This window comes from Actinomycetota bacterium (assembly GCA_035697485.1).
GTDB lineage: Bacteria > Actinomycetota > UBA4738 > UBA4738 > HRBIN12 > JAOUEA01.
In genome coordinates, this window is the sequence record DASSCU010000025.1 from 57,054 (window position 1) to 114,443 (window position 57,390).

The 57,390-nt window shown below is 69.0% G+C and carries 52 protein-coding genes and 1 pseudogene (2 of these 53 running past the window's edge); 26 read left to right on the forward strand and 27 right to left on the reverse strand.

The features are described 5' to 3' along the window. The 4 genes from VFI59_08065 to VFI59_08080 form a co-directional block, all read right to left on the reverse strand. Positions 1 to 898: the 5' portion of a YndJ family transporter gene (locus VFI59_08065; GenBank protein ID HET6713649.1), read on the reverse strand. Its footprint begins 68 nt before the window's first position; 898 of the gene's 966 nt are visible here — the first part of the coding sequence; the start codon lies at positions 896 to 898; its stop codon lies beyond the left edge, outside the window. Next, a complete protein-coding gene (locus VFI59_08070; protein ID HET6713650.1) occupies positions 898 to 1,887 on the reverse strand; it encodes an epimerase in 990 nt (329 codons plus the stop codon). Before VFI59_08070 ends, VFI59_08065 begins: the two co-directional genes overlap by 1 nt. Positions 1,888 to 1,982: 95 nt before the next feature. Next, positions 1,983 to 3,023, reverse strand: a complete 1,041-nt coding sequence (locus VFI59_08075) for a LacI family DNA-binding transcriptional regulator (protein ID HET6713651.1) — start codon at positions 3,021 to 3,023, stop codon at positions 1,983 to 1,985. A 53-nt stretch (positions 3,024 to 3,076) separates the two neighbouring features. Next, entirely contained in the window at positions 3,077 to 4,099 is a 1,023-nt protein-coding gene (locus VFI59_08080) for a class I fructose-bisphosphate aldolase (GenBank protein HET6713652.1), read from the reverse strand. Positions 4,100 to 4,222: 123 nt separating this feature from the next. On the opposite strand from VFI59_08080, the gene VFI59_08085 reads away from it, so the two are divergent. After that, positions 4,223 to 5,086 carry a L,D-transpeptidase gene (locus VFI59_08085; protein HET6713653.1) on the forward strand — a complete coding sequence of 288 codons (864 nt, stop codon included), beginning with the start codon at positions 4,223 to 4,225 and terminating at the stop codon, positions 5,084 to 5,086. 28 nt (positions 5,087 to 5,114) lie between these two features. Here VFI59_08085 and VFI59_08090 read toward each other — a convergent pair whose 3' ends face one another. Genes VFI59_08090 through VFI59_08100 form a run of 3 tightly spaced genes read right to left on the reverse strand, consistent with a single transcriptional unit; the run spans position 5,115 to position 7,950 of the window. Next, complete coding sequence (locus VFI59_08090; protein HET6713654.1) at positions 5,115 to 5,645, reverse strand: maleylpyruvate isomerase N-terminal domain-containing protein; 531 nt, start codon at positions 5,643 to 5,645, stop codon at positions 5,115 to 5,117. A gap of 11 nt (positions 5,646 to 5,656) precedes the next feature. Beyond that, positions 5,657 to 6,616, reverse strand: coding sequence for an SIS domain-containing protein (locus tag VFI59_08095; GenBank protein ID HET6713655.1), 960 nt, complete (start codon positions 6,614 to 6,616; stop codon positions 5,657 to 5,659). Then, complete coding sequence (locus tag VFI59_08100; protein ID HET6713656.1) at positions 6,613 to 7,950, reverse strand: hypothetical protein; 1,338 nt, start codon at positions 7,948 to 7,950, stop codon at positions 6,613 to 6,615. Before VFI59_08100 ends, VFI59_08095 begins: the two co-directional genes overlap by 4 nt. A 145-nt stretch (positions 7,951 to 8,095) precedes the next feature. Here VFI59_08100 and VFI59_08105 point away from each other — a divergent pair, with 145 nt between their 5' ends. The 3 genes from VFI59_08105 (at position 8,096) to VFI59_08115 (ending at position 11,977) form a co-directional block, all read left to right on the forward strand. Then, positions 8,096 to 9,571, forward strand: coding sequence for a trimethylamine methyltransferase family protein (locus tag VFI59_08105; protein ID HET6713657.1), 1,476 nt, complete (start codon positions 8,096 to 8,098; stop codon positions 9,569 to 9,571). Positions 9,572 to 9,645: 74 nt separating this feature from the next. Further along, positions 9,646 to 10,326 (forward strand): B12-binding domain-containing protein, encoded by a 681-nt coding sequence (locus VFI59_08110; protein HET6713658.1) that lies wholly within the window; start codon positions 9,646 to 9,648, stop codon positions 10,324 to 10,326. A gap of 88 nt (positions 10,327 to 10,414) precedes the next feature. Next, positions 10,415 to 11,977 (forward strand): hypothetical protein, encoded by a 1,563-nt coding sequence (locus VFI59_08115; protein ID HET6713659.1) that lies wholly within the window; start codon positions 10,415 to 10,417, stop codon positions 11,975 to 11,977. Between the two features lie 9 nt (positions 11,978 to 11,986). Here VFI59_08115 and VFI59_08120 read toward each other — a convergent pair whose 3' ends face one another. Continuing rightward, on the reverse strand, positions 11,987 to 12,952 hold the full coding sequence (locus VFI59_08120) for an acyl-ACP desaturase (protein HET6713660.1): 966 nt from the start codon (positions 12,950 to 12,952) through the stop codon (positions 11,987 to 11,989). Between the two features lie 261 nt (positions 12,953 to 13,213). Between VFI59_08120 and VFI59_08125 the strand changes: the two genes are divergently transcribed. The 3 genes from VFI59_08125 to VFI59_08135 are packed head-to-tail and all read left to right on the forward strand — an operon-like array spanning position 13,214 to position 16,556. Beyond that, positions 13,214 to 14,524 carry an FAD-dependent oxidoreductase gene (locus tag VFI59_08125; protein ID HET6713661.1) on the forward strand — a complete coding sequence of 437 codons (1,311 nt, stop codon included), beginning with the start codon at positions 13,214 to 13,216 and terminating at the stop codon, positions 14,522 to 14,524. After that, positions 14,521 to 15,372, forward strand: coding sequence for a DUF1365 domain-containing protein (locus tag VFI59_08130; protein ID HET6713662.1), 852 nt, complete (start codon positions 14,521 to 14,523; stop codon positions 15,370 to 15,372). Before VFI59_08125 ends, VFI59_08130 begins: the two co-directional genes overlap by 4 nt. Further along, positions 15,369 to 16,556: a cyclopropane-fatty-acyl-phospholipid synthase family protein gene (locus tag VFI59_08135; GenBank protein ID HET6713663.1), complete on the forward strand. Its 1,188-nt coding sequence runs from the start codon at positions 15,369 to 15,371 to the stop codon at positions 16,554 to 16,556. Before VFI59_08130 ends, VFI59_08135 begins: the two co-directional genes overlap by 4 nt. A gap of 125 nt (positions 16,557 to 16,681) precedes the next feature. On the opposite strand, the gene VFI59_08140 is transcribed toward VFI59_08135, so the two are convergent. The 4 genes from VFI59_08140 to VFI59_08155 are packed head-to-tail and all read right to left on the reverse strand — an operon-like array spanning position 16,682 to position 20,537. After that, positions 16,682 to 17,719 (reverse strand): LacI family DNA-binding transcriptional regulator, encoded by a 1,038-nt coding sequence (locus VFI59_08140; GenBank protein HET6713664.1) that lies wholly within the window; start codon positions 17,717 to 17,719, stop codon positions 16,682 to 16,684. Further along, positions 17,716 to 18,516: an ABC transporter permease gene (locus tag VFI59_08145; protein ID HET6713665.1), complete on the reverse strand. Its 801-nt coding sequence runs from the start codon at positions 18,514 to 18,516 to the stop codon at positions 17,716 to 17,718. The genes VFI59_08140 and VFI59_08145 overlap by 4 nt, the downstream gene beginning before the upstream one ends. Beyond that, a complete protein-coding gene (locus VFI59_08150) occupies positions 18,500 to 19,396 on the reverse strand; it encodes an ABC transporter permease (protein ID HET6713666.1) in 897 nt (298 codons plus the stop codon). Before VFI59_08150 ends, VFI59_08145 begins: the two co-directional genes overlap by 17 nt. A gap of 19 nt (positions 19,397 to 19,415) precedes the next feature. Continuing rightward, a complete protein-coding gene (locus tag VFI59_08155; protein ID HET6713667.1) occupies positions 19,416 to 20,537 on the reverse strand; it encodes a spermidine/putrescine ABC transporter substrate-binding protein in 1,122 nt (373 codons plus the stop codon). A 185-nt stretch (positions 20,538 to 20,722) separates the two neighbouring features. On the opposite strand from VFI59_08155, the gene VFI59_08160 reads away from it, so the two are divergent. Continuing rightward, the gene (locus VFI59_08160) at positions 20,723 to 22,024 is read left to right on the forward strand and encodes a nucleotide disphospho-sugar-binding domain-containing protein (GenBank protein ID HET6713668.1); all 1,302 of its coding nucleotides are present in this window, start codon (positions 20,723 to 20,725) and stop codon (positions 22,022 to 22,024) included. Between the two features lie 12 nt (positions 22,025 to 22,036). On the opposite strand, the gene VFI59_08165 is transcribed toward VFI59_08160, so the two are convergent. Beyond that, positions 22,037 to 23,467, reverse strand: a complete 1,431-nt coding sequence (locus VFI59_08165; GenBank protein ID HET6713669.1) for an aldehyde dehydrogenase family protein — start codon at positions 23,465 to 23,467, stop codon at positions 22,037 to 22,039. 72 nt (positions 23,468 to 23,539) lie between these two features. Continuing rightward, on the reverse strand, positions 23,540 to 23,926 hold the full coding sequence (locus VFI59_08170) for a hypothetical protein (GenBank protein HET6713670.1): 387 nt from the start codon (positions 23,924 to 23,926) through the stop codon (positions 23,540 to 23,542). A gap of 172 nt (positions 23,927 to 24,098) precedes the next feature. Between VFI59_08170 and VFI59_08175 the strand changes: the two genes are divergently transcribed. Further along, positions 24,099 to 24,494, forward strand: coding sequence for a hypothetical protein (locus VFI59_08175; protein ID HET6713671.1), 396 nt, complete (start codon positions 24,099 to 24,101; stop codon positions 24,492 to 24,494). Positions 24,495 to 24,562: 68 nt separating this feature from the next. Here VFI59_08175 and VFI59_08180 read toward each other — a convergent pair whose 3' ends face one another. The 4 genes from VFI59_08180 to VFI59_08195 all read right to left on the reverse strand — a co-directional run bounded on the left by VFI59_08180 (position 24,563) and on the right by VFI59_08195 (position 28,066). Then, positions 24,563 to 24,910, reverse strand: coding sequence for a carboxymuconolactone decarboxylase family protein (locus VFI59_08180; GenBank protein HET6713672.1), 348 nt, complete (start codon positions 24,908 to 24,910; stop codon positions 24,563 to 24,565). Between the two features lie 83 nt (positions 24,911 to 24,993). After that, entirely contained in the window at positions 24,994 to 27,132 is a 2,139-nt protein-coding gene (locus VFI59_08185) for a LuxR C-terminal-related transcriptional regulator (GenBank protein HET6713673.1), read from the reverse strand. Between the two features lie 200 nt (positions 27,133 to 27,332). Next, positions 27,333 to 27,623 (reverse strand): SHOCT domain-containing protein, encoded by a 291-nt coding sequence (locus tag VFI59_08190; GenBank protein ID HET6713674.1) that lies wholly within the window; start codon positions 27,621 to 27,623, stop codon positions 27,333 to 27,335. Between the two features lie 2 nt (positions 27,624 to 27,625). After that, positions 27,626 to 28,066 carry a DUF6325 family protein gene (locus tag VFI59_08195; GenBank protein HET6713675.1) on the reverse strand — a complete coding sequence of 147 codons (441 nt, stop codon included), beginning with the start codon at positions 28,064 to 28,066 and terminating at the stop codon, positions 27,626 to 27,628. Between the two features lie 223 nt (positions 28,067 to 28,289). Here VFI59_08195 and VFI59_08200 point away from each other — a divergent pair, with 223 nt between their 5' ends. Continuing rightward, complete coding sequence (locus VFI59_08200) at positions 28,290 to 30,071, forward strand: glycoside hydrolase family 15 protein (GenBank protein ID HET6713676.1); 1,782 nt, start codon at positions 28,290 to 28,292, stop codon at positions 30,069 to 30,071. 324 nt (positions 30,072 to 30,395) lie between these two features. On the opposite strand, the gene VFI59_08205 is transcribed toward VFI59_08200, so the two are convergent. The 4 genes and pseudogenes from VFI59_08205 to VFI59_08220 all read right to left on the reverse strand — a co-directional run bounded on the left by VFI59_08205 (position 30,396) and on the right by VFI59_08220 (position 37,032). After that, on the reverse strand, positions 30,396 to 30,653 hold the full coding sequence (locus VFI59_08205; GenBank protein HET6713677.1) for a hypothetical protein: 258 nt from the start codon (positions 30,651 to 30,653) through the stop codon (positions 30,396 to 30,398). A gap of 563 nt (positions 30,654 to 31,216) precedes the next feature. Beyond that, positions 31,217 to 32,604, reverse strand: a pseudogene (locus VFI59_08210) (glutamate decarboxylase). Between the two features lie 60 nt (positions 32,605 to 32,664). Beyond that, complete coding sequence (locus tag VFI59_08215) at positions 32,665 to 35,571, reverse strand: sulfatase-like hydrolase/transferase (protein ID HET6713678.1); 2,907 nt, start codon at positions 35,569 to 35,571, stop codon at positions 32,665 to 32,667. 96 nt (positions 35,572 to 35,667) lie between these two features. Beyond that, positions 35,668 to 37,032, reverse strand: a complete 1,365-nt coding sequence (locus tag VFI59_08220) for an anaerobic sulfatase maturase (GenBank protein HET6713679.1) — start codon at positions 37,030 to 37,032, stop codon at positions 35,668 to 35,670. Between the two features lie 654 nt (positions 37,033 to 37,686). On the opposite strand from VFI59_08220, the gene VFI59_08225 reads away from it, so the two are divergent. Next, complete coding sequence (locus tag VFI59_08225; GenBank protein ID HET6713680.1) at positions 37,687 to 38,031, forward strand: hypothetical protein; 345 nt, start codon at positions 37,687 to 37,689, stop codon at positions 38,029 to 38,031. A 32-nt stretch (positions 38,032 to 38,063) separates the two neighbouring features. Here the strand turns inward: VFI59_08225 and VFI59_08230 are convergent, their stop codons facing one another. Together VFI59_08230 and VFI59_08235 are read right to left on the reverse strand one after the other, a co-directional pair. Continuing rightward, complete coding sequence (locus VFI59_08230; protein HET6713681.1) at positions 38,064 to 38,474, reverse strand: hypothetical protein; 411 nt, start codon at positions 38,472 to 38,474, stop codon at positions 38,064 to 38,066. A 265-nt stretch (positions 38,475 to 38,739) separates the two neighbouring features. Next, positions 38,740 to 39,264 (reverse strand): DUF6325 family protein, encoded by a 525-nt coding sequence (locus tag VFI59_08235; protein ID HET6713682.1) that lies wholly within the window; start codon positions 39,262 to 39,264, stop codon positions 38,740 to 38,742. 119 nt (positions 39,265 to 39,383) lie between these two features. Between VFI59_08235 and VFI59_08240 the strand changes: the two genes are divergently transcribed. Then, positions 39,384 to 40,190, forward strand: coding sequence for a hypothetical protein (locus tag VFI59_08240; GenBank protein HET6713683.1), 807 nt, complete (start codon positions 39,384 to 39,386; stop codon positions 40,188 to 40,190). Continuing rightward, on the forward strand, positions 40,187 to 40,840 hold the full coding sequence (locus VFI59_08245; protein HET6713684.1) for a hypothetical protein: 654 nt from the start codon (positions 40,187 to 40,189) through the stop codon (positions 40,838 to 40,840). Before VFI59_08240 ends, VFI59_08245 begins: the two co-directional genes overlap by 4 nt. An 18-nt stretch (positions 40,841 to 40,858) precedes the next feature. Here VFI59_08245 and VFI59_08250 read toward each other — a convergent pair whose 3' ends face one another. Further along, positions 40,859 to 43,345, reverse strand: a complete 2,487-nt coding sequence (locus VFI59_08250) for a lysylphosphatidylglycerol synthase transmembrane domain-containing protein (protein ID HET6713685.1) — start codon at positions 43,343 to 43,345, stop codon at positions 40,859 to 40,861. A 195-nt stretch (positions 43,346 to 43,540) separates the two neighbouring features. On the opposite strand from VFI59_08250, the gene VFI59_08255 reads away from it, so the two are divergent. Together VFI59_08255 and VFI59_08260 are read left to right on the forward strand one after the other, a co-directional pair. After that, complete coding sequence (locus VFI59_08255; GenBank protein ID HET6713686.1) at positions 43,541 to 45,064, forward strand: MFS transporter; 1,524 nt, start codon at positions 43,541 to 43,543, stop codon at positions 45,062 to 45,064. After that, positions 45,061 to 45,855 (forward strand): ion channel, encoded by a 795-nt coding sequence (locus VFI59_08260; protein ID HET6713687.1) that lies wholly within the window; start codon positions 45,061 to 45,063, stop codon positions 45,853 to 45,855. Before VFI59_08255 ends, VFI59_08260 begins: the two co-directional genes overlap by 4 nt. Here the strand turns inward: VFI59_08260 and VFI59_08265 are convergent. Then, positions 45,804 to 47,129, reverse strand: a complete 1,326-nt coding sequence (locus VFI59_08265) for a cation:proton antiporter (GenBank protein HET6713688.1) — start codon at positions 47,127 to 47,129, stop codon at positions 45,804 to 45,806. The genes VFI59_08260 and VFI59_08265 overlap by 52 nt on opposite strands. Before the next feature lie 187 nt (positions 47,130 to 47,316). Here VFI59_08265 and VFI59_08270 point away from each other — a divergent pair, with 187 nt between their 5' ends. The 7 genes from VFI59_08270 (at position 47,317) to VFI59_08300 (ending at position 51,747) form a co-directional block, all read left to right on the forward strand. Further along, on the forward strand, positions 47,317 to 48,729 hold the full coding sequence (locus VFI59_08270) for a DUF2252 domain-containing protein (GenBank protein ID HET6713689.1): 1,413 nt from the start codon (positions 47,317 to 47,319) through the stop codon (positions 48,727 to 48,729). Next, a complete protein-coding gene (locus tag VFI59_08275) occupies positions 48,729 to 48,959 on the forward strand; it encodes a hypothetical protein (GenBank protein ID HET6713690.1) in 231 nt (76 codons plus the stop codon). The genes VFI59_08270 and VFI59_08275 overlap by 1 nt, the downstream gene beginning before the upstream one ends. Continuing rightward, entirely contained in the window at positions 48,956 to 49,420 is a 465-nt protein-coding gene (locus VFI59_08280) for a hypothetical protein (GenBank protein HET6713691.1), read from the forward strand. The genes VFI59_08275 and VFI59_08280 overlap by 4 nt, the downstream gene beginning before the upstream one ends. A gap of 30 nt (positions 49,421 to 49,450) precedes the next feature. Further along, positions 49,451 to 50,437 carry a 50S ribosomal protein L11 methyltransferase gene (locus VFI59_08285; protein ID HET6713692.1) on the forward strand — a complete coding sequence of 329 codons (987 nt, stop codon included), beginning with the start codon at positions 49,451 to 49,453 and terminating at the stop codon, positions 50,435 to 50,437. Positions 50,438 to 50,570: 133 nt separating this feature from the next. Continuing rightward, the gene (locus VFI59_08290; protein ID HET6713693.1) at positions 50,571 to 50,831 is read left to right on the forward strand and encodes an SHOCT domain-containing protein; all 261 of its coding nucleotides are present in this window, start codon (positions 50,571 to 50,573) and stop codon (positions 50,829 to 50,831) included. Between the two features lie 61 nt (positions 50,832 to 50,892). Continuing rightward, positions 50,893 to 51,285, forward strand: coding sequence for a nuclear transport factor 2 family protein (locus VFI59_08295; protein ID HET6713694.1), 393 nt, complete (start codon positions 50,893 to 50,895; stop codon positions 51,283 to 51,285). Positions 51,286 to 51,321: 36 nt separating this feature from the next. Further along, complete coding sequence (locus VFI59_08300; protein ID HET6713695.1) at positions 51,322 to 51,747, forward strand: GNAT family N-acetyltransferase; 426 nt, start codon at positions 51,322 to 51,324, stop codon at positions 51,745 to 51,747. Positions 51,748 to 51,780: 33 nt separating this feature from the next. Here VFI59_08300 and VFI59_08305 read toward each other — a convergent pair whose 3' ends face one another. Further along, positions 51,781 to 53,499, reverse strand: a complete 1,719-nt coding sequence (locus tag VFI59_08305; GenBank protein HET6713696.1) for a SulP family inorganic anion transporter — start codon at positions 53,497 to 53,499, stop codon at positions 51,781 to 51,783. 131 nt (positions 53,500 to 53,630) lie between these two features. Here VFI59_08305 and VFI59_08310 point away from each other — a divergent pair, with 131 nt between their 5' ends. The 4 genes from VFI59_08310 to VFI59_08325 form a co-directional block, all read left to right on the forward strand. Beyond that, positions 53,631 to 53,924 carry a hypothetical protein gene (locus VFI59_08310; protein ID HET6713697.1) on the forward strand — a complete coding sequence of 98 codons (294 nt, stop codon included), beginning with the start codon at positions 53,631 to 53,633 and terminating at the stop codon, positions 53,922 to 53,924. A 23-nt stretch (positions 53,925 to 53,947) separates the two neighbouring features. After that, complete coding sequence (locus VFI59_08315; protein ID HET6713698.1) at positions 53,948 to 56,356, forward strand: arylsulfatase; 2,409 nt, start codon at positions 53,948 to 53,950, stop codon at positions 56,354 to 56,356. 16 nt (positions 56,357 to 56,372) lie between these two features. After that, positions 56,373 to 56,882, forward strand: a complete 510-nt coding sequence (locus VFI59_08320) for a DUF1269 domain-containing protein (protein ID HET6713699.1) — start codon at positions 56,373 to 56,375, stop codon at positions 56,880 to 56,882. Between the two features lie 351 nt (positions 56,883 to 57,233). Beyond that, positions 57,234 to 57,390, forward strand: partial view of an alpha/beta hydrolase gene (locus tag VFI59_08325; GenBank protein ID HET6713700.1) — the beginning only. It continues 500 nt past the right edge of the window; only the first 157 of its 657 coding nucleotides appear in the window; its start codon is at positions 57,234 to 57,236; its stop codon lies beyond the right edge, outside the window.

Here is a 57,390-nt window from a genome sequence, read left to right on the forward strand (position 1 = left end):
GCCCACTCACGGTGCCGTGCAGCTCGAGCATGCGCGTGACGGACAACGTGTAGTCACCGCTCCATCGTCCGAAGGCGAACTGGACCGCGAGCACCAGCGCGAAGAGCAGGGACCCTGCCGACACGACGAGGAGGGCGGTCGACCCGGCGGTGCGGCCACGGTGCATCGCGCCCATGAGCATCACCACGGCGAGCACGAGCAGCGCTCCCGACAGGAGCAGCGACCCGACGACGTCGAGAACGCCTCGTTCGCTCACGAGCCCGGCGGCGAGCACCGGGATCGCCACGACGGTCACGACGCCCGCCGCGCCGGCCACCGATCGCGGGCGGCGCCTGGTCGCTGCGGCTCGGGTCCGGTCCGCGACGATCGCCGCGCCGAACCCCGCGAACGTCAGGTGCACAGCGGCGAGCGCGACGCGGGTGTCGGAGAGCCCCATCGGGCGCAGCTGCCCTCGCCAGGCAACGAGGCTCGCCGCCCCGAGGGCGAGGAGTACGAGCCCTGCGACGGGAACGATCAGCTTGGCGCGCGGCGACGGGCCGAGCACCACCCATCGCACACCGGCCCACAAGGCGATCCCCGTCACCACGACCCACGGCGCCGTGATCCACGCCGACATCGCCCCCGGTTCGGCCAGGATGCTCACGACCACGAGCACCCCAGCGGGCAAGGCGAGGAGTCGGGCGAGGGCCAGCGCCTGCTCCGGCCCCCCGGCCGGTGGGCGCACCAGCGCCAACCCGAGCGGCACGACGACGAGCGGCCCGACCAGCCAGAGCCCCTCGAGCAGCCCGATCCGCTCCGAGAGCGGGCCGGTCGCGAGCGCGAAGATCGCGACCCACACGACGGTCCCGACGATCGCGTCGAGCGGCGGGCCAGATAACGATCGACGGGCGGCACTCATCAGCGTCCGCTCGCGTGCCAAGCGGCGAGCAGTGAGCGCTCGCGGTCGGGGTCGAGTCCCGCCTTCATGACGCCCTGGGGTCGCGTGCGATCCCAGGCGAGCGTATCCCGCACCGTCTCGATCGGCGCACGGCACGTCAGGCCGGCCTCGAACGCCCGGCTCGGATCGTACGCGTGGAAGCCCGGTGCCTCGGGCCACCAGAGCGGGAACGCCTCGTGCGGATCGTCGGCCTCACCCTCGAAGGCTTCAGCGATGAAGGCGTCGTCGACCCACGCTACTCGCGTGTCGGTCCCGGCCGCAGCAGCCGCCTCACCGATCAGGCCCCCCAGGGTCATCGTCGGAGCTCGATCGACGACGCCGTACACGCCGGGCGTGGCGCCCTCGGCGAGGGCGAGCACGAACGCCGCCAGATCCCGGGCATCGACCCACTGCAGGCCGTAGTCCGCCGGCGCGGGTGCAAGCATCTCCCCCCCGGCCGCACCTCGACGCACCCAGGAGGTGAAGCGGTCGGTCTGGTCGTGAGGACCGACGATGAACCCCGGGCGGATCACGCAGGCTCGGTCGCCGAAGACGTCGATGACCTCCCGCTCACACGCAACCTTCAGCGGCCCGTACGTCTCGTCGGTCACATCCTCCGTGTCGGGGAACGGTTGCTCGAACGTCGGCGAGTCCTCGGTGCCGCCCGGCGGCAGGTCCTCGGGGTGCGCCGAGAGCGACGAGATGAAGCCGTACCAGCCGCTCCCGGCGAGCAGCTCCGACGACGAGCGCACGGCCCGAGGCACGTAGCCGCACGTGTCGACCACTGCATCGAACGAGCGACCCGCGAGCGCGTCGACCCCCTGTTCCCGGTCGCCGATCACGTGCTCGGCCTCGGGGAACAGCTCGGTCGGGGTGCGATGGAACAGCGTGACCTCGTGACCGCGTTCGATCGCGAGCTCGCTGAGCGCGCGGCCCGAGAACCGCGCGCCGCCGATCACCAAGAGCTTCATACGACTCCTTCTCCTCGCGGAAGCGCTCCACGGGTACTACCACGTCCGTCACCCGCTCGACGCGGCGACTCATCCCCGCGCGGTGGACGCGCGACTCATCCCCGCGCGGTGGACGCGCGAGGCACCACCTTCGTCGAGATCGTCACGGGGGAGGGATCGGTCACGGTGCCTTCGACCAGATCGGCCAGCATCTCGGCGGCGGCCGTGCCGAGGTCACGCGGGTGTAGCTCGAGAGAGGTGAGCGGCGGTTTCGTGCCGTCGGCCAGCCCGCGATCGGAGAGCGTGGCCACCATCAGGTCGCCTGGCACGTCGATCCCTCGCCGGGCGCATTCTGCCAGCACGGCCATCGCGTACGACTCGGAGAGGCAGTACAGGGCATCGGGCGCGTCGGGTGCGTCGAGGCAGCCCGCCGCGGCCGTCCGCGCGATCTCTTCGAACCCGACCCACGTTCGCGGCGATGCCCAGTCGACGTGCTCGGTGGCGTAGACCCACGGCTCCGAGCCGCGGCGTTCGCACCACGCGCGGTACGCCGCCAGGCTGTCGGATTCGAAGGACTCCCCGATCGACAACGTCATGACTCCCACGCGGCGGGCGCCGGACCCCACGAGGTGATCCAGCATCGCGGCGGTGCCGACCGGGTAGTCGTTGTCGACGACCCTCGTGTCGACGTCGCCCTCGGGCAGCTTGCCGACGGTCACGATCGGCACCGCCCGGTTCCGCAGCTCGCGAACCGCGGGGTCGTCGGGCACCGGATCGACGACGATCAGGCCGTCGAGCGGCAGCCGGTCCCAGATCGTCGCCTCGCCCGACGGCACGATGACGAGCGCTAGCCCACGCGCGATCGCGGTGGCGGTCGCCGCGTCGATCAGGTGGGCGTTGTGCACGAACTCCTCGATCAGCTCGTGCACCCCGTCGGGGAGCGACACGGTCAAGGCCACCAGCCCCGTGCGTCCCGACGCCAGCTGCCGACCCCGGGGGTCGGGCCGGTACCCGAGGCTCTCGGCGACCTCCCGGACGCGCTGTCGCGTTCCCTCGGAGACCCCGCCCTTCTCGTTGAGGGCGTGGGAGACGGTGGTGATCGACACGCCGGCCGCCCGCGCGACGTCTCGGATGCCCACGTGGCGGCGTTCAGTCATTTCGTGATGATAGAACCCCGGAGGCATGACCTCGGGCGACCGGCAAGGAGTGTTTACGCTGCAGAGGTTTCCAGGTTACTCCGGTACGCGCCGGTCCGCGCCAGGCCGTTCATGCGGGCCCGGTGGGCCAGCGCCGCCTGGGCGGCCGCGACGTTCGCGTCGTCGCCTCGCCAGGCCGCGAGCGAAGGCGCCTGCAGCGCCCGTCCGTAGGAGAAGCTCAGCTCCCAGGGTAGGGAGCCTGCACCGATGCGGTTCATCTCGTTCAGCCGGCTCGTCGCGTGCTCGTCGCTCATGCCCCCCGACAGGAACACGACGCCGGGCACCTCGGTGGGAACGTGCGCGGTGAGGCACCCGACCGTCGCCTCGGCGATCACGACGTCGGCGTCCTGCGTGGGGCATCCCTTCCCCGGCACGACCATGTTCACCTTGAGCAGCGAGCCCGGGAGGTCGATCCGCGCCGTCGCGAGAGCCGAGTAGAGCGCGTCGAGCGTACGCCCGGTCGCCGCCTCGCACGCGGCGAGGCCGTGGTCGCCATCCATCAGCACCTCGGGCTCCACGATCGGCACGATGCCTGCCTCCTGGCAGAGCGCCGCGTAGCGGGCCATCGCATGCGCGTTCGCCGCGATCGCGCCGTCGGTGGGCAGCCCCTCGCCGATCGAGATCGTGGCCCGCCACTTCGCGAACCGTGCGCCGAGCTCCACGTACTCGGCGAGCCGCTCACGCAGGCCATCGAGCCCCTCGGTCACGGTCTCGCCGGGGAACAGCGCCAGCGGCTTCGCGCCGGTATCCACCTTGATCCCTGGGATCACGCCCGCGTCGACGAGCACGTCGACGAACCGGCGTCCGTCGTCGGTCGACTGGCGGATCGTCTCGTCGTAGAGGATCGCCCCGCTGATGTGTTCGCCGATCCCGGGAGTCGTGAAGAGCAGCTGGCGATAGCGCCGGCGCGCGTCCTCGGTCGACTCGACGTCGATCGAGGCGAAGCGTTTCGCGATCGTGCCGGTCGATTCGTCGGCCGCCAGGATGCCCCTGGACGGCGCCACCAGCGCCCGTGCGGTCTCCTGCATCGAGGTCATCGTCGTCCGGTTCCGATCGATGGAACCGCTCCCGCATCCAGCCTATCGCCGTGATGGTGGCCCCCCGCCGCGGGCAACACGGCGTCGCCTTCAGATGCAGTGGAGCACGGCCGATAGGGGTGCATGCGCAACCTCAACCTGCGCGCGTCGTGGGTGGCGATCGGGATCGCGCTCGCCCTCGCGGTCGCCTCACCCGTCGCGTCCGGGCTCACGGGCATCGCCGGTGCGGTGCAGGTCGACCTCGTCGCCGGGGCCGTCTCGAACGCGCACGACCTGGAGGCGTTCGGCGACGCCGGCACCGTCGCGGCCACGGGGGGAACGAAGGAGCCGGGTCGGTCACGAGCCGCGAGCGCGGCGCCGAGCGCGCCACGACCCGCCGAGCGCACGAAGCACCTGCTCGTGCGCGTCCCTCGCGACCTCGCGGTCCGCGCCCGCCCCGACGCCCACGCTCGGGTGGTCGGCAGGATGCCGAGCGGATCGAAGTACTACGACGTGGCGGTCACGGCCTGGGTCGAGGAGGTTTCCCCCGACGGCCGCTGGGGCCGGGTCGAGATCCCGTACGTCTGGCCGCGGCGCCAGGGATGGATGCCCCTGCGAGGGCTCGCCAGGCGCACGACGGGCATCGAGGTCCACGTCGATCTCTCCGAGCACCGCGTCACGGTCACGAAGCTCGACCGGCTGCTGTTCGGCATGCCGGCAGCGACAGGGGCGGCGGCGTCGCCGACGCCTCCCGGCGAGTACTTCGTGACCGACCGCATCCCGTTCTCGGGCGGATACCTCGGCACCTTCGCGTTCGGCATCTCGGGCATCCAGCCGAAGCTTCCGCCCGGGTGGAGCGGCGGGAACCAACTCGCGATCCACGGCACGAACGACCCGTCGTCGATCGGACGATCGGCGAGCGCCGGGTGTCTCCGCGTGAGCGAGCGCTCGCTCGATCGCCTGAAGCCGCTGTTGCAGCTCGGCACGCCGGTGATCGTCGTCCCCTGACGGAGAAGCTCCTCGCTGGGCCGACCCCCTACGTGGCCCGCTCCTCCACGATCGCACGCAGCTGACGGAGGTGCGCGTCGGCGTGACGGAACGGGCCCGGTGGGCCGCCGAGCATGTTCCCGAGCCGGGCTCCTGCGGGCGTGCGCCCTCGCGAGGTCCCCGGACGCTTCCAGCGAGCGTCGCCGAAGGCCTCCAGCCGGGCGAGCAGCCGCTCGTGGGTCGCCTCGGAACGCCGACGCTGGTCCGCCGGGCGCCGGGCAGCCTTCCTCGCGACGGCGTCGCGGTTGAGCGTCGAGGTGCTCGTCGACCAGATCACCGCGTCGATCGCCGGCCCGTGATCCTCCTCCCAGGCATCGAGGGCCTCCAGCGCGTACTCCTGCCAGCTCTCGAGGTGACCGAGCAGGTCCTTCGGCGACCAGTCGCCCCCTCCGAGTCCCGTGGTCGTTCGGTCCCTCGACGACAGCCGATCGTACAGAGCGAACGTCTCCCGCATGCCCTCGTCGACGATGCGGATCGCCCGCCGCCTCGACGGCACCTGATCGGTCTCGTCCCGTCCCATCGTCGGCGAGCCTACGCCTGCGCGTCCTGCGCGAGCCACCACCGCGCCGCGACGAGCTCGGCCACGAGGACCTCGGTGAGCAGCGCCGCGTCGGGGTTGCCGTCGTGGCGGTACCGCACGGTGCGGTCCACCCCGTCGACGTCGCCGCCGACGGCGACGACCCGGGAGCCTCGATCGCGCATCCAGGCGATGATCGCCGGGTCGGAACGCGAGCCGGCGAAGAGCAACGCCCGGTAGTCCAGCGGCTTCGTGAGGTACACGTCGACGTGCAGCCAGTCCCCCGCCTCGCACGCGCCGGCGGTGCGGCGGGGTCCCTCACGGAGCATGAGCGCGCCTTGTTCCGCCGAGGAGAGCCGCTCAGCCGGCGCGATCGTGAACGTCGCGGGCCCCTCTGCGAGCAGGTCGCCCACCCCGGGCAGCCACGTATCCCGGCGCTCGAGCAGGTCCTCGCTCGCCTCGGCGGCCCGGCGCACCGCGCCGGCGACGTCGCCGCCCCCGGCCGTCGAGGCCTCGAGAGCCAGCAGCAGGGCGAGCGTGTGTTGGAACGACCGGCACGCCACCCCGCCGTCCTCGTCGCCCGCGAGCATCGGCACGACGGCGTCGGCGGCCCGCTCGATCGCCGAGCCGGACCGGTTCGTGAGCGCAACGGTCGTGCTCGAACCCCCGTGCCTCGCGAGCGCCTCGATCGTCTCCTCGGTGGCCCCGCTGGCGGAGATTCCGATGGCGAGCACGCCGTCGCCGGGCGGCGTCCCGACCTCGAGCGACGCGTACTCGCCGACCGCATCGACGCCGGCGGCACGCATCCTCGTCGCGGCGACGCCCGCCGCGAACCTCGACGATCCCATGCCGATCATCACGATCCGCTCCGGACGCCGCCTCGGCCAGAGCTCGGCGGCATCGAGGGAGTCGGCGAGGGCGCGCAGCATCTCGGGCTTGCGCTCGAGGTCGCGCAGGAACGCCTGCGGGTTCACGGGGTCTCCTGCGGGAACATCGCCCTGATCGCCAGGTCCGGCACGTATCGCCACCGTGGCAGGAACCTGGCCGCGTACACGTACTCGTGGCATTCCTGCGCGACCTCGAGCGGTCTCAACAGGCGCTCGTCGAACAGCTGCGGCATCCCGCGATCGTCGAGCTCGCCGTGGTACGCGTCGAGGAACCCTCGCCGGCTCGCCTCGATCCACGACGCGACAGCGCCATCGTAACCGGGTCGCCGCGTCGACGCGACCCGCCCGAGGTGATCGATCGACCGCACGAACGCGGCGACGTCGCGCACCGGCGTATCGGGTGCGCCCCGCTCGGCCGGCGGGGCCATCGGGTTCCCGTCGAAGTCGGTGACGGCGTAGCCGTCCCGCCACTCGAGCACCTGTCCGACGTGGAAGTCGCCGTGGATCCTGGTCGTGACGGCGCCCGTCGCCTCGCCGAGCCGGTCCACCTCGGCACGGATCGCATCGGCACGCGCCGCGAGCCGGGCGCCCTCATCGCCGTGGGTGAGCGCGATGGCCTCGTCGGCGACGGCCAGGGCTGCTCGCCGCCAGGCATCGGCGGTCGACGCGTCGGCCGCGGCGACGGGGTGCGGCACGACGTCGGACGCCGTCGCGAATGCGATGTGCATTCCCGCACCGATGCGCCCGAGCGTCGCCGCGGGCCCGAATGCTGCCTCCTCGTCGACAACGCCGTCGAGCCACCCGAGCAGCCGCGCAAGGTACCAGTCCCAGCCGTCACGGGCCGCGGGAAGGAACGAGGCCGCCGTCGCGAGCACGACCTCCTCGCCCGCCGGCGACCGCCACCGCAGCGCCCCGAGCGGTGTGGGCAGGTGGGGGAACCCGACGGCGGCGAGGTGCACGGGCAGTTCGAGGCCCGGCTGCGGGCCCGGGGACGTGAGGGGGAACAGCTTCACCACCGCCGACCCGCCGACGACCACCGAGTCGTTGGACTGGTCCACGTCGATCGCGACCTCGTCGTCCCCCTCGCCGTCGAGCCCCGTGCCGAACGCCTCGCCCCGGAAGGCGCCGTCGGAGCGTTCCCGTCGCATCGTCTGGAGGATCGCTGCGAACGCGCCGTCGCCGGCCGCGGCGCGCCTGGGCGACCGATCGGCGCCGGCGACGGGGACGACGGCGAACCCTCGTTCGACCCCCGCGATCACGAGGGCTCGGCCGGGGCCGAGATCCAGCTGATCGAGCGGCTCAGCCCCGGGCTCGGACGTGGTCGTCTCGCGCCGGCGCGGCGGGAGCAGCTCGTGCCTCGGCGCCGCGCGCAGCCACGACGCCACCGCGGTGCGACCGCCGTTCACCTCCGCCGCCGACATGCCGGCGAGCTTACCTGCCGCGACCGTCCTCACCTGCAGGAACGCCTGTGCCGGAAGTGAAGCCAGTCTTGACCCGCGGTCGGGGCGACGCTGGACCACCTCCCAGAACGCGGGTACGGTCCCGGGCGATCTCTGGACGAAAGGCATGCCCACCATGGCCGGCCGCACGATCCGCCATATCGAGCACACGCGACGCATCGACATCCTGAGCGAGCAGGAGCTCGAGGACATCCGTGAGGCGAGCCTCGAGGTACTCGGTCGGACCGGCATCGAGGTGCGATCCGAGCGGATGCTGAAGGAACTCGGCAAGGCCGGCGCCGTGATCGACGAGTCGATCGGGCGGGCACGCTTCCCCAGAGACGTGTCGCTCGGCGCGCTCGCCCAGGTGCCGCTCAACCTGCCGCTGTCCTCACGCGAGCCCGGGCTCGATCTCACGCTCGATGGCACGCGGGGTTACCTGGGGGTCGACGGTAACGCCGCCGAGGTGCTCGACCTCGAGACCGACGAGCGCCGAGCCTCGAACAAGAGCGACTGCGAGACGGCCACGCGGATCGGCGACGCCCTGCCGCAGGTCGGCTACATCTGGCAGCCGGCATCGGCGCGCGAGTTCCCGGTGCCGATCGAGCCGCTGAACAACTTCCAGGCCAACCTGCACAACACCGGCAAGCACGTCTGCATGATGACGGCGGTCACGCCCGAGCAGGCCCGCGCGGTCGTCGAGATGGCCACGATCGCGGCCGGCGGCGAGATCGACCTGCGTGAACGTCCGATCGTGAGCGCGTTCCAGTGTTCGGTGTCCCCGCTCGTCTACGACGGCGGGCCGCTCGAGGCGGCGGTCGAGTTCGCGAACGCCGGCGTGCCGTGCGGGTTCATGGTGATGCCGATCCTCGCCGCGACGGCGCCGATCAGCCGGGCCGGCACGCTCGTGATCTCCAACGCCGAGGTGCTCGCCGGCGTGATCTCGTTGCAGCTGCTCGCCCCGGGCGCCCGCACGTTCTTCGGGTCGTGCGCGACCACGATGGACATGCGATCGGGCGCCGCGCTCTGCGGTGGTCCCGAGGACCTCGTCTTCCAGATGGGCAACGCGCAGCTCGCGCGCAGCTACGGGCTGAAGTCGATGATCGGCACGTTCGCGAGTGGCTCGAAGTCCGCGGACTGGCAGGCCGGGGCCGAGAACGCGCTGAGCGGTTTCGCGAGCTGGATCTCCGGTGTCGACCTGTTCTCCGGCGCTGGCCTGCTCTACGCTGCCCGCGTGTTCAGCCACGCCCAGCTCGTGCTCGACGCCGAGCTGTTCGATCTCGTCGCCTCGACGGCCGAAGGGGTGCGGTCGACCGCCCCCGAGGAGCTCGCCGTCGAGGTGATCGACGCGGTCGGGCCGGGGCAGCACTTCCTCGATCAGGAGCACACGCTCGAGCGCATGCACGACGTCTGGCCCTCGAAGTACTTCAGCCGCAACTCCTGGGAGGAGTGGGAGGCAGAGGGTCGCCCGGTCCCGAAGCAGAAGGCGACCGACGAGGCGAAGCGCCTGATCGCCGAGCACGAGGCCCACCCACTGCCCGACGGCGCTGCCGATGCGATCCAGAAGGTGATCGACGACTTCGAGGAGGAGCACGTCCGGTAGGGCCCCGTTATCGGCGCTGCGCGGGCCTGGGATAGCCTCGCGGCGCGCTTCCCCGCAACCCGAAAGGAACGACGATGTCCGAGGAACTGCTCGAGATCCTGCGGGTGAACCTGATGGGCGCGAAGAAGGAACCCGCGCTCGAGGCCACCCAGATGCTGGTCGACCAGGGAGTCGACCCCGTGATCATCCTGGAACAGGGCATGGCCGCGGCCATGTTCGAGCTGGGAGAGCGCTGGAAGCGCGGCGAGGTGTTCCTGCCCGAGGTCGTCGCCTCGGCCACGCTGTTCAAGAGGTGCAACGAGATCGTGGAGCCTGCGCTGCTCGCGAAGGGTGGCGCGAGGAAGGGCGAGCTCGTGGTGACCGCCACGGTGAAGGGCGACCTGCACGACCTCGGCAAGAACATGGTCGGGGCGATGCTGAAGACCGTGGGCTTCGAGGTGCACGACCTCGGCAAGGACGTGCCCACCGAGAAGATCATCGATGCGGTGAAGGAGCTGAGCCCCGCGATCGTCGGCCTGTCGGCCCTGCTCACCACGACGGTCCCGCAGCAGAAGGTCGTGATCGAGGCGCTCGAGGCCGAGGGTCTGCGTGACACGGTCAAGGTCATGGTCGGGGGCGCCCCGGTCACCGAGGAGTGGGCCACTTCGATCGGCGCCGACGGGTTCGCCCCCGACGCCCCCGAGGCCGTGCAGAAGGCGCTCGAGCTGGTGGGCCGCGGCGCCAACGAGGCGGAGGCTGTGCTCGGCGGCGTCTGACGATCGACGCCGCTCCGCTCCGATCCGCAGGCGATGCCCGTAGGATGGGTCGGTCCGTCGACCATCGGTGATCCCAAGGAGGCCCCCCGTGTTCGAGCGTGGCTCGGTCCGCGCCCGACGAAGGTTCACATCGCTCGTCGTCGTCGCCGTCGCAGCGTGCCTGGTCCCGCAGACGGCGATGCAGTCGTCCGCGGCGCCGGCACGCCCCGGGCTCCGGCCCGCGACTCCGGAGCTGATCGAGCGAGCGGTTCGTCGCGGTGAGCTCTCCGAGGCCCGGGGGGCCTTGTATCTGACATGGGCGTTCACCGCCCCGTCGAGGCTGCCCGAGGCCTACGTGAGCGAGACCCCCTGGTCTGGCACCCTGCCGTTGCTCCGGCTTCGAGAGCGCCTCCTGGCGCTGGGCGATGCGCCGGCCGCCGTCGCGGCTCGCATCGAGCTCCGCGGTCGCACGTTCGCCTGCCCGGGCACGAGCGGATCGCTCCCACAGACGAAGTCGACCTCGCACTTCTACGTCCAGTACCGGGCTTCGGCCTTGCAGGCGCTGTCGATCGGGCAGTACGCGACCGCCCTCGAGACCACGTGGAAGACCGAGATCGGCAGGTTCGGGTGGGCGAAGCCGCCGCCGGACCCGGTCAGCTACCCGCCGGGCCGGCGCTACCCGGTGCGGATCGAGAACCTCGGCACCGGGCTGTACGGCTACGTCGCCGGCACACGCCTAGCGCACGACAACCCCTCGACCCCATGGAACGACCGGGACGCGGTCGCCACATGCATGGTGCTGAACCGGAACTTCGGACCGTTCCCCGGCACGCCGCTCGACGCCCTGCGTGCGACCGCCGCCCACGAGTTCAACCACTCGATCCAGTTCGGCTACGGTGCCCTCGCGGGCGCTGTTAGAGCGAGCGACGTCATGGTGGAGGGCCTGGCCACCCAGATGGAAGACGAGGTCTTCGACTCCTCGAACGACAGCTACTACTACCTCTGGCCGGATCTCGCCACCCCGATGGGTCGCTACACCAAGTCGCCCTACCCGTACTGGGTAGTGTTCCGGGCCATGGCCGAACGCTTCGGCTCTGGCGAGCGCAACGGCTCGGAGGCCGTCTACCAGGCCTTCTGGGAACAGATCGGCAAGGGCAACGCGACCAACCTCGCCGCGCTCGCCAAGGCGTTCAAGAGCGAGCACACGACCCTCGCCGAGTCGTACCACGGCGCCGCGATCGCACTGCGGTTCCTGGCCGACTGTTCACCCACGCCGCGGAAGTACTGCCTCGACGAGGGGCCGGCCTACGAGGTGACTGCGGGTCCCAACGACGACCACGCGACCCTCGGTGCCGCCCCGGACTCGCTCTCGCGGACGATCCCGAACGACTTCGCGCTGAACTGGATCGGCTTGCCCACGGCCGCGGGGACCGACCTCACGGTCACCCACGACCGCGGCAAGGGCGTGTTGCGGGTGGGCGTCGCCTGCCTGGCCGGCGATGCGGTCTCGGTCAGACCGATCGGCACGGCCACGAGGAGCGATGCCGCCGCCAGATCCGGCCTCGATCTGTCAGGGTGCGACGCCGCGAGCGCGGTGATCTCGAACGTGAAGATGACCGCCGCGACGCCGACGTCGATCACGCGGACCGACTACACGATCGCGACCGGGTAGACGTCTCGGTCAGGCCGTGCCGATCGGGTCGCTGGAGAGGTCACCGCGCACCGGTCCGAGGGGTTCGCCGAGCTTCGACGCGACCCGGTCGAGCCTCGCGACGTACACATAGATCTCGTCTCGCAGACGCTTCGCGCGGTCGCTGAGGCCGTGCAGGTCGGCGAGCTTCCAGTGCTTGTCGAGGATCGGCCGCAGCACTTGGTCGTGATGGATGCGCAGGTTGTAGATGCCGGCCTGCGCCATCGCCTTGGCCTTCTCGCGGAAGCCCGGGATGCCCGCGCCGGGCATCGCGAAGTTCGTGATCTGGCGGTGCATCGCCTCGACCATCGCGTCCGGGTCGAGCTCGATCGCGCTCACCGCCATGTCGCGGTAGAAGACGTAGTGCAGGTTCTCGTCGGTGGCGACGCGCGAGCACAGCTTCTCGGCCGACCCGTCGTCGGTGCTCGCACCGGTGTTGCGGTGGGAGATGCGGGTCGCGAGCTCCTGGATCGTGGTGAATACGACCCCGTCGAGCGGCCCCTGTTCGGCGAACTCCGGATACCAGCCGCGGAGCGCCTGATCCATGCGTCCCTGTTCGAGCAGCGTGGGGTCGACGCCACGCGTAACCGTGAGGTAGTCGCGCAGCACGATCGCGTGACGGCCCTCCTCGGCCGTCCAGCGTCGGACCCACTCTCCCCAGGCCTCCTCGTCGCCGAACGTGCGCCAGAGGCTGAGGTGGTAGTAGGGAAGGTTGTCCTCCGTGAGCAGGTTGACCTCGAGAGCCGTCTGCGCCACGTCGGGGAGCCGTGAGTCGGCGGCCTGCCAGGGCTCCTTGATGAAGTTGCGGCCCTCTTCATAGGGCACGTAGTCGTGCGGCATCCACTCCGAGGTGGTGGCCACGTGGCGGTCGAGAGCGGAGCCCACCTGGGGCATCAGCTCGTGCAGGATCGCCTCGTTGGACATGCGGGGTGCGCCCGCTCCGTTCGCTGACGTCATGTGCTCACTCCTCGGATCGGTTCCGGTACGTCGGCCCGTCGGTGCTGCATAGCTCTTTGCATAGGTTCAGCACCAGAACCTCTGCACCGCTCTGACACGCTGGGGTGTATCGCTCAAAGAGCGGTGTGGCGGATCACCTCCAAGGGTACCGCGTGCACCGGCCGGTCCGCCGGAAAGCATCCGACGCTCGGTCAGGCGCGAAGACGTGATCGGCGGTCGGATCACCCCGGCGGCCGGGACGACATGGATGAGGAGTCGTACGTGAAGATCGCCGTGATCGGCAGTGGTATCTCGGGACTGGGCGCCGCCTGGGCCCTCTCCCGTCACCACGCGGTGACGGTGTTCGAAGCCGAGGATCGTCTCGGGGGCCACGCAAACACCGTGGAGATCGAGGACCGTGGACGCCTCGTGCCCGTCGACACCGGTTTCATCGTCTACAACGAGCGCAATTACCCGAACCTCGTGCGCCTGTTCGAGGCGACCGGCGTGGCGACCGAGCCCAGTGACATGTCGTTCTCGGTCTCGGCCGACCGCGGCGCGTTCGAGTACCGCGCTCGTGCGCTCGGGCTGCTGGCGCAGCCGTCGAACCTGTTGCGCCCGTCCTACCGGCGGATGGCCCGTGAGATCGTGCGGTTCAGCCGCGAGGCGAAGGCCCTGATCGGGCGGGCACCCGCCGAGTCCACGGCCGACTGGCTCCGACGCGCCGGCTACTCGTCGGCGTTCCGCGATGACTTCCTGCTGCCGATGGTCGCGTGCATCTGGTCCTCGAACCTGCGGCAGATGCTCTCCTATCCGGCGGCGACGATGGCCGGCTTCCTCGACAACCACGGTCTGCTCGATCTCGGGAACCGTCCACAGTGGCGCACGGTGACGGGCGGCAGCCGGGAGTACGTGCGCCGGGTCGCCGCGAGCCTCGACGACGTCCGACTCGCCACGCCGATCGCCTCGGTGCAGCGCGAGGCCGACTCGGTGCTCGTCCGCGATCCGAACGGACATGCGGAGCGCTTCGACCACGTGGTCGTCGCGACGCACGCCGATACCGCGCTGGCGATGCTCGGCCGCGACGCCACACCCGAGGAGCGGGGCCTGCTCAGTGCCTTCCGCTACCAGGAGAACCTCGCCGTGCTCCACTACGACCCGGCAACCATGCCGCAGCGACGCCGGGCGTGGTCGAGCTGGAACTACCAGGCGCGCGAGCGTAGCCTCGAGGGCGAGCGAGCCGTCTCACTTACGTACTGGATGAACCTGCTGCAGAACCTCGACACCGAGCGTCCGGTGTTCGTCACGCTGAACCCGATCGAGGAACCGCGCGATCGGATCACATCGTTCGTCTACCACCACCCCCAGTACGATCGGGCGTCCGTCGACGCCCAGTCGGCGCTGCCGTCGGTGCAGGGGGTGCGCCGCACATGGTTCTGCGGCAGCTACTGCGGATACGGGTTCCACGAGGACGGGCTGCGCGCCGGCCTGGGGGTCGCCGCGAGCCTCGGAGCTCCCGCGCCGTGGACGACCGAGCCGCGCGTGCCGGCCGACGTCTCGACGATCGAACCCGAACCGGTTCCCGTCGGATGACCGTGCACAGCGCCCTCTACCTCGGCACCGTGATGCACGAGCGATCGTTCCCCCGTCGGCATCGTCTGTCGTACGGGGTCTGGTACCTGCTCGCCGACCTCGACGAGCTGCCCGAGCTCGACCGGCGGGTGCCCGGCTTCGGGTTGAACCGGCCGGCGCCGGTGAGCTTCCACGAGGTCGACCATGGGGCGCGCGACGGATCGCCGCTGCGCCCGTGGATCGAGGGACGGCTCGCCGAGGGGGGCGTCGATATCGAGGGCGGGCCCGTGCGCGTCCTCACGTTCCCTCGCGTCTTCGGCTACGCGTTCAACCCGATCTCGGTGTGGTTCTGCCATGGACCCGACGGCGACCTGCGCGCGATCCTCTACGAGGTCTCGAACACCTTCGGGGAATGGCACGACTACCTCGTGCCCGTCTCCCCCGGCGACGTGACCGGCAACGGCCGGGGGCGCAGCGTGCGGACGGTCTTCGACAAGGAGCTGTTCGTCTCGCCCTTCATCGACATGGCCGCGACGTACGACTTCTCCACGCGCGTGCCGGACGAGCGGGTCTCCGTCGTGGTGCGGGAGACCGCGGCCGGCGGCCGGGTGCTGGTGGCTACGCTGGGTGCACGCCGCCGGCCGCTCACCGGGCGCTCGCTGGTGTCGGTGCTGCTCCGCTACCCGCTGGTCACCGTGAAGGTGATCGGAGGGATCCACTGGGAGGCGCTGAAGCTGTGGCGCAAGGGCGCACCATACCGCCGGCGAGGGGCGCCACCCGCCTCGCCGATGACGGTGGTGCACGGCGCCAACCGCCCGGCCCGGGTGCCTTCCGGCATGGGTTCGGACCGGGGTACGCTCGTGCGATGAACGCGCTCGTCGGTGCCGCCGAGCGACGCATCCTCGACATCGTCGGGGCGCGTGTCCGCGCGGGACGGGCTTCGATCACGCTCCCCGACGGCACGCACCGCCTGTACGATGGTCGCGATCCAGGGCCGGCCGCGCACGTCACGCTGCATCGGTGGCGGCCGCTCCGGCTCGTCACCACGACCGGCGCGATCGGCCTCGCCGACGCCTACGTGCGCGGCGATTACGACGTCGACGACCTCGAGGCGTTCCTCGAGCTGTGCGCCCTCCATCTCGAGCCGCGATACCGCGACCCGGTGCCGGCGTGGCTCCACCGCTTCGGACGGTGGGCGTGGCGAGTGCTCGGAGATCCGTCGCGGCCGCGCGGACCGCTCACCGACATCGTGCAGCACTACGATCTCGGCAACGACTTCTACGCCGAGTGGCTCGACGAGACGATGACGTACTCCTCGGGCATCTTCGACGCGGGCGATTCGCTTGCCGACGCGCAGCGGCGGAAGTACCGGCGGCTCGCCGCCCGCACGGGGGTTCAGGAAGGCGATCACGTGCTGGAGATCGGCTCGGGCTGGGGCGGGTTCGCGGTGTACCTGGCCGGCGAGCTCGGCTGCCGGGTCACGATCGTGACGGTCTCGAAGGAGCAACACGAGTACGTCGAGAAGCTCGTCGTCGAACACGGGCTCGTCGATCGCGTCGACGCCCGACTGCAGGACTTCCAGACGCTCGAGGGTTCCTACGACCGGATCGTGTCGGTGGAGATGATGGAGTCGATCCCCAAACAGCTGTGGAACCCATTCTTCCGGCAGCTCCGTGCGCGCGTGCGTTCCGGAGGATCGATCGGCCTGCAGCTGATCGTGGTCGCCGACCGTCATTGGCGTGAGTCCGACGAGCACCCCGACTTCGTCCGACGCTACATCTTCCCGGGCGGGCAGGTGCCCGCGCCGCGGGTGCTCCACGAGCTCGCCGCGCGACATCGGCTCGCCTGGCGCGAGGACGAGGGCTTCGGCGGCTCGTATGCCCGCACGCTCGGGTGCTGGCTCGAGCGCTTCGACGCGGCGTGGCCCGGCATCTCGACGATGGGCTTCGACGAGCGCTTCCGCCGCATGTGGCGCTACTACCTCGCGTACTGTGGCGCGGGCTTCGCGAGCGGCCGCACCGACGTGCGGCAGATCGTGCTCGACCCGGCCTGACCCGTTCCGCGTCGGCGGTGGCGGCCTCGGCCCGATGGCGGGGGAAATCGGCCGAACGTCGCTTCCCCTGCCGCGCAGGTCAAGACGAGAGCCGGCCGACGCCGATACGTGCAGCAGCGGGTGTCCTAGCGCACCCGCGTCGTCGAACCGCGGACCGAGATCGAGGTCGGGACGTCGCGGACGGAGACGACCGGGCGTCCCTCGAGCACGTCGACCAGCAGCGTCGCGGCCACCTCACCCAGCCGGTCCTGGTTGAGCTCGAGCGTCGTGAGTCCGGGATGCGCCGACGCCGCGAGCCCCACCTCCGCGATCGTCGCGACGAGTAGCTCGCCGGGCAGGGCCACGCCCGCCTCGCGAGCGGCGGCGGTCAGCTCCACGGCCTGGCGCTCGTAGAGGCAGAACACGCCGTCTGGACGGTCGTCGCGCTCGAGGAACGCCGCCGCGCCGGCGCGGAGCTCCTCAGACGACGCCGTGGAATCGGCATCGACCGTGTGCACGAACGGTCGCTCCCCGCGGTCGGCGCACCATGCGCGGTAGGCGGCGACCGCGTCCTCGGAGAAGGTCTCGAACGTGCGCAGGCCGATCACGCCGACCCTGCCGGCGCCCGCCTCCACCAGGTGGTCGAGCATTGACCGAGTTGCCGCCGCCCGATCGTTCTCGACGACGAGGTCGCCCGGTTCGCCGTGCGGGTCGCGGCCGACGAACACGATCGGCGCCCCCCGGCCCCGGAGCATCGACAGGGTCGCGTCTCCGTCGGCCGGGTCGATCACGATCACGCCGTCGAGCGGGAGGCGGCCCCACGTCTCGGGACCGGCGGTGGAGGGAGCGACGACGAGCGCGTAGCCGCGTCCGACCGCCGCCCGTGTGGCGCCGTTCATCAACGCGACGTAGTAGTCGATCTGCGTGAACGCGATCGGAGCGTTCCCGGGCAGCGAGACCACCGTGGCGATCATGCCGGTGCGCCCGCTCGCCAGGCTCTGGGCGACCGGGTGCGGGGTGTAGCCGAGGTCGGTCGCGATGCGGCGGACCCGCAGCCGCGTCTCCTCGGTGAGCCGGCCCTTGCCGCTCAGCGCGTGCGAGACCGTCGTGATGGACACACCGGCGGCCTCCGCCACGTCCTTGATACCGACCCTGCGCTTGGCTCCGTTCGACGGACGGCTCATGCGCCGACCCCGAGACCGGTCGATACCTCGCCTTTCGGCCGCGTGAGCCGCAGTGCGACCACGATCGTCAGCAGCGAGACCACCATGACGATCGCCGCCACCGCGTTGATCACGGGCGTCACGCCGAAGCGGATCATCGAGTACACCTTGATCGGGAACGTGATCGACGTCGGGCCCGAGTTGAAGAAGGCGATCACGAACTCGTCGATCGACAATGTGAAGGCGACGAGCGCCCCGGCGATCACGCCCGGCAGGATCGCCGGCAGCGTCACGAGCAGGAACGTCGTGACCGGGTTCGCCCCGAGGTCCGCGGCGGCCTCTTCGATCCGCCGGTCGAAGTAGCCGAGCCTCGTCCGCACGATCGCGGCCACGAAGATCATGTCGAACACCACGTGGGCGATCACGATCGTCTGCAGGCCGAGCGTGAACCGCAGCAGGTTGAAGAACGAGAGCAGCCCGATAGCGAGCACGATATCGGGGATCACCGCCGGCAGGAACAGCGCGCTGTCGAGGACGCGGCTTCGCACCGTGCGCTGCAGCCCGAGCGCGAGCAGCGTGCCGAGCACGACCGAGATCGCGGTGACGAAGCCCGCCACGATCAACGAGTTCTTGATCGCCGCGAGCAGCTCCTCGTCACCGACGAGGTCCCGGTACCACTGCAGGGAGAAGCCTTCCCAGACGGTGGGCAGCCCCGAGCTGTTGAACGACAGGAACACGAGCACCGCGATCGGAAGGTAGAGGAACGCGAACAACAGCCCCATATGCACTCGCAGGGAGCGGCTACGCCGGACGGCCATGTTCCACCTCCTGCGTCCGCCGGAGCACCTGCGCCTGCACGGCCAGCACCACGAACATCAGCACGATCACCGACATCGCGAGCACGGCGCCGAACGGCCAGTCACGCGCGGTCAGGAACTGCTGTTGGATCACGTTACCGATCATCACTGTCTGCCCGCCCCCGAGCAGGTCCGGCACGATGAAGTTCCCGAGGCTCGGCACGAAGACGAAGATGCACCCCGCCACGATGCCGGGCAGCGTGAGGGGGACCGTGACCCTCCACAGCGTCTGGGCAGGGGTCGCGTACAGATCGGCCGCCGCTTCCGACGCCTGCGGCCCGAGGCGCTCGAGCGAGGCGTAGATCGGCAACACCATCAGCGGCAGATACGCGTAGACGAGGCCGAGCGTCACCGCGAACTCGTTGTAGAGCAGTGGCAGCGGCTCGTCGATCACGCCGATGCCCATCAGCACCCTGTTGATCAGGCCGGCAGGGTTCAGCAGCACCATCCAGGCGTAGGTCCTGATCAGGAAGCTCGTCCAGAACGGCAGGATCACGAGCACGAGCAGCGGCACCCGCCAGCGTGACGACGCCCGCGCGATGAACAACGCCGCCGGAAAGGCGAGCACCAGCGCCACCGCCGTCGCGATCGACGCGATGCGCACGGAGGTCCACAGCACGCCGATGTAGAGCGGATCGAGGGCGCGGACGTAGTTCTTCAGGGTCGGCTCGTAGATCACGCCGCCGTAGGGGCCCCTGCTGAAGAACGAGTACGCGATCAGCACCCCGACCGGGACCAGGAAGAAGACGAGCCACCACGCCGTACCCGGCCCGAGCAGCACGACGCGCGGGCCCCAGACCCGGCCGCGGGCTCGCCGGGCCGGGGCCGCCGCGGTGCTCATGACCGGTGGAGCGGTCGCCTCACGCCTTGATCTCGGTCGCGGCCTCCGACCACAGGACCGTGCCCTCCTCACCCAGGTCGGTCTGTACCTCCTGCTCGAAGAGCTCGGCGGGCGAGATCGCGAGCGTCGGGTAGTCCTCGATCACCGCGGGGTCGACCGCGGCCATCACCTCGGCGTTCGGCATCTTGTAGAACGTGAACTCGACGATCGACTTCCCGACGTCCGGGCGCAGGATGTAGTCGATGAACGCATGGGCGGCGGCCTTGTTCTCGGAGGCCTCGAGCACGACCATCGTGTCGACCCAGAGATCGCTGCCCTCGTCGGGGATCACGAACTGGATGGTCTCCGGGTCCTTCACCTCGAGCCGCCCGTACTCGCACCACCCGTCCCACGCATGCACCAGGCTGGCCTCGCCGGACGCGAGCTTCGAGTAGAAGGTCGTGTCGTCGAACGCGAGCAGGTTCTCCTTGGCCTCCATCGTCCACGCCTTCGCCTCGTCGATCTCGGCGGGGTCGGTCGTGTTGACCGAGTACCCGAGGCTCAGCAGCGCCGGCTGCAGTAACCAGCGGTCGGTGCCGAGCATCGTCATCTTCTGATCGGTGTCGGCCGCCGCCGTGTGGAAGGCCTCCCAGGAGCTCGGCGTCTCCGAGAGGAGGTCGCTTCGGTAGCAGATGCCCGTCGTGCCCCACGTGTAGGGCACCGAGTGGGTGTTCCCCGGGTCGAACGCGAGCTGTGTCGCCTCGGGGTCGAGGTTCGCGAGGTTCGGGATCTGGGAATGGTCGAGCTCGGCAGCGTACCCCAGCCCTTGCAGGGCCTGAACGAACGGGCCGGACACGAAGACGAGGTCGAAGCCCGTGCCGTTCGCGGCAGTGAGCTTGCCCATGATGTCTTCGTTCGTCGTATGGAGCGCGTACTCGACGTTGACCCCGGTCTCCTCCTCGAACCCCTTGATCACCGACTTCGGCATGTAGAGGTCCCAGTTCGAGACCGTGAGCGTGGTGCCGCTGATGTCGACCGGCCCGGCCGAGGTCGCCGCATCGTCGACGGGCGGCGTCTCACCCCCCTCGTCAGATCCACAGGCCGCGAGCACGAGCACCGCGACCGACATGAGCGCTGCGAGACGAAGGAACCGCTGACGCATCCTGACGCACCCCCCAGGGATATCCCGGACCGACCTGTCGACAAGGTGTACGGAGAAAGGTCGGCGTGAAGCGCATGGTATAACCCACCTGAAAGGGATGCGCAAGCGCTTTTGCACCGGAGGGGACGTCTTGCGCGCGAGACATGATGCGGCGGAGGGTGGAACGAGCGAAGGGGGATCTCGAGATGGACGAACGGCTCACGATCGTGTTCATGCCCGAGAGCGCGTACGGGCCCACGAACAACTGCATCGGCATCGGCAAGATCCTCGAGCAGCGCGGTCACCGGGTCGTCTTCGCCGCCGAGGCATCGTGGAAGGGCAAGCTCGAGCCACTGGGGTTCGAGGAGGATCTCGTCGACCTCGCCCCCCCGCCCGAGGGCGACGACGAGCAGGATGCCGGCCAGTTCTGGATCGACTTCATCAGCGAGACCGCGCCCGAATTCCGCAAGCCGACGATCGAACAGCTCTCCACGTTCATCGAGCCCGTCTTCGCCTCGTTGATCGACGGCGCCACCTACTGCGAGCCGCAGCTGAAGGGGATCCTCGACCGCGCCCGACCCGACGTGATCGTCGAGGACAACGTGAACACGTTCCCCGCGTTGATGACCCACGGCGCGCCGTGGGTCCGCATCATGAGCTGCAACCCGCTCGAGATGAAGGACCCGGCGCTCCCGCCGACGTTCAGCGGGTACCCGATCGACGACGAAGGCGAGTGGGCGGCGTTCCGTGAGGAATACGATCGGTCGCATCGCGAGACGTGGGACCGGTACAACGCGTTCGTGATCGACGCCGGCGCCCCGCCGCTCCCCGACCTCGAGTTCATCCACGAGTCCGACGTGCTGAACCTCTCGGTGTACCCGGCGGTCGCCGACTACCCGCGGTCGCGGCCGCTCGCCTCCACGTGGCACCGCCTCGAGTCGAGCGTGCGCGAGACGGAGGAGCCGTTCGAGGTGCCGGCGTCGCTCAGCGACGGCGACGGCTCACTCGTGTACCTGTCGCTCGGCTCGCTGGGCTCGGCCGACGTCGAGCTGATGCGTCGACTCGTGGCGGTGCTCTCGGAGACGCCCCACCGCTACATCGTCTCGAAGGGACCCAGGGCCGACGAGATCGACCTGCCCGACAACATGTGGGGCGAGGCGCGAGTGCCGCAGACGTCGATCATCCCGCACTGCGACCTCGTGATCACCCACGGCGGGAACAACACGACCACCGAGGCGTTCCACTTCGGCAAGCCGATGATCGTGCTCCCCCTCTTCTGGGACCAGTACGACAACGCGCAGCGGGTCGACGAGTTGGGGTTCGGCGCGCGCCTCGACACGTACGGGTTCGAGGACCGGGAGCTCCGCGATGCGGTCGGCAGGCTCGCGGGTGACGAGGATCTGCACCGGCGCATGCGAGCGGCCGGTGAGGCGATCCGCGCCCACGACGGCACGCGGGTGGCCGCCGACCTGATCGAGGTGGCCGCGCTCGAGGGCCGGAAGGGCTGAGCGCCGGGCCCTTCAGGGCCGCACGTAGGCCGTCTTCACCGTCGTGAAGAACTCCACCGCGTAGCGGCCCTGCTCGCGGCTTCCGCTCGACGAGCCCTTCGTGCCGCCGAAGGGCACGTGGAAGTCGACGCCTGCCGTGGGCAGGTTCACCGTCACGATGCCGGCCTGCAGCCCGTCGCGGAAGCGTACGGCCTGCGCGAGCGAGGTCGTGCACACGCCTGCGGAGAGGCCGTACTCCGTATCGTTGGCCAACGCGAGGGCTTCGTCGGCATCGCCGGCTCTGATCACCGTCGCGATCGGTCCGAAGATCTCCTCGCGGTTCACCCGCATCTCGTTCGCCGTCGAGACGAACAGGGCGGGCTCGAGGAAGTAGCCGTCGGTCTCGCGCTCGAGCCGGGCGCCGCCCTGCACCAGCTCCGCGCCCTCGTCGCGCCCGAGCGCGAGGTACCCGAGGTCCTGCTCGAGCTGGTCGGCGCTCACGACCGGCCCGATGTCGGTGTCATCGCCGAGGGCATGGCCGACCCGCAGCGACCGGAGCCGCTCGACGAGGGCGTCGACGAACCGGTCGTGGATGCCCTGGGTCGCGATCAACCGTGAGGAGGCGGTGCACCGCTGCCCCGTCTGGAAGAAGGCACCCTGCAGAGCGCAGTCCACCGCGATGTCGAGGTCGGCGTCGTCGAGGATCACGAGGGGGTTCTTGCCGCCCATCTCGAGCTGCGCCTTCCCGAACCGAGCGGCGAGCGCCTGGGCGACCCGTGAGCCGATCGCCTGGGAGCCCGTGAACGTCACCCCGCGAACCCTCGGGTCGTGGAGGAGCCGTTCGCCCACGACGCGACCGGGCCCGACCACGAGGTTGAGCACACCGGGCGGGAGCCCCGCCCTCGCGCAGATCTCCACCATCGACCACGCCGACGCCGGCACCAGCTCGGCGGGCTTGAACACGACGGTGCACCCGTACGCCAGCGCGGGCGCGATCTTCCACGCGGGGATCGCGATCGGGAAGTTCCACGGGGTGATGACGCCGACCACGCCGAGCGGCTCGCGCAGCACATCGACGTCGACGCCGGGACGAACGCTGCGCATGTGCTCGCCGGGGATGCGCAGCGCCTCGCCCGCGAAGAAGCGGAACAGCTGCGCCGCGCGCAGGACCTCACCGACGCCCTCGGCTCTCGGCTTGCCTTCCTCTCGCGAGAGCTGTTCGCCGAGCTCTCGTGAACGGGCCTCGAGCTCGAGCCCCACCCGCTCCAACACGGTGAACCGTTCGGCCGGTGTCGACGCTGCCCACTCCGGGGCGGCAGCCACCGCGGCATCGATCGCGGTGTCGACCTGCGCCTCGTCGGCGACCGCGAACTCGTCCACGACGTCGGAGAGGTCGGACGGGTTGACGTCGTCGACGGTCGTCGAGCCCTCGAGCCACTCGCCGCCGATGTAGTTCGCTCGCACCTCCGATCGACCCCCATCCGGTTCCGGCCGCCGTGGTTCCGGTCGCAGCCTAGCGAGGCGACGACGGCCCGGTCACGTGACGAGCAGCACGCCGATCGAGACGACGCCCCCGATCGCCCCGACCAGCATCGGGATCGCGTACGGGCGACGCGATCGCAACGCGAGCGTCCACCCCAGGGAGTTGATCGACGTGTAGGTCAGGGCGCCGAGCGCAACGAGCGACACGCCCTCGGCCCACCCCACGTCGGCGATCAGGCCGATGCCGCCGACGACGAGCCCGATCGCGGTCGAGTACTCGGCGATCCAGTGCGGCAAGAAGAGCGATCCATCCCGACGGTCGCGTGCCCTGAGCAGCCCGGCGGACCGGTCGACCTCGGGGCTGGACCGCATGTCGCGAGCCCAGGTCAGCGCGATCGCGAGACCCATCACGACCAGGAATCCCCCGACGAGCGACGACACGGCTCCTCCCTCGTGCCGAGATATCGTGCCCCGGCTACCACTTCCTTCCGGGGCAACGAGTATCGTGCACCTCGAGGGCATTTTCATCCCACACGGGTGATGTACGAAGGCCTATCGAGAGGTCGGATAGAGGTGATCGCGGTCGACGCGGTCCGGAGAGGGAGGAGAACTCATGGCTAGCAACCGCAGCGGCGCCGCCGTCGGGTTCACCATGTTCGCCGCGTTCATGATGATCCTGATCGGCTCGTTCCACATCATCGCCGGCATCGCCGGCATCCTGGAGGACGAGTTCTACACGGTGACGCCGAACTGGGTCCTGCAGTTCGACGCCACGACGTGGGGCTGGATCCACCTGATCGCGGGCGTGATCGTGCTGCTCGCCGGTTTTGGGCTCTTCTCGGGCGCGGTGTGGGCACGCACGGTCGGCGTGATCATGGCGACGGTGAGCGCGATCGCGAACTTCGCGTGGATCCCCCACTACCCGTTCTGGGCACTGACGATCATCGCGATCGACGTCTTCGTGATCTGGGCGCTCACGGTGCACGGGCGCGACATCGCCGAACCGTAGTTCGTCACGCGCGAACCAACAGGGCCGGCCTCCGCAGCGAGGCCGGCCCTGCTCTTGTTCTTGGGCGGTCAGACGTCGTGCGACTCGAGCGCGGCGTCGAGGTCGTAGTCGAGGGCCAGCGCAACCGTCGGCACGATCGCGGCGACGCGCGCGACGCCGACGAGCGGCGCGATCGCGAGGAGCACCGCGACCACCTGGTCCTCATCGGCACCCGCCTCGAGGGCATCCTGGATCGTCCAACGGAACGTCTCCACCGGCCCTCCGACGGCGGCGAGCGAGGCGACACGCACGAGCGCCGTCGTTCGGGGATCGAGGTGCCGACACACGGCCGTCGCCTCGTCGACGCCACGCAGTCCGGCGAGCAGGCGGCGGTCGTTCACCGCGAGGAGACGCAGGACGTCCTGGTATCCGGGCACACGCGCCTCCGATCCACAGATCTGCCCACATCCTCTGGCCTTCGGGAGCCGGGAAGCATCGCCTCGACCGCATGAAACAGCGGTCAGGGGGTGAGCAACCCGATCTCGCGCGCGACGCGCACCGCCTCGCCTCTGGAGGACACCCCGAGCTTGCGGTAGATCGAGATCGCCTGCGTCTTCACGGTGTGGGACGAGACGAACAGCTCCCCGCCGATCTCCCGGAAGGAGAGGTGGGTGGTCAGTAGCGGCAAGAGTCGTGCCTCCGCGGGCGTGAGCGTCGGTGCCCCCACGGCCGACGCGCGGAGCGCGTCGAGCTCGTCGCGAGCGCTCTCGAGCTCCGAAACGAGCGTGTCGAGGTGAGGCCGATGGGCGATCACATCGTCGGCGCGACTCAGGAAGCCTTCGGCGGATGCGGTGTCACCGAGCCCCATCGCTGACCTGGCGAGGAGCAGGTCGGTCTGGAGGGCGAACACGGGCATCACGTACGTGAGACCGGGGTCCAGCGACGCAGCCTCTTCCGCGCACGCTCGCGCGCGGACCGGGTCGCCCTGCACGAGCGCGACCCTCGCACCGACGGCGTAGGTCAACGCGCTCGTCGGGTAGCCCTGGAGCCTCCCTTCCTCCACGATCCGCCTCGCGGCGGACGCGTGCGCCGCCGCGGAGAGGACGTCACCGATCTCGAGGCCGACGATCGTGAGCTCCGCGTGCGCGAGCGCCCACGGGATCGCGATCCCCATCTGGCTCGCGAACTCGACGGCGTGTTGAAAGGCGCGCGAGGCCGACTCCAGATCCCCGCTGCACAGGGAGGCAAGCCCGGTGACCAACCATGCGTTGGGGCGCCAGGGACTGGCGGCGGGGAGGAGCGAGGAGACCCGCTCGGCGTCCACGCGCATCCGCTCGACGCCGTCCCGCCCCATCGTGGCGTGGAGCAGGGCCCGGGCTGCCTCGCGCTCGCGATCCGCGGCATCGATGCCATCCGAGGGCGGCACCGCATCGATCCATCGCTCCGCCTCGACGGGATGCTGCTCCGCCGCATGGAGCCACGCTCCGAGCAGGGCGACGCCAGGGTGTCGACGGAGGTCCCCGTGGTCGCCGAACCACTCGATCCAGGCACGGACCACGTTCGCCCGCCCCCCGTAGTACGTGGCCTGGGCGTATCGCTCGATCAAGGCGCCGACTCGATCGACGTCGTGCCCAGCGATCGCGTACGCCACGGCCTGGTCCGTGAGGTTCTGGCCTTCGCACCACACCGACGCACGCGCGGTGAGCACCGGCACGAGCTCAGGCGATCGATGCTCCAACTCCATCCGCAGCAGATCGCGGAACAGGTGGTGATAGCGGAAGCGTTCGCGGCGGTGGTCCAGCGGCACGACCAGCAGGTTCGAGGCCTCGAGGGTCTCCAGCATCGCCCCGGACCCGGTCGTCGCGAGCGTCGCGTCGCACAGCTCGCCGGACAGCTCGTCCAAGACCGAACTCCGGACGAGGAAGTCCACCTCCTCGGGAGCCAGGTCGGCGAGCATCGTCTCTCGCAGGTAGTCGGCCACGTATCGATCGTCCCCGCTGAACGAGGGGGCGGCAGACGGGTTGGCCGCGATCGACCGGGCGGCGAGGTACAGGCCGACGGCCCATCCTTCCGTCTGATCAGTGAGGCGGGCGACGTCCTCGGCATCGATCTCGCGGGCGCCCGACGCTCGCAGCAGATCTGCGGCGTCGTCAGGCGTGAAGCGCAGATCGTCGATCCCGAGCTCGAGAAGCTCCCCGGCGGCTCGAGCACGTCCCAGCGCGAGAGGCGTCTCGGATCGGGCGACGAACACGACCAGGCATCCCGGTGCTACTTCCCCAGAGAGATTGCGCAGCAAGGCGAAGCAGCGTCGATCCGTGAGCAGATGAACGTCGTCGACGACGAGGATGAACGGGGCGTCGGCCCCGCGGATCGCGGCGGCGAGCCCCGCCGTCACGAGGCGGATCCTGGGTTGGAGACCGTCGAGCTCGTTCGTGAGGCTCTCTCCGACCGGCGCCACCGGGTCGATCGCGAGCGCGAGGTATCGCGCCAGGGCCACAGGGTCGTCGGCGTCCTCGCCCAGGCTCAGCCATGCGGAAGGGCGGGGGTCGTGGTCGACGAACTGCGCCATGAGGGTCGACTTCCCGTATCCGCTCGCGGCGATCACGCTCACGATCGGAGCGGTCGAAGCGCCCACCGCCGCCACGAGGTCGGCTCGCATGACGTCCGACGCCCTCGACACCGGCGGCACGACCCTGGAAGGAAGCAGGCCCCATCGCACCGCAAGCGGCGCGTGCGCGACGGTGCGACGTGCGACCTGCGTAGCCAATCTCCCCCCCGGAATCCGATTGGCGGCCCGACGGGGAAGGCTAACGCATCGAGGTGAACGGGGGGAAGTCGGATGCCCCCGGTCGAGCGAGCTCAGCCGTCGAGGATCTTCGCCTTCTGCGCTTCGAACTCGGCGTCCGTGAGGACGCCTGAGTCCTTCAGCTGACCGAGCTCCTTGAGTTGTGCGAGCTTGTCGTCGGTCGACGGCGCGGCGGGGGCGGGCGGCGGGGGAGCTTGCTCCTGCGGAGCTTGCTCGTAGCCCTGCTGCGGCTGTTCCTGCTGCGACCACTTGTTGTACTGGCGCCGTGACACGCGGTTCGAGACCGCGGTCGCGGTGCCCGCGACGACCGCGGTGCGGGCGACACCTCTGATCAACCCGGGCATCGTCACTCCTCCTCTTCGAGTTCGTCGAGCGCCTGGATGAGGGCGTTCACGGGGATACGGCCGTTCGCGACGAGCTGCGCACCGCTGCGCCGCAGCGCGGTCGCGAACGGGGCCGCCCACGTGTTCTCGTAGACGAGCAGGGCCGCGGAGCTTCCCGGCTCGATCGCCGCACCGGCCTCGTCGTAGTCGTCCTGCCCGAGGAGCCCGGATGACGCCCCTTCGAACACCGTCAGCTCCGGACCTTCACCGAAGTCGCTCAGGTCCACGGCGATGACGGAGCCGTCATCGTCCTTCCGCACGAAGGCGAGGTCGAGGAGGCGGATCACGCCACGATCGACCAGATCGACGATGATCGGCAGTCCCTCCCCGCTCGGTTGCTTCCCAGCCGGCCACTCCACGACGAGATAGTCGATCGGGCCGAGCTCGACGTCGGTATCGCTCACCAGAGCCCCCTTTCGGTTGCACGCCACCGTGGGCGCGTCATCCACCAGGAGTGAGAATCTCAGGTCTCGTGCGAGACGGCATCTCTCCGGCGACACCGTCATCGCCGGGGGGTAATCATCCGAACGGGCTGATGAGCCTTCGATCCGGCGCTGCCACGATGCCGGGAACCAGGGCGCATGAGACCGCAGGGTCGAACGAAGCCGGCCGAACGGGAGGGACCTGATGGCACTTCGCATCGAGGACTATGCGCTGATCGGAGACACGCACACCGTCGCGCTCGTGGGACGTGACGGCTCGGTGGACTGGCTGTGCCTGCCCCGGTTTGACTCCGCAGCGTGTTTCGCGAGCCTGCTGGGCACCGAGGAACACGGGTCGTGGATCCTCGCCCCGAGCGGGGAGGTCGTCGCCACGTCGCGCCGGTATCGGCCCGGGACATTGGTGCTCGAGACGGAGTTCGAGACCCGCGATGGGGCCGTTCGGATCGTCGACTGCATGCCAGCGCGACAGGAACATCCGCGGCTCGTCCGGCTCGTGGAGGGGTTGAGAGGCTCCGTGCCGATCGTCTCGAGATGCGTGCCGAGGTTCGACTACGGCAAGACCAGGCCGTGGATCCACGGATCGGGCTCCGTGGTGAACGCGGGTGCCGGCCCCGAGGCGATGGAGCTGAGGGCCGATGCCCCAGTCGCGATCGCGGATCACGGTCTCAACGCGAGCTTCGTCGCGAACGAAGGAGAGCGCGTGGGGTTCGTGCTCACGTGGCACTCGTCGTGGCAAGATGCACCGGCGCCGATCGACCCGCTCGAGGCCGTCGACGAAACCGACCGATGGTGGCGTGAGTGGTCGAGCCGGTCCACCTACGAGGGCGGATGGAAGGACGAGGTCGAGCGTTCCCTCATCACGCTGAAGGCGCTCACGTACGAGCCGACGGGGGGCGTCGTGGCCGCCCCCACGACCTCGCTCCCGGAGTTCCTCGGAGGGGTGCGGAACTGGGACTACCGGTTCTGCTGGATCAGAGATGCGGCGCTGACGCTCGATGCCTTGATGGCCGCCGGGTACGTGGACGAAGCGACGAAGTGGCGCGACTGGATGGTCCGCGCGGTCGCGGGCGATCCCGAGGACCTGCAGATCATGTACGGCGTCGCGGGAGAACGCCGGCTCGAGGAGTACGAGCTCGACTGGCTCCCCGGGTATGAGGGTTCCGCCCCGGTGCGGGTCGGGAACGCCGCGTCGGGGCAGCTGCAACTCGACGTCTACGGAGAGCTCACCGACGCGATCTATCGGGCCCGCCAGCTCGGCATGGCGCCGGCACCCGAGGCGCTTGACCCCGCGCGGGGTGTGATCGAGTGGCTCGAGGAACACTGGCGTGATCCCGACGACGGCATCTGGGAGGTGCGCGGCCCGCGGCGCCAGTTCGTGCACTCGAAGGTGATGGCCTGGGTCGCCGCTGACCGTCTGGTGAAGATCCTCGAGGAATCCGGCGTCGAGCGGCCGCTCGACAGGCTCCGACGCATGCGCGACGAGATCCACGACGAGGTCTGCCAAGAGGGCTTCGACGCCGAGCGGAACACCTTCACCCAGTACTACGGGTCGAGCCAGCTCGACGCCGCCTTGCTGTTGATCCCCCAGGTTGGGTTCCTTCCTCCGTCGGACCCTCGGGTGGCGGGCACTGTCGACGCGATCCAGCGAGAGCTCGTGCGCGACGGGTTCGTGATGCGCTACATCCCCGACGAGGACGCAGCCGACGGGTTGCCTCCCGGGGAGGGCGCGTTCCTCGCGTGCAGCTTCTGGCTCGTGATCGATCTCGCGATGCTCGGGCGACTCGATGAGGCGAGAGCGCTGTTCGACCGCTTGCTCTCGTTGCAGAACGATCTGGGATTGTTCGCGGAGGAGTACGACCAGGAGCACGAACGCCTGATCGGGAACTTCCCACAGGCGTTCACCCACCTGACCCTGATCGCGGCAGCGGTCGCGCTCACCGATGCCGCGGACGACAAGGAGGCGTGACGGTGGCCGCGACGAGATCCCGAGACATCCCGTGGCCGGTGCGCAGCGTCGTCGCGGGAGCCGCTGGCACCGCGGCGATGAGCCTCGCCTACGGGTCCGAGCGCCGAGTCCGACAGGCCACGTCGTCGCTGGATTACGACGACAGCCTCGTGCCGGGACGTCACGCGCCCGGGGTGAGCCCAGCTAGCCCTACCCGCCTTCGCTCGTCGCCGCGGTACGCCTGCCGAGAAGCTGCGTGAACGCACAGGCGAAACCCGATAGGAATGAGATTGCTGACCCGCTGAGGTGGATCCAAGGCGTGGGCTACGACTCGACGTGATGAAGTCAGGCGTCGCTGAGCTCGGGGATCAGCAGCAGGGCGCCGAGGAATAAGCAGACCGCCCCCGCGAACGTGCCGAGATTCGCGAGCGGGAGGCTGAGGATCTCGCCGGTCGAGGGCTGGATGAACGCAGCGACGGCCGAGACGAGGAATGCGATCGAACCGAGCAGGTTGAGCGCCACGATCCGCCACGGCGTGTCCCCCGGGTGCCAGCCCCACCATCCGTCGCAGACCTCGATCCAGGCGAGGGTGCTCGCGACCATGAACGCGATCCCGAACGAGCCGTTCTTGCTGCTGCGTGCTGAGCGCAGCGTCCATCGCGTTGAAGGTGCTGCGGTTGAACGCCAAGGTCCCGACCGACTGCACGCCGGCCGCCCACCAGTCGATGCGATGGGGCTGCCAGGCGAGCAGGCGATGACGACGACGGGCAGCCCCCACGGGGGCGGCGTTGATCGTCTGCACGAACTGCAGGTAACCGGCCGAGGTGAAGAAGAACGAACCCACGAAGTACGTCATCGCGACCTCGCTCGCCGAGACCGCGTCACTGTAAGGGGGGAACGAGCCCAGCGTGAACGCGGCCGAGCCGACCATGAACAGCACCGCCACCCACCAACCGATGAGCCCCGGGCGCCACCAGGGGTGAGTGACCCCTCGGCGGTGCTCCTCCGCCCGCCCTATCTTGCGGTGGCGTCGGGAGTTCCAGCTGCGGTGCGAGCCGTCGGGCAGCGTGTATCGCTCCCGGGTGACGAACGGTCCGACCTTACGGCGCTCCTCGAGCACCCAGTCGCCCGGGGCGCGAACCAGCGAGCCCGAGCCGCTCACCTGGCTACGTGTGGCTGAAGCCGTGCGTCGCCGACCCCAACCTGGGTGGGTTCTCCGTCAGGTGGTCGACGGCCTCCTGCAGATCGGCGATCAGCGCCTCGGCAAGGTCGAAGCTGAAGCCCTCGCGAACCACGACCCGCATCACGGCGACGTCGGTGGCGTCGTCGGGCATCGTGTACGAGGGCACCTGCCAGCCCGTGATACGGAGCCGTTCGGAGACGTCGAAGACCGTGAACGGTCCTACGTCCTTCAGCGAGAACGCGAGGACCGGGATCGCCGTGCCGTCGCTCACCAGCTCGAAGGGACCGAGTTCGGCGATCTTCCCCGAGGTGTGCACCGCCAGGTCGCGGAGCGTCTGCATGATGCGCTGGTACCCGGAACGCCCGAGTCGCAGGAAGTTGTAGTACTGGCCCACGATCTGGTTGCCGGGTCGCGAAAAGTTCAGTGTGAACGTGGGCATGTCGCCGCCTAGGTAGTTCACGTGGAAGACCAGATCTTCAGGCAGGTCTTCCTTGTCGCGCCACACGACGAAGCCGACACCCGGGTACGTCAGTCCGTACTTGTGCCCCGAGACGTTAATCGACTTCACCATCGGGAGACGGTAGTCCCACTTCACTTCCGGGTGCAGGAACGGTGCCACGAAGCCGCCGCTGGCTGCGTCGACGTGCACCGGGACGTCGAACCCGGATTCGGCGTTGCTCGCGACCACCGCATCGTGGATCGCCTCGATCGGCTCGAACTCACCCGTGTAGGTCGTGCCGAGGATCGCCACGACGCCGATCGTGTTCTCGTCGATACGCTCCACGGCTTCCTCGGGCGCGATCACGTAGCGGCCCTTATGCACCGGGATGTAGCGGGCCTCGACGTCCCAGTACCGGCAGAACTTCTCCCACACGACCTGCACGTTGGAACCGAGGATCATGTTGGGCTTGTCGGTGGGTTCGCCCGATGCTTCGCGACGCGCCCGCCACCGCCACTTCATCGCGAGGCCGGCGAGCATCACCGCCTCGCTCAGCCGATCGTGGAAGCACCGACCGCGTCGCCGTCATCTGGCGCGTTGAACATGTGCGCGACCATGTTCACGCAACGCCGCTCGATCTCGGCGGTCTGCGGGTACTCGTCCTTGTCGATCATGTTCTTGTCGAACGCCTCGGCCATGAGCCGGTCGGCCTCGGGTTCCATCCACGTCGTGACGAACGTCGCGAGGTTCAACCGGGAGCTCCCGTCGAGCAGGAGCTCGTCGTGGATCAGCCGGTAGGCCGCCTCGGGACGGGCGCCGTGCTCCGGCATCTCGAACTTCGGGATCGGTTCCAGGTCGAGCCGTTGGGTGTATGCGGGGGCGACGGCGGTCCCGTCGCCTTCGTCGTCATGCCGTTCGTGGCCGTGCAACATCAGTCACCTCCAGGTCGGAACGAACCGATCCTCCGCGCCGGGGCTCGGGCCTCGCCGGGCTCAGCCTGCGACGCCGGCCGCAACGGTCTGGTGGATCTCGTGGACGTGCAGCTTCCGCTCGTCATCATGGGTCCCCGGCGTCAGGTCGAAGGTCACCTTCTTGACCGTTCCCCTGAAGGCGTACGGCGCCTCGTCCTCGTAGTCGAGGTCGACGACCAACCCGTTGTCCCGGCCGATGTCCATCCCCGCGTAGCTCGTGAACGTGATCGGCACGGTCTGCGGCATGTCACCCTCGCCGACCTGCTGGCCGTTCACGAAGAGCGTGACATGCCCCCCGCTCCCAGGCGTGTTCTCCTGAGTCTCGAAGAGCATCTTCACGTTCACCTCGCCCGAGGGCAGCTTCGTCTCAGCGGCCTGCCGGTAGGTGTCGACACCCAGCAACGAGTACGTGTGCTTCAGGATGCCGTCGCCGTCGACCCAGAGGCCGAAACCTCCGATGAAGTCGGCCATGGCGACGATGACGCCATCGGCTCCCGTCTCGGGCACGACGAGCTCGGCTTCGATCGAGTACGACCGGCCGTAGATCCGAGGGATCATGCCCCAGTTGATGTTCTGCACGTCGCCCGCGAAGGTGAAACGCGTGTTGGTCGGCAGCGGCGGCAGGATCCCGTAGATGACGGAGAAGCCCGCCATCAGCGGCAGCACGCGGTTGCGCTCGGCCTCCTGCCACCACAGTTCCTGGAGCTCTTGCACCTTCTCCGGATGCTCGACCGCGATGTCTTTGGCCTGTGAGAAGTCGTCCGGCAGGTGGTAGAGCTCCCAGCCGACGTCGCGATCAGGGTCGAAGTCCGCCTCGGGCCCGAACGGCGCCAACGTCTCCGGGGAGAGGTCCCACGGGAGACGATCGGGCCGCGACGCGGCCCACCAGCCGTCCTTGTACATGCCCCGGCTCGCGAACATCTCGAAGTACTGCGTCGTGTGGCGCTCCGGCGCCGTGGCATCGTCGAGCGTGTACAGGAAGCTCGTGCCGTCCATCGGTTCCTGCGCGATGCCGTCGACCGTCTTCGGCTCCGGGATCCCGGCGGCCTCGAGGATCGTGGGGCCGACGTCGATCACGTGCGTGAACTGCGAGCGCACCGTGACATCGGCCTTCAGCCGGGACGGCCACGCGACCACCATCGGGTCGCGCGTGCCGCCGAGGTGGCTCGCCGTCTGCTTCCCCCACTGGAACGGGGTGTTGCACGCGTGGGCCCAAGCGGCGGCGATGTGCGGCGCGGTGTGGTCGCTGCCGAGGGCCTCGAGACCCCCGTACTTCTCGATCAGCTCGGTCTGCTGCGCGGGATCGAGGACCAGCCCGTTCAGGAACGTCAGCTCGTTGAACGAGCCAGTGATCGTGCCCTCGAGGCTGGCGCCGTTGTCGCCCCAGATGAAGATGATCAGTGTGTTCTCGAGGTCGCCCATCGCCTCGATCTCGTCCAGCAGCCGGCCGATGTTCCAGTCGGCGTTCTCCTGGTACCCGGCGTACACCTCCATCTGCCTCGCATAGAGCTTCTTCGACGCATCGTCGAGCGAGTCCCACGCCGGGAAGGCGTCGGGCCGCTCGGTCAGCTCGGTGTCCTGCGGCACGATGCCGAGCTGCTTCTGACGCTCGAGCGTTCGCTTCCGCAGCTCGTCCCAGCCGTCGTCGAACCGACCTGCGTACTTGTCGGCCCACTCCTTCGGGACGTGGTGGGGGGCATGCGCGCAGCCCGTGGAATAGAACATGAACCAGGGCTTCTCCGCGTCCTGCGCGCGGACCCCGTGGAGCCACTCGACAGCCTTGTCGGTGATGTCGTCCGGGAAGTAGTACTGTTCGCCCTCTTTGCCCTCCGGCACACCGAGGACCGCGTCGTCCTGCGTGATGATCGGGTCGTATTGGCCCGCAGCGCCCGACAGGAACCCCCACCAGCGGTCGAAGCCCCAGGACTTCGGCCAGTGATCGAACGGCCCCGCCGTCCCCTGCACGGTGTTCGGGGTCAGGTGCCACTTCCCGAAGCCGCCGGTCACGTACCCGTTCTCCCTGAGGATGCGCGGGAGGCCGGCACAGCTCTTCGGCTTCGCGGCCGTGTAGCCGGGGAAAGGGCCCGGGTACTCGGCGATCGAGCCGAACCCGACCCGATGCTGGTTCCGCCCGGTGAGCAGCGCGGCGCGCGTCGGGGAGCAGACCGCGGTCACGTGGAAGCTGTTGTAGGTCACGCCCAACTTCTGCACCCGGCTAAAGGCGGGGGTGCTGATCGGCCCGCCGAAGGTGTCGATCGAGCCGAAGCCCGCGTCGTCGATGATCGCGAGGAGCACGTTCGGCGCTCCCTCGGGCGCCTTCGGGCCGGGGATCATCGACCAGTCGGCGACGGAGTCCTTCAGCGTGCGGCCGGCGGTACCGCCGAAGGTCCGGTCCGGGATCGGGAGCTCGCTCCGGTCCTGCACGAACTTGCCCATCGCGGTGGCGAGCTCGGCCTTCAGCGCTCGGATGCCGCCCGTGTCCGTCTGGGCGATGGACTTCGCCGGCGACCCGGGCAGCGCCTGCTCGATCGCGAGCCGATGTTCGTCGTCGAAGACGGTGATGACCCCGGCCGTGCCCGGCGGCAGCTGGTCGGCGAGCCCTTCCATACCCGCCTCGACCTTGCGGTCCGTGAACTTCCCGATCAGACCACCGACGGCGCCGCCCATAGCGACAGAGGCCAGGAGCGGTGGGGCGAAGAGCCCGACCACCAGGCCGGCGCCGGCACCCCAGCCGAGGCCCTTGCGGCCCAGGTGGTCGCCGTGCTGGACGACCGTGATCGCGCCATCGGCGTCGTGCGTGACGAGGATCGCGCCCTCGATCTCGACCTTCTTGTCCTTGACGATCTGCATGAGAACGTCGAAGTCGCGGGTCGCCGCGTCGATGTCCCGGTAGCCGGCCACGAGGACATCGGTCGGTGTGTCGGTCATGTCAGTGCTCCTCCCCATCGGTTCCGGCCTGCCGCGCTTCCTCCATACAACCGCGGCCGGTCGACGCAACCATCGTCTACATGAGATGAATCCGGGTCACAGCTGGTCGGTACCGTGGCAGTGCTTCCATTTGCGACCCGAGCCGCACGTACACGGTTCGTTGCGCCCCCGCTTCGCGTCCTCCGCCGCGTAGACGTGCACGAGCTCCGACGGCGCTCGGTCCGCACGAATGAGGTCGCACATCGCTTCCATCGTCGGCCGGATGTGTGCGAAGAACTCCTTGTAGCTCGGACAGAGGTAGTGCAGCCCAGGGTCGCCGTCGGGCGTCGAGGTGAATCGGTCCTTCGGGCACCCGCCGTGGCAGGCGAACCGCACGTCGCACTCCAAGCAGAACGGGGGCAAGGTGTCGCGCTTCGCCCGGCCGAACTCCTGCTGCTGCGGCAGCACGATGAGGTCGATCATGCGTGATTCCGTGATGTTGCCGAGCTTGTACGCCGGCTCGACGAAGTGGTCGCACGAGTACAGGTCGCCGGTGTGCTCCATCGCCAGTGCGAGCCCGCACGTCTCGGAGTGGACGCACAGCCCGGGCGGTTCCCCGTACCAGTTCGCGAGGGCGACGTCGAACATCTGCACGTAGACCTCGCCGACATCGCGACGCTTCCACTCCTCGAAGACGTCGATCAGGAACCTTCCGTAGCCCTCGGGCGGCACCGACCGGTCGGTGACTAGGTCGCCGTCCTGCACGTAGAGCGGACGGTCCCTCACGGTCTCGCCCCAGCCCTCGTTGGCCACCGTGAGCAGCTCGGGAGTGGTGCGTTCGATGATCGGGATGAACTGCATGAACCGGGCGCCGCACTCATCCCGCAGGAACCGATAGACCTCCCGCCCTCGGTCGTGGTTGGCCGCGTGGATCGTGGTGAGCGCGTTCCACTCCACGTCGTGGCGCTGCAGCGTTGCGAGGCCCTCCATCACCCGGTCGAAGCTGCCCTTGCCGCCCTTGTCGACCCGGAAGGTGTCATGCATCTCGCGGGGACCGTCGATCGAGAGCCCCACGAGGAAGCCGTGCTCCGCGAGGAACGCGCCCCACTCGTCGTCGAGCAGCGTGCCGTTCGTCTGGATCGTGTACACGATCCGCTGATGCGGCAGCCGCAGCTGCTCCGCCAGCTCGACCGATCGTCGGAAGAAGTCGAGCCCCATCATCGTCGGCTCGCCTCCCTGCCACGCCACGGCGACCTCTTGCGACCTGGCGTGCGCCTCGATCAGCTGCCGGAGATACGTCTCGAGCAGGTCGTCGGCCATGCGGAACCGGCTGCCCGGGTACAGCATCTCCTTGGACAGGAAGAAGCAGTACGTGCAGTCGAGGTTGCAGACGGCTCCCGTGGGCTTGGCGAGGAGATGGAAAGCGGGGGGCGCATCGCGAGGAAGCGTCGTCCCGGTCGCGCGCACGTCGATACTGCTCATCGCGCCAGCCTATCTCCGAGCCAGCGGACGATGCCCCAGGAACCTCCTGCTCGACGCCGTGACAGGGCGAGCCGGTCGCCGATGATGAGCCGCGGCCGCGATCGGGACGGGGGACGCGCGACGTGACGACCGAGCAAGTTCTGGACTCCGTGTTCGACGTGGGCATCGCCGTGGCGATCGTCGCCACCGTGGCCTCGCTCGGGCTGTCGCTGACCATCTCCGAAGTCGTGGCGCCGTTGCGGCGCGTCGGTCTCGTCGTCGGCCTGATCGCAGTGAACGTCGTCCTCATTCCGCTCGCGGCGTGGGGACTCACGGTGTCATTCGGTCTCTCCGAAGACGCGGTCTCCGGCGTGACGCTGGCCGCGATCGGCTCGGCGGGCGCTGCTGGGCTCAAGGCGTCGCAGCTCTCGGGCCGAGCCGACCTCGCGCTGGCGGTATCGATGGTCATCGTGCTCCAGGTGCTCAACCTGATCGCCGTGCCGCTGTGGGCCGGCCAGGTGGTGGCAGGAGCCACGATCAGCCCGGTCACGATCCTCCAGAACCTGATCGTGCTCGTGCTCGTACCGCTGCTGGTCGGCCTCTTCGTCCGGGGGCACTCCGAGGTGACGGCGTCACGATGGCGCTCGAGGCTCGTGCGGATTCGCGAATCTATCCTTGGCGATCGCCCTCGTGGCGGGTATCGCGGTGAACCTGAGCTCCATCGTCGAGCTCGCGGGCTCCCGGGTCATGCTCGTCTCGGTGGCCATCGTCATTTTCGCGGTCGCGAGCGGCATGCTCGTCGGGGGCCGCGATCCCGCCACGCGTGCCGCGACAGGGCTCGTGTCCGGGATGCGGTTCGCCGCGCTGGGCCTGGTCATCATCGCCGGTCAACTCGACGGAAGGGCTTCGGTGCTCGGACCGGCGATCGTCTACGCCCTGATCGACATCGTCGTGGCCATCGCCATCGCGCTGGCAATGGCGCGGCGAGCGACGGGGGTCGGCGAGGTCGAGGCGGCCTGACCCAATCGGGATGCCTTGCCCGATCGCGTGGGTCAGGCGGGCTCGTTCACGGCGTCGAAAGGACCGAGTAGAGCCCCCCGGTGCTCGGGCCCGGTGGCAACCTCCAACGTGTCGCCGTCAGGCATCAACAACGTCGCGATCGCGAAGCCGTCGCCGAGGGGATGCAGCTTCTTGCGTTCGTGTGGGTCCGGGTCTCGCAGCGTCACGCCGACGACTTGGGCGAGATACTCGTTCCAAGCAGCGGGGCTACCCCGCCACCCGAACACGTCGGACACCCAAATCGCGTGCCCGCGCGTCCATCGATCTTTCCCCGGTCGCTTGACTCGGACGGGAATGTCGCCGTGGCGCGTGCGCAGCTTCCGGTTGTTGACGACGACCATGAGGATACCGAGGGCGCAGAGCCACAGCGGAACACCGAGGAGCGCCAGGATCACCCAGATCATCGTCGCCCTCCTCTATGGCTCGTGGTTGCTGAACGCACCACCGATCCGGTCGTACGTGTTCCCCAGCTCGTTCCACCCTCGAGCCGTCGGGTTGACCTTCTTCAGCGTCGATCCCGGCGGCCGTCGCGTCGGTCGTCGCGCCTGTCATGACGGCGGTTGACGCCGTGCACCGCGACCGCAGCCGTGCCTGCGACTGCTGCCGTTCTGGCCACCGGGCGGCCGATCACGCCGCGGCGGGCTGCTCGTGCTGGTCGAAGTGGCATCGTTACGCTCCTTCGCTCATGGCGGCTTCTTCCGCCTCGATCGACGCGATGATCGCCTGGATCGGGATCCTGCCCGTCGCGACCAGCTGCCCACCGGCCCGGCGAGCCGCGGAGGCGAACGGGGCCGCCCAGACGTTCTCCCAGACGAGCACACCGGCCGTGCTGCCGTTCTCCATCGCCTCGGCGAGGTAGACGACATCGTCGGCCGCGAGGATCTCCGCGACGTGAGCCTCGAGGCCACGCAGCTCGTCGACATTCTCGAGGTCGTCGATCTCGAGGCCTTCGACGGTGCCGTCGTCGTCCTTGTGCAGGACCAACAGGTCGAGCACACGGATGATCCCCTTGTCGACCAACGTCGCCAACTCGTCGGCCATCTCGCCGGTGAAGCTGCTCTTCCCCGCAGGGAACTCGACGACCAGGTAATCGACCGGGCCCAGTTCGTCGATCTCGTTGTCGCTCATCCCCTGGCTCCCTTCACTCGAGCCGAAACCGACCGTCGACGCGACGATCAGCACCACCGAGGCCATGCTCGCCCCTTCCGGCTCGAACGGCATCGTCCGAGTCGGATGATGCTGAACCCACCCCGCATCGCTAGGGTGCCGCCAACGCGTTCTCGGGAGTCCTGGTCTTGGATCTCGTCTGGGCTGTGCTGATCACCATCGGGGTGACGGCGGCCATGGTCGCCGCGATGCTGCTCGTCCGGCGAGGGGCACCGGAGGGCAGCCGCTTCCAGGACGGCGACCGCGCGTCGGGAGTGTTCGGCGTGTTGTCGACCGGATTCGCGCTCCTGCTGGGGTTCGTGGTCTTCCTCGCGTTCACGAAGTACGACGACTCGCGGAGCGGCGCCGAGACGGAAGCACTCGTGCTCGTGCAGCAGTTCGAGACCGCCCGGCTGATGCCACCGGAAGTGAGCCCCCGCCTCTCGGGCGAGTTGATCTGCTACGGACGCTCCGTCGTCGAGCAGGAGTGGCCGGCGATGGGATCGGGTTCGGAGACCGACTCGATCAATCCGTGGGGCATCGCCATGTTCCGAACGCTGGAGAGCGTCGAGCCGCGAGCTGCCAGCGAACAGAGCGCCTTCGACGCTTGGTTGTCCCAGACCGGTGCGCGGGAAGAAGCTCGGCGCGACCGGCTGCACGCGGCGGAGGGCATCGTGCCGCTTCCCGTGTGGCTCGTGCTGTTCTTCAGCGCTGCCCTAATCTTCGTGTACCTGCTCTTCTTCGCCGACAGCGGGGAGTCGGCCGTCGTGCAGGGCATGATGGCCGGCTCCGTCACCGCGGTGGTCGTCGCGACGCTCCTCGTGCTGGGAGCGCTGAACCGCCCCTACCAGCCGGACATCGGAGGACTTCGCCCCGTTGCGATGCAGCGGTCGTTGGCGATCATCGACGAGGCACGGGCCACCCTCGCCATCGATGACCCCCTCCCCTGCGATGAGACCGGCGACCCGACGTGACCTCGTCGAACGGAGAGCCGTCCGCGAAGGCGAAGGGTGGGTGGGTCGACACGGCCGCCGCGATCCTGCTCGCGGCGGCGGCGGTGGCGACGGCCTGGAGCAGCTACCAGGCGAGCCGTTGGACCGGCGAGCAGGCGAAGGCCTTCAGCGTCGCGAACGCTGCCCGCGTCGAATCCACCAAGGCGTCGAACCTCGCGAACGCACAGAGCCAGATCGACATCGCGCTCTTCACGCAGTGGGTCGACGCCTATCTGACCGACGACGATGAGCTCGCCCGCTTCTACGAACGGCGCTTCCGTGACGAGTTCGATCCGGCGTTCCGGGCGTGGATCGACACCGACCCGTTCACCGACCCATCTGCCCCGGATTCTCCTTTCGCGATGCCCGAGTACGCGGTGGCCGCGAACGAACAGGCCAGGAAGCTCGAGGCGTCGGCCAACGAGACCGCCGAGACCGCCCGGGAGTACGTGCAACGGGCGACCAACTACGTCTTGGCCGTCGTGCTGTTCGCGGTCGCCCTCTTCTTCGCGGGCATCAGCACGAAGCTCCCGCGCCCGGGTCTGAAGAAGACCGTCCTCGCGGTCGGCGTGATCGTGTTCCTCGTCGCCGCCGTCTGGATCGCGACGTTCCCGATCAGCCTCCAGATCTGACAGCGTCGCCCGAGGCCCTCACAGGTAGTCGTGCTGCTTCATCCATCGCATCGCGAACGTTCCCCAGAGTGGCGGCAGGTAGAAGGTGACCAGCCGGAACGCCAAGGCGGTCGATGTCGCCGCCCCTTCGGGGATGCCCACCGCGATCAACCCTGCCGTGTAGCCCGCCTCCGCCACCCCCACCCCGCCCGGCACCGGCATGAAGCCCGCGAAGAGGCTGACGAAGGTGTTCACGAGGATCAGCGCGGCGAGCGAGGTGCTCTGCCCGAATGCATGCAGGCAGAGACCGAGGATGATCGCGAGCATCACCTGCGCGAGGAAATTCCCGCCGAGCAACAGCAGGAGCTTCCTCGGGTGACGGACCACGCGGAGGGCAGCCTTCGCGTCGGAGGCCTTCTCTCGCAGGACCTTCCAGAACCCGTACAGCATCCTGCGGGTCTTGGGGACCAAGAGGGCGATGATGACCGCCGCCACCACGAATGCGGTCGCGATCAGCAGCGCTTGCCAGTTGAAGGACCCCGACGACCCGTCCGACGAACCCTGACCGCTCGAGGACAGGTTCAGGCTGACCATGCCGGAGATCAGGATGACCGTGATCAGCAGCATCTGGATCACGAAGGTGCTGAAGCTGTCGATCAAGCCGATCGAGATTGCTCCGGCTCCCGGCACGCCGACCCGTTGGAAGAACCGGATCTCGAGCGCGACCCGTGCCGCGGAACTGGGCACCGCGAGCGCGATGAACTGCACCCCGTACTGCAACATGAGCACCGGCCAGAACCTGACGGACTGCATCGTGGCCCCCATCGTTGAGAAGGCCTGCGGCACCTGCGCGAACGGGGTCACGATCAAGGCGGCCACGAGCCAGGCCCAGTCGGCGTTCTTGAACTCCTTCACGATCGTGTCGATGCCCACGTCGGCGAACGTGGAGATCAGCGCGTAGGCGAGGAAGCCGGCCACCGCGATCTTCGCCAGGCCCCCCCAGGTGATCCGTCGGATCGGTTCGAGCGGCGGGATGTCGCTCTCGGTGCGCTCGGCGATGTGCGCCCGGAGGTCCTTGAAGGACCATTCCTCTGCGCGGATCGCCTTGCGCGTGTCGAGGTCGAACACGGCGGGTTGCAGGAACGGGAGCACCTCGGTGATGCCGTCGTCGCCGAGCACGTCGATGGCCACCGAGACCGCCCGATCGCTGCCGACCGACAGCGCCGTGAGCACCAGAAGCTGCGCCCGATCGGTCAAGAGTTCGTTCTCGGTGGCGGCCACCCTCGCCGCGCTGAGGTCGATGAAGACCGGTGAGCCGTCGGCACGCACCCCCAGTCGATCCGCATCGACCCGGCCGTGCGACAGTCCCAGCTCGTGGAGCCCGCCGAGGATCTGCCACCAACCACGCATCAGGTCGTCGTCGATCTCGTCGGCGGCGAGGGACCCATAGGATCGCCCATCCGCCTGGAGCACGAGGAACGCGTCTCCCTCGGCGACCTCCCCGGCGGCCACGACCGACAGGACCGGCACCCCACCGCGCTCGGCGAGCAGCGTCACGAGCGCCTCGTGCTCGACCTGCTGCAGCCGTCCTCTGCCCACCGGTTTCGCGCCGCGATTCCAGATCGCGGACCAGGTGGCCGCGACCAGCTGACCGTCCCAGGCGTCTCGGCCGAAGACCTTCACCATGAGCGGACGGCCATCGGGGGACGATGCGAACGCGAGCACGACGCCACGATGCTGCAGCACCGCCTCGCGCAGGTCGCTCGCCGCCACGCCGAGCTCGCTGAGAGCCTCCGACACCTGCTCCACGGTGAGGTTCCCCCCCGGAGAACCGACGAGCAGGTGCGTCAACGCGGCAGCCGCGATCCCGATCAGGAAGCCGGCGGCCGCCCCGATCGGGAGCGTCGTCCCCAGCGCGATGCCCGCGACGATCCCGAGGGCGATCAGCCACCGCCCGATATGCCGCAGCGGACGGGCCAGATGCGGCGACGCAGTCACGATCACGGCCGTCGCCACGGCGACGCGCGTGGCGAGGTAGATCGGCGGCGACGAGGAGTTGAGGAGACCCTCGAGGCTCGTCGAGGTGTCGGTGCCGCTGACCCCCGCGACGAGGATCGTCGATCCGAGGCCGAGCGCGACCGCGAGCACCTCGTCGAGGAACAGCCGCTTCCGGCCGCGCGCGACCAGGGCGACCAGCAACAGGACCAGCGACCAGACGAGCAGCAGGTCGTAGGCGATCTCCCAGAACCACCCGATCAGTCCCGGGAGCTCGGCGACCAGATCGGCGACGGCGGTGTCGAGGGCGGTCGGCCCCGGCGCCGGGAACGAGAGGGCGACGATGCCCAGGAACGCGAGCACCAACAGCACGCCATCGGTCGGTCGTCGAGCGCGCGGCGCGTGGGGCGCCGACGAGAAGACCCTGATGCCGGCAACCTGCCGACCGCGACGTGTCGTGGGGACCGATGCCTTCTCGGTGGTGCCCGCAGGCTCGTCGTTGACCCCTGCTACCACTTCATCTCCCGCCATGGCAGACTCCATCGATCCGGCCATGCTGCACGCAGGAAGCGCCCGCCGCGGTCTCCCGTGGCCCGGAACGGCAGCGGAAGGGGTATGCGACAGGTGGAGCGTAGCCGAGCGGTCGGCGAGAACGGGTCATCCGACCCGGATGATGTCGCAGCCACGTCGGCGTCCGCGCAGGCGCCGCAGCGAGCCGGCCTCGTCCTGGCGGCGTTGATCCTGGTCGCCGCGGTCGCGAACCTGAACCTCGCGGTGGCCAACGTTGCGCTTCCCTCGATCGGACAGGCCTTCGGTTCGTCGCAGACCGCGCTCGACCTCATCGCCGTCGGGTACTCGCTGGGGCTCGCCGCGTCGGTGCTCTACCTGGGTGCCGTCGGCGACCGACACGGACGCAAGATGATGCTGGTGCTCGGCACCGTGCTCGCGATCCCGGCATCGTTGCTCGCCGCCTTCGCCCCCACCGACACGGTGCTCGCGATCGCGCGGGTGTTCGGCGGGCTCGCGGCCGGCATGGCGTTCCCGACCACCTTGGCCCTGATCACGGCGTTGTGGTCCGGACCGGGTCGCACGCGCTCGATCGCCCTGTGGTCGGGCATCGGCGGGGCGATCTCGGCCCTCGGTCCGTTGCTGTCCGGCTTCCTCCTCGAGCACTTCTGGTGGGGGTCGGTGTTCCTGGTGACGTTGCCGTTGGCCGCGGTCGCCGCCGTGCTCGCCGTCCGGCTCGTGCCGAGCCACGTCAACGAGACGACGGACCCCGTCGACAACCTCGGAGGCATCCTGTCGGTCGTGCTCGTCGCCGCGCTCGTGCTCGGCATCAACTTCGCGGCCGTGCCGGGAGCCGCCACCCTCGTCGTGAGCCTCGCGATCATCGCGCTGGCGGCGGGCATCGGCTTCGTCGTGCGCCAGCGCCGCGCGAGGAATCCCCTGTTCGACCTGCACGTCGCGGGCCGGCGGATCTTCTGGGTCGCGGCGTGCGCCGGCGTCATCGTGTTCGGCACGCTGATGGGGGCGATGTTCGTCGGTCAGCAGTTCCTGCAGAACGTGCTCGGCTACTCCACCCTCGACGCGGGCATCGCGATCCTCCCCGCGGCGATCCTGATGGTGCTGATCGCCCCTCGCTCCGCGAAGCTCGTCGACGCGCATGGCGCCCGCTTCACCTTGCTCGTGGGCTACGGGTGCTGTCTGCTCGGGTTCGTCGTCATGCTCGCGATGTGGAACGAAGGCATCCCCTACTGGCAGGTCGGGCTCGCCTACGGGCTCGTCGGCGCCGGGGTCGGGTTCGCCGGCACGCCGGCCTCCCACTCGCTGACCGGCTCGGTGCCGGTGCGTCGAGCGGGCATGGCATCGGGCACCGCGGATCTGCAGCGCGACCTCGGGGGCGCGATCATGCAGTCGATCCTCGGCGCCCTGCTGACGGCGGGGTACGCGACGGCGGTCGCATCCGCGATCGCGGCGGCGCCGAAGGCGACCCAGGACAAGGTCACGAACGCCGTCGCCGCCCAGCTCCAGAAGTCGTTCGCCGGGGCCGAGGAGGTCGCGAAGAGCTATCCGAAGTACTCCGACCAGATCGTCGCGGCCGCCAAGACGTCGTTCATCGACGGAGCGGACTGGGCCTTCATCGCCGGCATCGTCGCGATCGTGCTGGGCGGCGTGCTCGTCTTCTTCTGGTTCCCACGGCGAGATGAGGAGCAGAGCCTTCTGCAGCGCTATCAGAGGGAGGATGCGTGAGCGCCGTGCCGAGACCTCGGAGGGCGCGGCGTCGGCGGCTGGCACGGGCGCTGGTCTCGCCGGACAGCTACGGCTCGATCCTCGTGCTGTTGCTGATCACGTACGTCGCCTCCGCGACGGCGTCCGAGCAGTGGCAACGATCGCTCATCGTCGTCCTGCAGGTGCTCACGGTCTCGCTGGCGTTGCGGGTCGCGGGCGCGCGACGCGTGGTGCTGACGATCGCAGCGATCGCGCTCGCCTACGCCATCGTCGTTGCCGTCATCGGGCTCTTCTCGAGCGAATCGGACCGGACGACCGGTCTCCTGTTCATCGCGAGCGCCGCGCTCTACTTCCTCGCACCGCTCTCGATCCTGCGATCGATCGTGCTGCAGCAGGAAGTCGATCAGGAGACCGTGCTGGGAGCGGTCGACGCGTACCTGTTCCTCGGCATGTTCTTCGCCTACGCGTACCAGGCGGTCGGCGCGTTCGACGATCCCTTCTTCCAGGGGGGCGTCGAGGCGACGGTCCCACGCTCGTTGTTCTTCAGCTTCACGACGCTCACGACGACCGGGTACGGGAACCTCGTGCCCGCCGGCCAGATCGGGCAGACGGTCGCGGTCGGCGAGATGCTCCTTGGGCAGCTCTTCCTCGTGACCGCGGTCGCGAAGGTGATCACCGTCTGGCGACCGGCTCGCTGGCGTGCTGCGGAGGGTGGGGGCGGTACTTCCCCGTCCGATGGGCCGGGGACTCGGCCATCGGATCAGCCCTCGGGATCGGCCGCCGACGACCCACCCCCTCCGGCTGCGGGCTGATCCGGCGCGACCCCTCTGCGGAGGAAGTGCCGACGAACATGAGGTTCCGCCACCTCGACGAGTTCGGGCGCCGAGGGATCTCCCGAACGGATGCGGTTCCCATACGCGCGTGCGAGCGGATGTGCGCTGATGCCGTGCAGGATCACCGAGAGCAGGATCGTCCAGGTCGCGATCTCCAACAGCGGTACGTCGACGTCGGTGCCACTGAACTCCTCGATCGCGAGCAGCGTGAACACCACCGACGCCAGGCCTCGGGGGCCGAACCACCCCATGAAGGCGACGGTGGTCCGCCTGAACCCCTCTCCCGTCAGGGCGATCGCGACCGGGACCATGCGGACCAGGGTGAGGCTGGCCGCGGCGTACACGACGGCCATCGCGTCGAACGAGCCTGCGAGGACGGGTCCCACGAACGAGGCGCCGAACACCACCCACACGAGGAATGAGGCGAACAGGGACGCGTCCTCGGTGAAACCGATCGCATCCCGGTGGGCACGCGCGACGGCGCCGAAGACGAGGCCGGCCGTGAACGCGCTCACGAAACCGTTCCCCCCGACCTCGACCGCCCACACGTAGGAGAGGATCGCGAGCGAGAGCACGCAGAGCTGCTCTGACACGTGGGATGTCCATCCGAGGCGCGCGGCGATCGAGAGCAGGCGACCGCCGACCGCCCCTACGACGAGCGCGACGAGGATCGCGAGACCGATGTCGACGATCGCATCGAGGACCCACGAGCCGCCCTCGACCCCCTCCTCACTCAACAGAGCCGCGAGGAAGACCGTCACGAACGGCGTCGCGATGCCGTCGTTCAAGCCGCTCTCGATGTTCAGGGCCCGGCGGATGCGAACCGGGACCGCCCGGTCGGTCACGACTGCCATCCCCAGTGCGGCGTCGGTGGGAGCCAGAACCGAAGCGACGAGCGCGGCTCCCGCCCAGCCGAGCTCCGGGGCGACGACCAGCCCCAGGATCGTTCCCGCCGCGATCGTGAGCAGGAGTCCGACGCCGAGGAGCCGACCGGGAACCCCGGCATCGCCTTCGACGGCGCGCAGGGGCACCGTGCTCGCATCGGCGAACAGCAGTGCAGCGAGCGTGACCTCCGTGAAGGTCAGGACCACTTCGCTGTCGAGCGAGAGCTCGAGCAGTCCGGCACCGTCGGGGCCGAGCGCCATCCCGGCGGCCACGAAGACCATCGGCGCGCTGATCTGCAGCCCGTCGAGTCGTCGCGCCAACAAGGCGTAGACCGCCACGATCACCAGAAGGATCACGAAGCCGCTCACCGGCGCCCTCGAGTCCTTCCCGATGTGGACACGCTCGGCAATCTACGCGGGTCGGTCCTGCCGCGCATCACCCGACGCGCGTGAAGCTGCCCGAGACCTTCGCCCACATCGGATGAGGTGCAGCGGGCCTGGCGGTGCGACGATGAGCCGGGATAGGGTCGGTCGGCGCACGAGGAAGGTGGTCCCCATGGCGACAGGCAAGGTTGAGCACCCGACGCTCGAGGAACGCCACGACGCGGGAAGGGCCGCCCGAAAGCGGACGCCACGTCTGAGCCATGAAGGCTGGATGCCGGCGGACGATCGTCCCGATCCCGTAGCGCTCCTCGCGGAGCAGGACGAGTCCCGCGAGCCAGATCTCGTGCCGGTTCGACACGGCCGCATGATGGTCTCGCCGTTCACGTTCTACCGAGGCGCCGCAAGGATAATGGCGGCGGATCTCAAGGACGTGCCGCGGTCGGGCCTCGATGTCCAACTCTGCGGCGATGCGCACCTGTCGAACTTCGGGGTGTATGCCTCGCCCGAGCGGACGCTGCTGTTCGACCTGAACGACTTCGACGAGACCCTTCCCGGTCCCTTCGAGTACGACGTGGCTCGGCTCGCCGCGAGTTTCACGATCGCCGCACAGAACAATGGCTTTACGAAGGAAGACGCGCGAGCGGCCACGGAAGCCTCGATCACCGCCTACCGCACGGCGATGCGTGAGTTCGCCCAGATGCGCACGCTCGACGTGTGGTACTCGCGTCTCGACGCCGAGTCATTGCTCCAGAAGGCGGCGAGCGAGGCTTCCAAGCATGAACAGAAGGCCGTCGCCCGGGGCGAGAAGGTCCTGGAGAAGGCCAGGACGAAGGACAGCCTGCAGGCCCTCTCGAAGCTCACCGAGATCGTCGACGGACGCCACCGGATCATCAGCACCCCCCCGGTGGTGGTCCCGGCTCGCGATCTGTACGAGACGTACGGGATGTCGCCGGACGAGGTGCACGATGCCGTGCACGGGATGCTCCGGGCGTATCGGTCGACGCTGACCGACGATCGTCGCCACCTGCTCGAGCGATTCGAGCTCGTGGACCTCGCCCGCAAGGTCGTCGGCGTCGGCAGCGTCGGCACGCGGGCCTGGATCGTGTTGCTCCAGGGCAGAGACGGGGAGGATCCGCTCTTCCTGCAGGTGAAGCAGGCCACGCGATCGGTGCTCGAGGACCATCTGCCGAAGAGCAAGTTCCGACAGCCGGGCGAGCGCGTCGTGCAGGGGCAGCGGTTGATGCAGGCGGCCAGCGACATCTTCCTCGGCTGGACCAAAGGGGTTCAGGCAGACATCCACTACTACTGGCGCCAGCTCCGAGACATGAAGGGGTCGTCGGACCCCGAGCGCATGATCCCGGCGAGCATGAACTTCTACGCCGGCGCCTGCGGTTGGACGCTCGCTCGGGCGCACGCCCGCTCCGGCGATCCCGTCGCGATCGCCGCGTACCTCGGCAAGGGGCGGGAGTTCGATCACGCGATGGGCGACTTCGCGGTGCGTTACGCCGAGCAGAACCTGCGTGACTACGACGCGTTCGTGGCCGCGATCAAGTCGGGGAAGCTCGAGGCGACGGAGGGCGTCTGATGGTGCGCGCGACCGAACGACCAACCGCCTCCGAACACCGACGAGTGGTCGAGCGAGAGCTCCGGGCCGAGTTCTCGGGGCTCCTCGACCCCAGCGACATCGAGCGCCTGACCTCCGAGTCCCTCTCGCGGTACGAGGAGGCGCCCGTGCGCACGTTCGTACCGATCCTCGCGACCCGCACCGCTCGCCGACTGGCGCGGGCACACCTCGCCGGAGGTCCCGAGCGATGATGGTCGTCGCCGTCTACGAGACCGACGAGCAGGCCCAGCTCGCCCTCGAGTCGCTGGGCGAGGCCGGCATCACTCTCGACCAGGCCTCGGTCGTCGGGGTTGGCGAACACGAGGACGAGGCCGCGGCCCTCGAGGGCGGCCAGAGCGCGACGGCCCGGGGCGCCGGGCGGGGTGCCGTGTTGGGTGGGATCGCCTGCGTCGTGCTCTGGGTGATCCCCGGGGGCCCGATCGTCGTCGGCGGGGCGTTGGCCGCGGGGGCGGTCGGAGCCGTCGCGGGTGGTGGGCTCGGTATCCTCGCGGAAGCCGGAGCGTCTCAGGAGTCCCTGCCCGACTACGAGGAAGACCTCACCGAGGGTCGCTATCTCGTGTGCGTGCATGGCGACGCCGACGAGGTCGAGCGTGCTCGCCGAGCGTTGGAGATGACCGACACCGAGGAGATCGACGTGTACGGCGCCGGCTGATCCCTCGTGACCACGTGATTCACTGAGCTGATGCGCACCCCGATACGGAACCCCCCGGACCCGATGTACGCCGAGATCGAGGTGCACCGGACGATGATCTGCGACCGCGTCCGCACCGATGCCTTCCGTCGCGCGATCGACTCGGTCGTGAGACAGGGCGACGTCGTGCTCGACGTCGGGGCCGGCACCGGCATCCTGAGCCTGTTCGCGGCGAGGGCGGGGGCCACGCGCGTCTACGCGGTGGAGCGAACGACCGTGGCCGTCTTGGCGCAGGAGCTCGCCGTCGCGAACGGGGTCGCCGAGGTCGTCGAGGTGATCCAGGGAGATATCACGAGCATCGAGCTTCCCGAACGTGTCGACGTGATCGTCTCGGAGTGGCTCGGAGGCTTCGGGATCGACGAAGGGATGCTGGTTCCGGTCATCGTCGCCCGTGACCGCTGGCTGAAGCCGGGCGGGGTCATGATCCCCCGCTCGGTCACGGCGTGGACCGGTTTGGTGCAGGACCGCCATCTCGGACAGACGATGGGGTTCCTCCGCGACGACCCCTATGGTCTCCGGCTCGACGGACTGGTCGAGATGACCGTCAACGAAATCATCTATTCCGGCAGCTTCCGACACCTGGGGGAAGACGACCGGCGCTCGGAGCCGGGACGATTGTGGACGACGGATGCGGCTGTGATCTCGCTCGAGCAGGCGCAGTCGCCCCACGAAGCCGAGACGTTGCTGCACGTCCGCGACCCCGGAACGGCCAACGCGCTCGCGCTCTGGTTCGACGCCGACCTCGCGCCAGGGATCTCGCTCGCGGTGGGTCCGGGCGATCCACCGACACATTGGGGGATGACGACGGCCCCACTGCGCTCTCCCGTGGAGCTCACGCCCGGTACGGACGTCCGCGCCAGGGTCCGGAACGCCCCGGCCCGGCCGGAAGGCACGTGGACGCGCTGGGCGATCGCGATGCCGGGCGGCGATTGGGAGGAGCACGACGAGCGTTCGATCTGGGAAGAGTTCGACGACTGAGCGGAACGACCGGCACATCGTCCGGTCTGGATGATGTCCCGCCGTCTCCGTGAGACTTGAATGTCGGTGGCAGGACTCGTCGGTCGCCGGTCGGGCGGCCGGCCGAGCGAACTCGAGGGGGTTGTCCATGGGAATGAGGCGACGGACGAGGCGCCGCGCACTGATCGCAGGAGCGGCGATCGCTCACCACGAGACGAAGAAGAACATGGAGGCGCAACAGGCGCCCGCCGACGATCAGGCCCAGTACGCGCCGCCTCCCGAAGAGCCGGCACAGTACGCGCCGCCCCCGGCGGACCCGACCGAGCAGATCGACCACTTCGCTCAGCTGCACGACTCCGGTGCGATGACCGATGAGGAGTTCGCGGCGGCCAAGGCGAAGGTCCTGGGGACCTGAACCTCGGGTCGTAGGAACGACGCTCGTCAGCTCGATACGTGCGAAAGGGCAGGTGGCTGCGATGAGTGAGTCCCGCAAAGACGTGCTGCTGAAGGCGCTCGAGGCCGAGGTCGGCGGTGGATCGGATGATCTGAGCACCCTGTTCACCGACGATGTGGTCGGGTGGTCGCCCTACGCGACCGTGTCAGGGCTCACGGCGCTTGCCGAGCTAGCCGCCCTCCGCGACGTGGCGTTCTCCAACGTCGTCCTGTCGTTCCGGGGGCTCGACGAGGTGGGCAACAAGGCGTTTGCCGAGTGGGTCATCGAGGCCGATCACACGGGACCCCTGGTGCTCAGTGAGGATGAGGCGCTGGAAGCGTCCGGGAAGCATGTCCAGTTGCCCGGCGTCACGGTGGCCGACTTCCGCGACGGAAGATCCGGTCGTACCGGACGTACTTCGACGACATCTCGCTGATCGAGCAGATCGTCGACGCCTGACGACGGTGGCGCGGTGGATTTCCAGGTCGACGACGATCCGGATCCGCTCGACATCGGATTCCTCGAAACGCAGATCCGTCGTGAGGCCTCCGCCGCCCTGGGGCTCGGCGACGAGGTCGACCTCGCGATCTTCGTGCGCGACCGCGGAAGGATCGTCGCCGGCATCAGCGGCTGGACCTGGGGTGACTGCTGTGAGCTGACGAGCCTCTGGGTGGAGCCGAGCTCTCGAGGCCGCTGGCTCGGTCCTCGGCTGCTCGCCGCTGCAGAGGCCGAGGCCGCGGCGCGCGGATGCACTCAGACCGTCCATCTCACCTACGACTTCCAGGCTCGGCGCCTCTATGAGTGGGCGGGCTACGAACTCATGGGTCGAGTCGACGACTTCCCATCGGGGGCCGCCGTCCTCTGGTACCGCAAACGCCTGAACCGAGGGAGAACGTGAGCAGACGGAAACATCCTCCGAAGGGATCGACGGCTACGTCGCAGACTGATCTCGGGCGCCGAAGGCGGCGAGCGCCTCGCCGACCGAGTCGAACACAGCATCGGCACCGATCGCCTCAGTGAGCCCGTATCGGTCGAGCTCGGCTCGCACCTCGTCATCGAGCTCGGCGAGCACGAGATGGGACCCCTTCTCCTTCATCTGTTCGAGCAGGTCGAACAACGTCTGGCCGCCCGAGAAGTCGATGTCGCCGATCGCGGCGCAATCGATGCACACCCATGCCGGAGCGCCACCGGGCCGATCGAGGATCCCCCTGATCTCCTCGGTGAATCGATTCGCGTTCGCGTAGTAGAGGGACGCCGCGAACCGGTAGACCACGAGCCCCGGCTCCGCGTCGGTCGCGGTGGACGGCGCGTCGAGCGTGGCGGGGATCGGCATGGTCCGCCAGCGGCCCGAATCATCCTTGACCAGCAGCGTGTCGCGCGGGTGATAGCTCCGGCGGATGTGATCGAGCAGCGAGAGCACGATCGCGAGCAGGATGCCCTGCTCGACTCCGATCGTGACGACGACCAGTGCCGTGATCGCCGCGACCACGAACTCGTCGAGGCGCCACCGCCGGATCGTCGCCATGCCCCGGAGGTCGATCAGCTCCACGCCGATCAGGAACACGATCGACGACAGGACCGCCTCGGGCATGTACTGCAGCGGCACGGTGAGGAACAGCAGCACGATCAGCACGATCACGGCGGTGGAGAGCTGGGCGAGCTGGCTCCGGCCGCCGGCGCCATCGACCATCTGGGTCTTCGTCGGGCTGCCGTTCACGACGAACGTTCCAGAGAGGCCCGCCGACACGTTCGCCATCGAGAGGCCGACGAGGTCGAGGTTCTCGTCGAAGCGATCGGCGTATTTCGCCGCATAGGCCCGCGACGTTGCCGCGCTCTGGGCCAGCACTACGAGGAAGATCGACGCGGCGGTCGCGATGATCGGCGAGAGGTCGTCCCACCCGTAGTCCGGGATCCCGAACGACGGCAGCCCGCTCGGCACCTTCCCCAGCACGGCGACGCCGTGCGCCTGTAGGTCCCAGATCCAGCTGACCGCGATCGCGCCGATCACCGCGATCAGGGCTCCCGGGATCTTCGGCGAGATGGCCTTCGCTCCCAGGATCACGATGAACACCGACGCCGAGACCGCGGCCGTCGTCCAGCTCGCCTCCGAGGGGATCTGGGTGAGCGTCTCGATGAACTTCTCGATCGTGCCTCCCTCGCTGCCGCCCGGCACGCCGAACATGCCGGCCACTTGTCCCATCGCCACCTGGATGCCGACCCCGGTCAGGAACCCGATCAACACGCTCCTCGACAGGAAGTCGGCGAGGAAGCCGAGCCTCACGATGCGTGCCAGCAGCAGGAAGGCGCCGGTCGCGAGCGCCACGATGCCGGCGATCGAGACGTAGTGGGGTGAGGCGATCGGCGCGAGCCCCGCGATGCCGGCCGCCATGATCGCCGCAGACGCGGAGTCGGCGCCCACCACGAGATGACGAGACGAACCGAGCAGGGCGAACACGGCGATCGGGATCAGGATCGTGTACAGGCCCGTGATCACCGGCATGCCGGCGATCGTCGTGTACCCCATCACCTCGGGGATCCCGAGGGCGGCCAGCGTGACACCTGCGATCACGTCGGTGGCCACGCGCGATCGAACGATCGGCAGTATTCCCTGCATCACCGGCAGCCCCCGGTGCGTCTCCGTCGCGCTCATCGCCCCCTCGGCTGGCTGAGTAGCGTACCGTTGCTTTGCGATCGACGTGATTCAACGCTCAGAACGGGTGGGGGGCATCATCCCGACCGGACGATGTGCCCGTGCCGGAGGTCGCATAGCGTGGCGTGAGGATGAGCCAGATCGAGTTCGACGACGCCGTGTCCAAGCGGTTCGAGGAGGTCGCGACGATCGTCGCGTTCGTCACGGTGATCGGCATCGCGTATGCGTGCGAGCGTGCCTACCGTCGGTGGACGACGGAGATCAACCCCCTCACCGCTCCGCGTGCCCGCGTCGAGCACATGAGGACCGACTACCGGGGCAAGCGCGAGACCGTGAGCGACGTCGCCGAGATCATCGGCGCGGTGTTCGGCGAGGTCGGAGACGCGCTCGCGACGAGAAGGGGCTACTTAGGAGAACCGGCGTAGCCGCAGCATCACAGGAGGGGACGATGACCGAGCCAGACCGTATGAACCTTCCCATCCGCCGTGGGGCCTTCCAAGGGGTGATGAACAAGACCCTGGACGGTTCCCAGCCGGACTGGAACCTGATCGGACACCCGGTGCCGCCGAAGGGCGCACCCAACGTCCTGCTCGTCTTGATCGACGACGCCGGCTTCGGCAACCCGAGCACGTTCGGGGGCCCGATCCAGACGCCGAACTACACGCGCATGGCGGAGCAGGGACTCAAGTACAACCGGTTCCACGTGACGGCCCTCTGCTCGCCGACCCGCGCCGCTTTGCTGACCGGTCGCAACAACCACGCCGTGGGGTTCGGCTCGGTGGGTGAGTTCGCCGGCGGATTCCCCGGTTACTCGGCAACCTTGCCCCGGGACTGCGCGCCGCTGCCTCGCATCCTGCGCGACAACGGCTACAGCACCGCCGCGTACGGGAAGTGGCATCTGACACCCGATGGGCAGCAGGGCACGGCAGGTCCGCTCGACCGCTGGCCGAACGGTTGGGGGTTCGACTACTTCTACGGCTTCCTCGCCGGGGACTCGGGCCAGTGGGACCCGTGCCTGATCGAGAACCAGAAGGTGATCGGGACCCCGGAGGGGTTCTACGACGACGAGGATCCCTATTACTTCCCCGACGCCATGGCGGACAAGACCATCGAGTGGATCCATGGGGTTCGAGCGCAGGATGCCGACAAGCCGTTCTTCGTGTACTTCTCGACCGGATGCAGCCACGCGCCGCATCACGTGGCCTCATCGTGGGCCGACAAGTACAAGGGGCAGTTCGACCAGGGCTGGGACACGCTCCGGGAGGAGACGTTCGCGCGCCAGAAGGAGCTCGGCGTCGTCCCCGCGGACGCGGAGCTGACACCGCGCGATGCCGCCTTCCCTGCGTGGGATGACGTGCCCGACAAGCTGAAGACGTTCTACGCCCGTCAGATGGAGGTCTACGCCGGCTTCTCGGAGAATGCCGACCACAACGTCGGACGCGTGATCGACGCAATCGAGGAACTCGGCGAGCTCGACGACACGGTGATCGTCTGGATCTGGGGCGACAACGGCGCCAGCATGGAGGGCACTGTCACTGGGTCGTTCAACGAGATGACGATGCAGAACGGCATCCCGTTGACCGACGAGATGCAGCTCCAGCTAGCAGAACGCTTCGGCGGCATGGACCAGTGGGGGGCCCAGATCATGGACCCGCACTACGGCGCGGCCTGGGCATGGGCGGGGAACGCTCCGTTCAAGTGGGGCAAGCAGGTCGGCTCGCACCTGGGCGGGACCCGCAACCCCATGGTCGTGCACTGGCCGGAGCGCATCACGGATACCGGCGGATTGCGTTCGCAGTTCGGCCACGTGATCGACATCGCCCCGACGATCCTCGACATCGCGGGCATCCCGCAGCCGCACACCGTCGACGGGATCGAGCAGGAGCCGATGCACGGCACGTCGATCGCCCCCACGTTCGCCGACGCGAACGCGCGCGAGTTCCGGACGCAGCAGTACTTCGAGACGATCGGCAACCGGGGCATGTACAAGGACGGCTGGTGGCTCGCGATGAAGACCGAGCGCATCCCGTGGGTCGTCACGCCAGAGGCACTGAAGCCCTACGCCCCCGGCGTGTGGGACCCGGATGCGGGTCCGGCCGAGCTCTACTACCTGCCCGACGACTTCACGCAGGCCCACGATCTGGCCGCCGAGCACCCGGACAAGGTGCAGGAGCTGAAGGACCTATTCTGGGAGGAGGCCGAGAGGTACAAGGTTCTGCCGTTGCTGGCCACCCTGTCCACGTTCTTCGGGATCCTGCCGCCGATCACGGAGAAGACGACGTTCGAGTTCCGCGGAGACGTGCAGAACGTGCTCTCGGGCATGATCCCGCGGATATACAACCACTCGTACGTGATCAGCGCCGACCTCGTCGTGCCGGAAGGCGGTGCGGAAGGCGTGATCGTCGCGGAGTCGGATCACCTCGGCGGGTTCACGCTCTACGTGGAGGACGGGAAGCTCACCCACACCTATTCGATGATGGGCGTCTTCGTATTCAAGCAGGTCGCCGAGGAAGCTCTCCCGGCCGGCGAGGTCACCGTGCGCATGGAGTTCGCCGCCGACGAGGCGAAGCCTGCGACCGGCGGCGAGGTGACGCTGTTCATCGACGACCGACCGGTGGGGAAGGGGCGGATGGACCACACCGTGCCCATCAGGTTCTCGGCGTACGCGGGCATGGACATCGGCCGTGACAACGGCGGTGTCGTGGACCTGGCCTACGAGGATCGGAAGCCGTTCGCCTTCACCGGCACCGTGAAGAAGGTCGTGTTCGACATCAAGCCGCACCTGTCGGACCAGGACGAGCTCGACCTGCACGCCGAGGCGCACCGCGGGAGCGCCGCGCACAGCCTGTCGGGCTGAGAGCGGGGAGGATCAGATGGCGAAGGAGCCCACGAACGTACTGATCGGCGGCTACCTGTCGACGGAGGCCGCCCACGAGGACTACGAGGCGGTCCTGAGCTGCGGCGCCGAGATCATGGGCGCCGTCGTCGTGAGCAAGGACCTCGAGGGCAACCTGTCGGTCGAGCAGACCGACCACATGGTCAAGGAGGGCGCCGAGGGCCTCGCCGGCGTCGGGTTCGTGGTCGGGCTGTTCGCGCCTCCGCTCCTGGCGGCAACCGCGATTGGAGCCATGATCGGTGCAGGCGCCGGGAAGGTCTTGCACGAGAGGACCGGCAGCAAGCTCGAGGAGGAGGCCGGGAAGACGATCCCTCTCGGCGGGGCCGGGCTGATCGTCGCGTACAAGCACGACCATGCCGAAACGATCGAGCCTGCCGTGACGCGTGCGATCCAGAAGGTGGTCGGCGAGGCGGAGGGCCGCCACGTCGAGGCACTCAAGGGCGCGCTCGCCGATGCGCAGACCAAGATGGCCGAGCCTGGCGGGTAACGGCTCCCCGGGTTGTCAGCGGGACTACGCGACGCCCACCGCGGCCCATGATGGGTCACTCGTGAGCGGTGGGAGACGATATGGGAATGGAACGCGACCTCGCACTGGCGGCGGCGCAGGAGCTCCTGCTCGAACGATACGCACCCGATACGCGGGTGCGACGGATCCGCTGGTCACACGGTGAGACACAGGTGCTCGAGCTCGGGGACGGGCCTCCCCTGCTCCTCGTGCACGGAGGTGGGGACGGCGCGTTCGAGTGGGTGCCGATCTTGGGCATGTTGGCCGAGTCGCACCACGTCCTCGCCGTGGATCGACCCGGCCACGGCCTCGCGAACGCGTTCTCGTACCGATATGTCGACCTCCACAGTCATGTGCGGTCGTTCCTCGCCGGACGTCCTCGACGCCCTCGAGCTCGAGTCGACCGACGTCCTCGCGAACTCGATCGGAGGCTATTGGGCCGCGGTCTTCACGCTCGCCGTACCGCATCGGGTACATCGACTCGTCATCG

Bases quoted from the DNA above. Each gene is read 5' to 3' on its own strand.
- VFI59_08070 (HET6713650.1), bottom strand. From the start codon at position 1,887: ATGAAGCTCTTGGTGATCGGCGGCGCGCGGTTCTCGGGCCGCGCGCTC.
- VFI59_08075 (HET6713651.1), bottom strand. From the start codon at position 3,023: ATGACTGAACGCCGCCACGTGGGCATCCGAGACGTCGCGCGGGCGGCC.
- VFI59_08080 (HET6713652.1), bottom strand. From the start codon at position 4,099: ATGACCTCGATGCAGGAGACCGCACGGGCGCTGGTGGCGCCGTCCAGG.
- VFI59_08085 (HET6713653.1), top strand. From the start codon at position 4,223: ATGCGCAACCTCAACCTGCGCGCGTCGTGGGTGGCGATCGGGATCGCG.
- VFI59_08090 (HET6713654.1), bottom strand. From the start codon at position 5,645: ATGGGACGGGACGAGACCGATCAGGTGCCGTCGAGGCGGCGGGCGATC.
- VFI59_08100 (HET6713656.1), bottom strand. From the start codon at position 7,950: ATGTCGGCGGCGGAGGTGAACGGCGGTCGCACCGCGGTGGCGTCGTGG.
- VFI59_08105 (HET6713657.1), top strand. From the start codon at position 8,096: ATGCCCACCATGGCCGGCCGCACGATCCGCCATATCGAGCACACGCGA.
- VFI59_08110 (HET6713658.1), top strand. From the start codon at position 9,646: ATGTCCGAGGAACTGCTCGAGATCCTGCGGGTGAACCTGATGGGCGCG.
- VFI59_08120 (HET6713660.1), bottom strand. From the start codon at position 12,952: ATGACGTCAGCGAACGGAGCGGGCGCACCCCGCATGTCCAACGAGGCG.
- VFI59_08130 (HET6713662.1), top strand. From the start codon at position 14,521: ATGACCGTGCACAGCGCCCTCTACCTCGGCACCGTGATGCACGAGCGA.
- VFI59_08135 (HET6713663.1), top strand. From the start codon at position 15,369: ATGAACGCGCTCGTCGGTGCCGCCGAGCGACGCATCCTCGACATCGTC.
- VFI59_08140 (HET6713664.1), bottom strand. From the start codon at position 17,719: ATGAGCCGTCCGTCGAACGGAGCCAAGCGCAGGGTCGGTATCAAGGAC.
- VFI59_08145 (HET6713665.1), bottom strand. From the start codon at position 18,516: ATGGCCGTCCGGCGTAGCCGCTCCCTGCGAGTGCATATGGGGCTGTTG.
- VFI59_08150 (HET6713666.1), bottom strand. From the start codon at position 19,396: ATGAGCACCGCGGCGGCCCCGGCCCGGCGAGCCCGCGGCCGGGTCTGG.
- VFI59_08155 (HET6713667.1), bottom strand. From the start codon at position 20,537: ATGCGTCAGCGGTTCCTTCGTCTCGCAGCGCTCATGTCGGTCGCGGTG.
- VFI59_08160 (HET6713668.1), top strand. From the start codon at position 20,723: ATGGACGAACGGCTCACGATCGTGTTCATGCCCGAGAGCGCGTACGGG.
- VFI59_08175 (HET6713671.1), top strand. From the start codon at position 24,099: ATGGCTAGCAACCGCAGCGGCGCCGCCGTCGGGTTCACCATGTTCGCC.
- VFI59_08185 (HET6713673.1), bottom strand. From the start codon at position 27,132: ATGCGAGCCGACCTCGTGGCGGCGGTGGGCGCTTCGACCGCTCCGATC.
- VFI59_08190 (HET6713674.1), bottom strand. From the start codon at position 27,623: ATGCCCGGGTTGATCAGAGGTGTCGCCCGCACCGCGGTCGTCGCGGGC.
- VFI59_08200 (HET6713676.1), top strand. From the start codon at position 28,290: ATGGCACTTCGCATCGAGGACTATGCGCTGATCGGAGACACGCACACC.
- VFI59_08205 (HET6713677.1), bottom strand. From the start codon at position 30,653: ATGGTCGCGAGCACCCTCGCCTGGATCGAGGTCTGCGACGGATGGTGG.
- VFI59_08215 (HET6713678.1), bottom strand. From the start codon at position 35,571: ATGACCGACACACCGACCGATGTCCTCGTGGCCGGCTACCGGGACATC.
- VFI59_08220 (HET6713679.1), bottom strand. From the start codon at position 37,032: ATGAGCAGTATCGACGTGCGCGCGACCGGGACGACGCTTCCTCGCGAT.
- VFI59_08230 (HET6713681.1), bottom strand. From the start codon at position 38,474: ATGATCTGGGTGATCCTGGCGCTCCTCGGTGTTCCGCTGTGGCTCTGC.
- VFI59_08235 (HET6713682.1), bottom strand. From the start codon at position 39,264: ATGGCCTCGGTGGTGCTGATCGTCGCGTCGACGGTCGGTTTCGGCTCG.
- VFI59_08250 (HET6713685.1), bottom strand. From the start codon at position 43,345: ATGGCGGGAGATGAAGTGGTAGCAGGGGTCAACGACGAGCCTGCGGGC.
- VFI59_08270 (HET6713689.1), top strand. From the start codon at position 47,317: ATGGCGACAGGCAAGGTTGAGCACCCGACGCTCGAGGAACGCCACGAC.
- VFI59_08275 (HET6713690.1), top strand. From the start codon at position 48,729: ATGGTGCGCGCGACCGAACGACCAACCGCCTCCGAACACCGACGAGTG.
- VFI59_08280 (HET6713691.1), top strand. From the start codon at position 48,956: ATGATGGTCGTCGCCGTCTACGAGACCGACGAGCAGGCCCAGCTCGCC.
- VFI59_08285 (HET6713692.1), top strand. From the start codon at position 49,451: ATGCGCACCCCGATACGGAACCCCCCGGACCCGATGTACGCCGAGATC.
- VFI59_08290 (HET6713693.1), top strand. From the start codon at position 50,571: ATGAGGCGACGGACGAGGCGCCGCGCACTGATCGCAGGAGCGGCGATC.
- VFI59_08295 (HET6713694.1), top strand. From the start codon at position 50,893: ATGAGTGAGTCCCGCAAAGACGTGCTGCTGAAGGCGCTCGAGGCCGAG.
- VFI59_08305 (HET6713696.1), bottom strand. From the start codon at position 53,499: ATGAGCGCGACGGAGACGCACCGGGGGCTGCCGGTGATGCAGGGAATA.
- VFI59_08310 (HET6713697.1), top strand. From the start codon at position 53,631: ATGAGCCAGATCGAGTTCGACGACGCCGTGTCCAAGCGGTTCGAGGAG.
- VFI59_08315 (HET6713698.1), top strand. From the start codon at position 53,948: ATGACCGAGCCAGACCGTATGAACCTTCCCATCCGCCGTGGGGCCTTC.
- VFI59_08320 (HET6713699.1), top strand. From the start codon at position 56,373: ATGGCGAAGGAGCCCACGAACGTACTGATCGGCGGCTACCTGTCGACG.